At 68.2% G+C, this 56,421-nt stretch carries 54 protein-coding genes and 1 tRNA gene (2 of these 55 running past the window's edge); 24 read left to right on the top strand and 31 right to left on the bottom strand.

What is annotated here, in order from left to right; genetic code table 11:
• Positions 1-538, bottom strand: the 5' portion of a protein-coding gene (locus tag ACIQNU_RS15225; RefSeq protein ID WP_401365995.1) for a lipase family protein. 284 nt of this gene lie to the left of the window's left edge; 538 of the gene's 822 nt are visible here — the first part of the coding sequence; its start codon is at positions 536-538; the stop codon falls past the left edge of the window.
• Positions 539-751: 213 nt separating this feature from the next.
• On the opposite strand from ACIQNU_RS15225, the gene ACIQNU_RS15230 reads away from it, so the two are divergent.
• Positions 752-1,792 (top strand): ArsA-related P-loop ATPase, encoded by a 1,041-nt coding sequence (locus ACIQNU_RS15230; protein ID WP_401365997.1) that lies wholly within the window; start codon positions 752-754, stop codon positions 1,790-1,792.
• Positions 1,789-3,171, top strand: a complete 1,383-nt coding sequence (locus tag ACIQNU_RS15235) for an ArsA family ATPase (protein ID WP_401365999.1) — start codon at positions 1,789-1,791, stop codon at positions 3,169-3,171. Before ACIQNU_RS15230 ends, ACIQNU_RS15235 begins: the two co-directional genes overlap by 4 nt.
• A 58-nt stretch (positions 3,172-3,229) precedes the next feature.
• On the opposite strand, the gene ACIQNU_RS15240 is transcribed toward ACIQNU_RS15235, so the two are convergent.
• On the bottom strand, positions 3,230-3,649 hold the full coding sequence (locus ACIQNU_RS15240) for a WhiB family transcriptional regulator (protein ID WP_401366000.1): 420 nt from the start codon (positions 3,647-3,649) through the stop codon (positions 3,230-3,232).
• 488 nt (positions 3,650-4,137) lie between these two features.
• On the opposite strand from ACIQNU_RS15240, the gene ACIQNU_RS15245 reads away from it, so the two are divergent.
• Both ACIQNU_RS15245 and ACIQNU_RS15250 read left to right on the top strand, forming a co-directional pair.
• A complete protein-coding gene (locus tag ACIQNU_RS15245) occupies positions 4,138-6,399 on the top strand; it encodes a transglycosylase domain-containing protein (protein WP_401366002.1) in 2,262 nt (753 codons plus the stop codon).
• A 158-nt stretch (positions 6,400-6,557) separates the two neighbouring features.
• Positions 6,558-7,079, top strand: a complete 522-nt coding sequence (locus ACIQNU_RS15250) for a hypothetical protein (RefSeq protein ID WP_401366003.1) — start codon at positions 6,558-6,560, stop codon at positions 7,077-7,079.
• A gap of 114 nt (positions 7,080-7,193) precedes the next feature.
• On the opposite strand, the gene ACIQNU_RS15255 is transcribed toward ACIQNU_RS15250, so the two are convergent.
• Positions 7,194-7,658 carry a GatB/YqeY domain-containing protein gene (locus tag ACIQNU_RS15255; RefSeq protein WP_401366004.1) on the bottom strand — a complete coding sequence of 155 codons (465 nt, stop codon included), beginning with the start codon at positions 7,656-7,658 and terminating at the stop codon, positions 7,194-7,196.
• Between the two features lie 118 nt (positions 7,659-7,776).
• Here ACIQNU_RS15255 and ACIQNU_RS15260 point away from each other — a divergent pair, with 118 nt between their 5' ends.
• The 3 genes from ACIQNU_RS15260 to ACIQNU_RS15270 all read left to right on the top strand — a co-directional run bounded on the left by ACIQNU_RS15260 (position 7,777) and on the right by ACIQNU_RS15270 (position 10,945).
• A complete protein-coding gene (locus tag ACIQNU_RS15260) occupies positions 7,777-8,703 on the top strand; it encodes a metallophosphoesterase (protein ID WP_401366006.1) in 927 nt (308 codons plus the stop codon).
• A gap of 76 nt (positions 8,704-8,779) precedes the next feature.
• Positions 8,780-8,853: transfer RNA gene (locus ACIQNU_RS15265), tRNA-Pro, on the top strand.
• 1,363 nt (positions 8,854-10,216) lie between these two features.
• Positions 10,217-10,945 (top strand): HAD family hydrolase, encoded by a 729-nt coding sequence (locus ACIQNU_RS15270; RefSeq protein WP_401366008.1) that lies wholly within the window; start codon positions 10,217-10,219, stop codon positions 10,943-10,945.
• 124 nt (positions 10,946-11,069) lie between these two features.
• Here ACIQNU_RS15270 and ACIQNU_RS15275 read toward each other — a convergent pair whose 3' ends face one another.
• The 3 genes from ACIQNU_RS15275 to ACIQNU_RS15285 form a co-directional block, all read right to left on the bottom strand.
• Positions 11,070-11,459, bottom strand: coding sequence for a transposase (locus ACIQNU_RS15275; RefSeq protein ID WP_401366010.1), 390 nt, complete (start codon positions 11,457-11,459; stop codon positions 11,070-11,072).
• Between the two features lie 459 nt (positions 11,460-11,918).
• Positions 11,919-12,233, bottom strand: coding sequence for a hypothetical protein (locus ACIQNU_RS15280; RefSeq protein WP_401366012.1), 315 nt, complete (start codon positions 12,231-12,233; stop codon positions 11,919-11,921).
• A 92-nt stretch (positions 12,234-12,325) separates the two neighbouring features.
• On the bottom strand, positions 12,326-12,898 hold the full coding sequence (locus ACIQNU_RS15285) for a hypothetical protein (protein WP_401366014.1): 573 nt from the start codon (positions 12,896-12,898) through the stop codon (positions 12,326-12,328).
• Between the two features lie 274 nt (positions 12,899-13,172).
• Here ACIQNU_RS15285 and ACIQNU_RS15290 point away from each other — a divergent pair, with 274 nt between their 5' ends.
• Both ACIQNU_RS15290 and ACIQNU_RS15295 read left to right on the top strand, forming a co-directional pair.
• The gene (locus tag ACIQNU_RS15290) at positions 13,173-13,373 is read left to right on the top strand and encodes a hypothetical protein (protein WP_401366016.1); all 201 of its coding nucleotides are present in this window, start codon (positions 13,173-13,175) and stop codon (positions 13,371-13,373) included.
• A gap of 31 nt (positions 13,374-13,404) precedes the next feature.
• Complete coding sequence (locus tag ACIQNU_RS15295) at positions 13,405-14,298, top strand: phosphorothioated DNA-binding restriction endonuclease (protein WP_401366018.1); 894 nt, start codon at positions 13,405-13,407, stop codon at positions 14,296-14,298.
• Positions 14,299-14,423: 125 nt separating this feature from the next.
• Here the strand turns inward: ACIQNU_RS15295 and ACIQNU_RS15300 are convergent, their stop codons facing one another.
• The 3 genes from ACIQNU_RS15300 to ACIQNU_RS15310 all read right to left on the bottom strand — a co-directional run bounded on the left by ACIQNU_RS15300 (position 14,424) and on the right by ACIQNU_RS15310 (position 16,700).
• Positions 14,424-15,941: a LacI family DNA-binding transcriptional regulator gene (locus tag ACIQNU_RS15300; protein WP_401366020.1), complete on the bottom strand. Its 1,518-nt coding sequence runs from the start codon at positions 15,939-15,941 to the stop codon at positions 14,424-14,426.
• A gap of 48 nt (positions 15,942-15,989) precedes the next feature.
• Positions 15,990-16,319 (bottom strand): helix-turn-helix domain-containing protein, encoded by a 330-nt coding sequence (locus ACIQNU_RS15305; RefSeq protein ID WP_401366022.1) that lies wholly within the window; start codon positions 16,317-16,319, stop codon positions 15,990-15,992.
• 123 nt (positions 16,320-16,442) lie between these two features.
• Positions 16,443-16,700: a helix-turn-helix domain-containing protein gene (locus tag ACIQNU_RS15310; protein ID WP_401366024.1), complete on the bottom strand. Its 258-nt coding sequence runs from the start codon at positions 16,698-16,700 to the stop codon at positions 16,443-16,445.
• A 484-nt stretch (positions 16,701-17,184) separates the two neighbouring features.
• Here ACIQNU_RS15310 and ACIQNU_RS15315 point away from each other — a divergent pair, with 484 nt between their 5' ends.
• The 6 genes from ACIQNU_RS15315 (at position 17,185) to ACIQNU_RS15340 (ending at position 23,308) form a co-directional block, all read left to right on the top strand.
• Positions 17,185-18,096, top strand: coding sequence for a hypothetical protein (locus ACIQNU_RS15315; RefSeq protein ID WP_401366026.1), 912 nt, complete (start codon positions 17,185-17,187; stop codon positions 18,094-18,096).
• Positions 18,093-18,788, top strand: coding sequence for an ATP-binding protein (locus ACIQNU_RS15320; protein ID WP_401366408.1), 696 nt, complete (start codon positions 18,093-18,095; stop codon positions 18,786-18,788). The genes ACIQNU_RS15315 and ACIQNU_RS15320 overlap by 4 nt, the downstream gene beginning before the upstream one ends.
• A gap of 91 nt (positions 18,789-18,879) precedes the next feature.
• Complete coding sequence (locus ACIQNU_RS15325; protein WP_401366028.1) at positions 18,880-20,052, top strand: hypothetical protein; 1,173 nt, start codon at positions 18,880-18,882, stop codon at positions 20,050-20,052.
• A 201-nt stretch (positions 20,053-20,253) separates the two neighbouring features.
• Positions 20,254-20,883, top strand: a complete 630-nt coding sequence (locus tag ACIQNU_RS15330; protein ID WP_401366030.1) for a plasmid mobilization protein — start codon at positions 20,254-20,256, stop codon at positions 20,881-20,883.
• Positions 20,880-22,604 carry a relaxase/mobilization nuclease domain-containing protein gene (locus ACIQNU_RS15335; protein ID WP_401366031.1) on the top strand — a complete coding sequence of 575 codons (1,725 nt, stop codon included), beginning with the start codon at positions 20,880-20,882 and terminating at the stop codon, positions 22,602-22,604. Before ACIQNU_RS15330 ends, ACIQNU_RS15335 begins: the two co-directional genes overlap by 4 nt.
• 104 nt (positions 22,605-22,708) lie before the next feature.
• Positions 22,709-23,308: a hypothetical protein gene (locus ACIQNU_RS15340; protein WP_401366033.1), complete on the top strand. Its 600-nt coding sequence runs from the start codon at positions 22,709-22,711 to the stop codon at positions 23,306-23,308.
• A gap of 246 nt (positions 23,309-23,554) precedes the next feature.
• Here the strand turns inward: ACIQNU_RS15340 and ACIQNU_RS15345 are convergent, their stop codons facing one another.
• Positions 23,555-23,767 (bottom strand): hypothetical protein, encoded by a 213-nt coding sequence (locus ACIQNU_RS15345; protein WP_401366410.1) that lies wholly within the window; start codon positions 23,765-23,767, stop codon positions 23,555-23,557.
• A gap of 187 nt (positions 23,768-23,954) precedes the next feature.
• Positions 23,955-24,647: a restriction endonuclease gene (locus ACIQNU_RS15350; protein ID WP_401366035.1), complete on the bottom strand. Its 693-nt coding sequence runs from the start codon at positions 24,645-24,647 to the stop codon at positions 23,955-23,957.
• Between the two features lie 429 nt (positions 24,648-25,076).
• Here ACIQNU_RS15350 and ACIQNU_RS15355 point away from each other — a divergent pair, with 429 nt between their 5' ends.
• Complete coding sequence (locus ACIQNU_RS15355) at positions 25,077-25,934, top strand: hypothetical protein (RefSeq protein WP_401366037.1); 858 nt, start codon at positions 25,077-25,079, stop codon at positions 25,932-25,934.
• Here the strand turns inward: ACIQNU_RS15355 and ACIQNU_RS15360 are convergent.
• From ACIQNU_RS15360 to ACIQNU_RS15395, 8 genes are all read right to left on the bottom strand, one after another.
• Positions 25,922-26,782, bottom strand: a complete 861-nt coding sequence (locus ACIQNU_RS15360) for an aldo/keto reductase (protein ID WP_401366039.1) — start codon at positions 26,780-26,782, stop codon at positions 25,922-25,924. The two genes, ACIQNU_RS15355 and ACIQNU_RS15360, sit on opposite strands and share 13 nt — an antisense overlap.
• Positions 26,716-27,927, bottom strand: coding sequence for a JmjC domain-containing protein (locus ACIQNU_RS15365; protein ID WP_401366041.1), 1,212 nt, complete (start codon positions 27,925-27,927; stop codon positions 26,716-26,718). The genes ACIQNU_RS15360 and ACIQNU_RS15365 overlap by 67 nt, the downstream gene beginning before the upstream one ends.
• Before the next feature lie 82 nt (positions 27,928-28,009).
• Positions 28,010-28,171: a hypothetical protein gene (locus ACIQNU_RS15370; protein ID WP_401366043.1), complete on the bottom strand. Its 162-nt coding sequence runs from the start codon at positions 28,169-28,171 to the stop codon at positions 28,010-28,012.
• Positions 28,172-28,712: 541 nt separating this feature from the next.
• Entirely contained in the window at positions 28,713-29,300 is a 588-nt protein-coding gene (locus ACIQNU_RS15375; protein ID WP_401366045.1) for a class IV adenylate cyclase, read from the bottom strand.
• Positions 29,297-29,977, bottom strand: coding sequence for a class I SAM-dependent methyltransferase (locus ACIQNU_RS15380; protein WP_401366047.1), 681 nt, complete (start codon positions 29,975-29,977; stop codon positions 29,297-29,299). Before ACIQNU_RS15380 ends, ACIQNU_RS15375 begins: the two co-directional genes overlap by 4 nt.
• Positions 29,965-30,468 carry a hypothetical protein gene (locus ACIQNU_RS15385; protein ID WP_401366048.1) on the bottom strand — a complete coding sequence of 168 codons (504 nt, stop codon included), beginning with the start codon at positions 30,466-30,468 and terminating at the stop codon, positions 29,965-29,967. Before ACIQNU_RS15385 ends, ACIQNU_RS15380 begins: the two co-directional genes overlap by 13 nt.
• Before the next feature lie 61 nt (positions 30,469-30,529).
• Complete coding sequence (locus ACIQNU_RS15390; RefSeq protein ID WP_401366050.1) at positions 30,530-31,432, bottom strand: radical SAM protein; 903 nt, start codon at positions 31,430-31,432, stop codon at positions 30,530-30,532.
• Between the two features lie 107 nt (positions 31,433-31,539).
• Positions 31,540-32,232 (bottom strand): haloacid dehalogenase-like hydrolase, encoded by a 693-nt coding sequence (locus ACIQNU_RS15395; RefSeq protein ID WP_401366052.1) that lies wholly within the window; start codon positions 32,230-32,232, stop codon positions 31,540-31,542.
• Between the two features lie 97 nt (positions 32,233-32,329).
• On the opposite strand from ACIQNU_RS15395, the gene ACIQNU_RS15400 reads away from it, so the two are divergent.
• Entirely contained in the window at positions 32,330-33,103 is a 774-nt protein-coding gene (locus tag ACIQNU_RS15400; protein WP_401366054.1) for an XRE family transcriptional regulator, read from the top strand.
• A complete protein-coding gene (locus ACIQNU_RS15405) occupies positions 33,090-33,557 on the top strand; it encodes an NUDIX hydrolase (RefSeq protein WP_401366056.1) in 468 nt (155 codons plus the stop codon). The genes ACIQNU_RS15400 and ACIQNU_RS15405 overlap by 14 nt, the downstream gene beginning before the upstream one ends.
• Here the strand turns inward: ACIQNU_RS15405 and ACIQNU_RS15410 are convergent.
• From ACIQNU_RS15410 to ACIQNU_RS15420, 3 genes are all read right to left on the bottom strand, one after another.
• Positions 33,545-34,108 (bottom strand): HD domain-containing protein, encoded by a 564-nt coding sequence (locus ACIQNU_RS15410; protein WP_401366058.1) that lies wholly within the window; start codon positions 34,106-34,108, stop codon positions 33,545-33,547. The genes ACIQNU_RS15405 and ACIQNU_RS15410 overlap by 13 nt on opposite strands.
• Positions 34,109-34,660: 552 nt before the next feature.
• Positions 34,661-35,218: a hypothetical protein gene (locus ACIQNU_RS15415; protein WP_401366060.1), complete on the bottom strand. Its 558-nt coding sequence runs from the start codon at positions 35,216-35,218 to the stop codon at positions 34,661-34,663.
• 92 nt (positions 35,219-35,310) lie between these two features.
• Complete coding sequence (locus ACIQNU_RS15420; protein ID WP_401366062.1) at positions 35,311-35,799, bottom strand: GNAT family N-acetyltransferase; 489 nt, start codon at positions 35,797-35,799, stop codon at positions 35,311-35,313.
• A gap of 338 nt (positions 35,800-36,137) precedes the next feature.
• On the opposite strand from ACIQNU_RS15420, the gene aspS reads away from it, so the two are divergent.
• Positions 36,138-37,451, top strand: a complete 1,314-nt coding sequence (gene aspS / locus ACIQNU_RS15425; protein ID WP_401366064.1) for an aspartate--tRNA(Asn) ligase — start codon at positions 36,138-36,140, stop codon at positions 37,449-37,451.
• Between the two features lie 58 nt (positions 37,452-37,509).
• Here the strand turns inward: aspS and ACIQNU_RS15430 are convergent, their stop codons facing one another.
• Positions 37,510-38,208, bottom strand: a complete 699-nt coding sequence (locus tag ACIQNU_RS15430; protein ID WP_401366066.1) for a hypothetical protein — start codon at positions 38,206-38,208, stop codon at positions 37,510-37,512.
• Between the two features lie 150 nt (positions 38,209-38,358).
• On the opposite strand from ACIQNU_RS15430, the gene ACIQNU_RS15435 reads away from it, so the two are divergent.
• Positions 38,359-38,796, top strand: a complete 438-nt coding sequence (locus tag ACIQNU_RS15435; RefSeq protein WP_401366068.1) for a hypothetical protein — start codon at positions 38,359-38,361, stop codon at positions 38,794-38,796.
• A gap of 149 nt (positions 38,797-38,945) precedes the next feature.
• On the opposite strand, the gene ACIQNU_RS15440 is transcribed toward ACIQNU_RS15435, so the two are convergent.
• Together ACIQNU_RS15440 and ACIQNU_RS15445 are read right to left on the bottom strand one after the other, a co-directional pair.
• The gene (locus ACIQNU_RS15440) at positions 38,946-39,461 is read right to left on the bottom strand and encodes a hypothetical protein (protein ID WP_401366070.1); all 516 of its coding nucleotides are present in this window, start codon (positions 39,459-39,461) and stop codon (positions 38,946-38,948) included.
• 9 nt (positions 39,462-39,470) lie between these two features.
• Positions 39,471-39,578, bottom strand: coding sequence for a hypothetical protein (locus ACIQNU_RS15445; protein WP_401366072.1), 108 nt, complete (start codon positions 39,576-39,578; stop codon positions 39,471-39,473).
• Between ACIQNU_RS15445 and ACIQNU_RS15450 the strand changes: the two genes are divergently transcribed.
• From ACIQNU_RS15450 to ACIQNU_RS15460, 3 genes are all read left to right on the top strand, one after another.
• Positions 39,571-40,356, top strand: coding sequence for a hypothetical protein (locus ACIQNU_RS15450; RefSeq protein ID WP_401366074.1), 786 nt, complete (start codon positions 39,571-39,573; stop codon positions 40,354-40,356). The genes ACIQNU_RS15445 and ACIQNU_RS15450 overlap by 8 nt on opposite strands.
• Before the next feature lie 43 nt (positions 40,357-40,399).
• Positions 40,400-40,855 (top strand): NUDIX domain-containing protein, encoded by a 456-nt coding sequence (locus tag ACIQNU_RS15455; protein ID WP_401366412.1) that lies wholly within the window; start codon positions 40,400-40,402, stop codon positions 40,853-40,855.
• A gap of 329 nt (positions 40,856-41,184) precedes the next feature.
• Complete coding sequence (locus ACIQNU_RS15460; RefSeq protein ID WP_401366075.1) at positions 41,185-42,843, top strand: N-6 DNA methylase; 1,659 nt, start codon at positions 41,185-41,187, stop codon at positions 42,841-42,843.
• Here ACIQNU_RS15460 and ACIQNU_RS15465 read toward each other — a convergent pair.
• Complete coding sequence (locus tag ACIQNU_RS15465) at positions 42,803-44,071, bottom strand: McrC family protein (RefSeq protein ID WP_401366077.1); 1,269 nt, start codon at positions 44,069-44,071, stop codon at positions 42,803-42,805. The two genes, ACIQNU_RS15460 and ACIQNU_RS15465, sit on opposite strands and share 41 nt — an antisense overlap.
• Positions 44,068-45,945: a DUF4357 domain-containing protein gene (locus ACIQNU_RS15470; protein ID WP_401366079.1), complete on the bottom strand. Its 1,878-nt coding sequence runs from the start codon at positions 45,943-45,945 to the stop codon at positions 44,068-44,070. Before ACIQNU_RS15470 ends, ACIQNU_RS15465 begins: the two co-directional genes overlap by 4 nt.
• 136 nt (positions 45,946-46,081) lie before the next feature.
• On the opposite strand from ACIQNU_RS15470, the gene ACIQNU_RS15475 reads away from it, so the two are divergent.
• Positions 46,082-46,687 (top strand): hypothetical protein, encoded by a 606-nt coding sequence (locus tag ACIQNU_RS15475; RefSeq protein WP_401366081.1) that lies wholly within the window; start codon positions 46,082-46,084, stop codon positions 46,685-46,687.
• 32 nt (positions 46,688-46,719) lie between these two features.
• On the opposite strand, the gene ACIQNU_RS15480 is transcribed toward ACIQNU_RS15475, so the two are convergent.
• The 4 genes from ACIQNU_RS15480 to ACIQNU_RS15495 form a co-directional block, all read right to left on the bottom strand.
• Complete coding sequence (locus ACIQNU_RS15480) at positions 46,720-47,271, bottom strand: hypothetical protein (RefSeq protein ID WP_401366082.1); 552 nt, start codon at positions 47,269-47,271, stop codon at positions 46,720-46,722.
• A complete protein-coding gene (locus ACIQNU_RS15485) occupies positions 47,268-49,700 on the bottom strand; it encodes an AAA family ATPase (protein WP_401366084.1) in 2,433 nt (810 codons plus the stop codon). Before ACIQNU_RS15485 ends, ACIQNU_RS15480 begins: the two co-directional genes overlap by 4 nt.
• Before the next feature lie 989 nt (positions 49,701-50,689).
• Positions 50,690-54,847, bottom strand: coding sequence for an Eco57I restriction-modification methylase domain-containing protein (locus tag ACIQNU_RS15490; RefSeq protein WP_401366086.1), 4,158 nt, complete (start codon positions 54,845-54,847; stop codon positions 50,690-50,692).
• Positions 54,847-56,421, bottom strand: partial view of a helicase-related protein gene (locus tag ACIQNU_RS15495; protein WP_401366087.1) — the 3' portion only. The gene runs 1,347 nt beyond the window's last position; the window shows 1,575 of its 2,922 coding nt (coding positions 1,348-2,922); its start codon lies off the right edge, out of view — the gene reads right to left on this strand; it ends in the stop codon at positions 54,847-54,849. Before ACIQNU_RS15495 ends, ACIQNU_RS15490 begins: the two co-directional genes overlap by 1 nt.

Below are 56,421 nucleotides of genomic sequence, written 5' to 3' on the forward strand. Positions count from 1 at the left end.
GCCGGTCGCAGGTGCGGGGCTGGCCGTAGGTGTAGACGCCGTCGGCGCGCAGCCCCGGCTCCTCCAGATACATCCGCGCCCCGGCGAGCATCGCGAGCGCTCCCCCGAGGCTGTGCCCGGTGAACCACACCGTCTGATCCCCGGTACGGAGTTCGGCGACGGCGTCCCGGACCTGCGGATAGATGGAGTCGAGGGCCTTCGCGAAGCCGTAGTGGACGTAACCCGTCTGCTTCGGCCCCGGCCACGGCGGTGTGGAGGCGTCCGAGAGCCAGTCCCGGATCTGCGCGGGCTCGGTGCCGCGGAACGCGGTGACGATCATGTCGTCGCCGGCGACCGTGTACGCCTGGGTGTCCTCCAGCGGGAACGGCGGGCTGAACGCCGTGTGATGGTGCCGCACCTGGTCGAAGCCCCACTCCCGGGCCTGCTTCTCGATGGTGGCCTCGTCCTTGTAGGCGAGGTCGGACGCCCGTGCGAGCCAGTACGCGTGCGCGAGGCTGTAGCCGGTCGCCTGGTGGTCGAAAGTGGACGGTACGGGCATGGGGGATCGGTCCTCTCGGGCGGGGTTGAGGGGCGCTTCCTGGGCGCCCCTGGGGCCCGTCGTACCGGTCCCGTCGGCCCTCCCGCCGCAACCCCGCCGCCCGTCACCCGAAAGCCGCACCCGCCGCCGGTCCGGACGGCGCACCCCGCGAACGCCCCGCAGACATCCCCCCGGAGCCACGCCGGTGCCGACGGAGGAATTAGGCTCGAATGCGTGAGCAGGTTCCAGGTCGTCAGCGGTAAGGGCGGTACCGGCAAGACCACGGTCGCCGCAGCCCTCGCGCTCGCCCTCGCGACGGAGGGGAAACGTACCCTCCTGGTCGAGGTCGAGGGCCGGCAGGGCATCGCGCAGCTCTTCGAGACGGAGTCACTGCCGTACGAGGAGCGGAAGATCGCGGTGGCTCCCGGGGGCGGGGAGGTGTACGCGCTGGCCATCGACCCCGAACTGGCGCTCCTGGACTACCTCCAGATGTTCTACAAGCTGGGTGGTGCGGGGCGCGCCCTGAAGAAGCTCGGCGCCATCGACTTCGCGACCACCGTGGCGCCGGGGCTGCGGGACGTGCTGCTGACCGGCAAGGCGTGCGAGGCGGTGCGCCGCAAGGACAAACGCGGCCGGTTCGCGTACGACCATGTCGTGATGGACGCGCCGCCGACGGGCCGGATCACCCGCTTCCTCAATGTGAACGACGAGGTCGCCGGGCTCGCGAAGATCGGCCCGATACACAACCAGGCGCAGGCCGTGATGCGGGTCCTCAAGTCGCCGGAGACGGCCGTGCATCTGGTGACCCTCCTGGAGGAGATGCCGGTCCAGGAGACCGCGGACGGCATCGGCGAGCTGCGCGCCGCCCGGCTCCCGGTCGGCCGGATCATCGTCAACATGGTCCGCCCGGCGCTCCTGGACGACGACGACCTCGATCTCGTACGCGGCCACGGTCACGGTGACCCTCCTCACGGCCACGGTGACAGTGACAGTCACGGCGAGGTCCCCCGTACGGCGATCGCCAAGTCGCTGTCCGCTGCCGGGCTCGGCGGCGCCCGCAAGGGCGGGAACGCGCAGAAGCTGGTCGACCCGCTCCTCGCGCAGGCCGGCGAGTACGCGGAGCGGCACGCCCTGGAGCAGGCCCAGCGGGCCGTTCTGATGGACCTCGGCCTGCCTCTGCGGGAACTGCCGCTGCTCACCGAGGGCATGGATCTCGCGGGGCTCTACCGGCTCGCCAAGGAACTGCGGAAGCAAGGAGTCCAAGGAGTCTCATGACACCGGACCCGACACCCGACACCACGCCGGACCCGGCACCCGACCCGACGGCGCACACGCGGCACGGCACTCTGGACGACGACGACGCCCGGACCGTACTCGACATCGACCTGCTGATCGACGACCCGGGGACCCGTATCGTCGTGTGCTGCGGCGCGGGCGGGGTCGGCAAGACCACCACCGCCGCGGCGCTCGGGCTGCGGGCGGCCGAGCGCGGGCGGAAGGTCGTCGTCCTGACGATCGACCCGGCGCGCAGGCTCGCCCAGTCGATGGGCATCGACTCGCTCGACAACACCCCGCGCCGGGTGAAGGGCATCGACGACGGCTCGGGCGGTGAGCTGCACGCGATGATGCTCGACATGAAGCGCACCTTCGACGAGATCGTCGAGGCGCACGCGGACAAGGACCGGGCCCGCGCGATCCTGGAGAACCCCTTCTACCAGTCCCTGTCGGCCGGTTTCGCGGGCACGCAGGAGTACATGGCGATGGAGAAGCTGGGCCAGTTGCGGGCCCGCGACCAGTGGGACCTGATCGTCGTGGACACCCCGCCGTCGCGTTCGGCGCTGGACTTCCTGGACGCGCCGAAACGTCTCGGCTCCTTCCTGGACGGGAAGCTGATCCGGGTCCTGATGGCGCCCGCGAAGGTCGGCGGCCGGGCCGGGATGAAGTTCCTGAACGTCGGGATGTCGATGATGACCGGCGCCCTGGGCAAGGTGCTCGGCGGGCAGTTGCTGCGGGACGTGCAGACGTTCGTGGCCGCGATGGACACGATGTTCGGCGGGTTCCGCACCCGCGCCGACGCGACGTACCGGCTGCTCCAGGCGCCCGGCACGGCCTTCCTCGTGGTGGCGGCCCCGGAGCGGGACGCGCTGCGTGAGGCGGCGTACTTCGTGGAGCGGCTGGCCTCCGAGGACATGCCGCTGGCCGGTCTCGTACTCAACCGGGTGCACGGCAGCGGTGCCGCGCACCTGTCGGCCGAGCGGTCCCTGTCGGCGGCGGAGACCCTTTCCTCAGAAAATCTTGAAGACGGCCGCATTGTGGATCAGGGGGGCGGGAAAGCTGGAGTTCGTAACACTCCCGACTCTCCCGATGCCCCCACGAACTCCACGAACTCCGCGAACTCCCCTGAGGTGACCGGCAGTTCGGCGGCGACCGGCAGTGCGGCCCGGCTGACCATCGGGCTGCTGAAGCTGCACGCCGAACGTATGCAGTTGCTGGCACGCGAACAGCGCACGCGCGACCGTTTCACCGCCCTGCACCCGGAGGTGGCGGTGACCGAGGTCGCCGCGCTGCCCGGTGACGTCCATGACCTCGCGGGTCTGCGCGACATCGCGGACCGGCTCGCGGCCGGGGGTCCCCCGGCCGGAGCTACAGCGTGATCCCGGCGGCGACCGTGTTCAGCTTCAGCTTCAGCGACACGCCGACGGTTGGTCCGGCCTACCCCACGGCCGCGTAGCTCTCGTACGTCTCCTCGTCGTCCATGCCGTCGACGTGTTCGATGTCATGGATGTCATGGATGTCGTCATCGATGTCATCGATCTCGCCGATGGCGTCGATGTTCGCGGGCAGCAGGCCCGCGCCACGCTCGTACTCGGTCCGCGCGGTCTCCAGGAGGTTGCGCCACGAGGTGACGGTGGGCCTCCTGCGCAACAAGGCGCGGCGTTCCCTCTCGGTCATGCCGCCCCACACGCCGAACTCGACGCGGTTGTCCAGCGCGTCGGCCAGGCACTCCGTACGCACCGGGCATCCGGTGCACACTGCCTTGGCCCTGTTCTGCGCTGCTCCTTGTACGAACAGTTCATCCGGATCGGTAGTGCGGCAGGCCGCCTGCGCACTCCAGTCGGTTACCCAGCCCATACCGGCGCCGTCCTCTCCCGAATCGAGGCTCCCCCACGGCGGCAGCGGCATATTCACCGCCGCCAGTTGAGGACGTTACGGAAGGCAGGCACAGCGCAACACCCCCTTCGGGCCCAATCTTGAATGGTCCGAACGGACTATGCGTACGCGGCAGATCACCCAACGGAGTGAGCCGGGGGCATGCGGGACTTATCCCACAAATCGGGACAGTTCAGTTGAGCCACAACGGACGCCAGGTGACACATGAGGCGGATTCGGGCCCTCGATCCCCCGCTCGGCCGTACCTTCACCGTGGTCACCGGCGCACCCGGCTCCGTCAGCTTCGGGTTACTTCGGGAGCCTTGCCGGGACTTCGGGCGGTCATGAAGGTTTACAGGAAGGTTTAAGAGCCCAGGGGTTGATGCGCGAGCGCGCTGCTGTGACAGTTGAGAGCAGCTTAGGCCAAGGCATATACGCGTGTCCGGCGAATGAGAACGTAGGCTGCCCCCATGGCAAACAAGCGCTCGGGCGGTGGTCTGTCTCCCACGCAGCAGGCCGCCAAGTTCCTCGGTGTCAGTGTGCTCGCGGGAGCCGTGCTGGCCGGTATCGCCCTGCCCGCGGCGGGCGCGCTCGGACTCGCGGCCAAGGGATCGGTCGAGGGATTCGACGAGATTCCGGCCAATCTGAAGCGGCCCCCGCTGAGTCAGCGGACCACGATCCTGGACGCCGAGGGCGGGCCGATCGCGACGGTCTACTCGCGCGACCGGACCGTGGTCGACCTCAAGGACATCTCGCCCTACATGCAGAAGGCGATCGTCGCGATCGAGGACTCGCGGTTCTACGAGCACGGCGCGGTCGACGCGAAGGGCATCCTGCGCGCGCTCAACCAGAACGCGCAGAGCGGCGGCGTCACCCAGGGCGCGTCCACCCTCACCCAGCAGTATGTGAAGAACGTCTTCGTCGAGGAGGCGGGCGACGACCCGACGAAGGTCGCACAGGCCACCCAGCAGACCCTCGGCCGCAAGATCCGCGAGCTGAAGATGGCGATCCAGATCGAGGACAAGCTCGGCAAGAAGCGGATCCTGGAGAACTACCTCAACATCACCTTCTTCGGGCAGCAGGCGTACGGCATCGAGGCCGCGGCGCAGCGGTACTTCTCGAAGCCCGCCAAGGACCTGGAACTCCAGGAGGCCGCGCTGCTCGCCGGCATCGTCCAGTCGCCGAGCCGGTACGACCCGGTGAACGACGAGGCCGAGGCCACCAAGCGGCGCAATGTCGTCCTCCAGCGGATGGCCGAGGTGAAGGACATCTCGCAGGCGGACGCCGACAAGGCCAAGGAGACCCCGCTGGGTCTCAAGGTCAGCCGCCCGAACAACGGCTGCATCACCGCGGTCAAGGGCGCCGGCTTCTTCTGTGACTACGTCCGCAAGGTCTTCCTCACCGACCCGGTCTTCGGCAAGACGCAGGAGGAGCGCGCCAAGCTCTGGAACCGGGGCGGTCTGACGATCCGTACGACGCTGGACCCGAAGGCGCAGGACTCGGTGCAGGCGTCGCTGAAGGACCACGTCAACCAGTCGGACTCGGTCGCGTCGGCCACCACGCTGGTCGAGCCGGGCACCGGCAAGATCCTCGGCATGGGCCAGACGAAGCCGTACGGCTCCGGCAAGAACGAGACCGAGATCAACTACTCGGTCGACCAGGGCATGGGCGGCTCGAACTACGGTTTCCCGACCGGTTCGACGTTCAAGCCGTTCGTGGCGGCTGCCGCACTGGAGCAGGGCCGGCCGGTGACGCAGGAGTACCCGTCGCCGTTCGAGATGGACTATCCCAGCCCCGTACAGACCTGCGGCAGCAAGCCCTGGGTCAACACGAACGGCGAGACCGTGCCGAACGAGGACGAGTCCGAGGTGGGGCCGTACCGGCTGAAGGAGGCGATGGCCAAGTCGGTCAACACCTACTTCGTCGAGATGATCGCCGACATCGGCCTCTGCCCGCTGATGAAGATGACCGACGCTCTGCACGTCGTGCAGGGCAACGGGGACAAGCTCCCCGAGGTGCCCGCCATCGCCCTCGGTTCGAAGGGCATCTCGCCGCTGACCATGGCGAGCGCGTACGCCGCCTTCGCGACCCGGGGCACGTTCTGCACGCCGATCGCCGTCGAGTCGATCACCGGGCCCGACGGGAAGTCGATGCCGGTGCCGAAGTCGAAGTGCTCGCGGGTGATGTCCGAGAAGACCGCGGACAGCATCAACACGCTGCTGAGCGGTGTGATCGACTCCGGTACCGGTCAGCAGGCCGGCCTCACCGACCGCGCCAACGCCGGTAAGACGGGTACGACGGACGAGCGCAAGAACGCGTGGTTCGTCGGCTACACGCCGAACCTGTCGGGCGCCGTCTGGGTCGGCAGTGGTACGCAGCAGGTGAAGATGGTCAACATCACCATCGGCGGTGTCTATCACGACGCGGTCTACGGCGGTCAGGTGCCGGGTCCGATCTGGCGGGACGCCATGACCGGCGCCCTGGCGGGCAAGGACTCGCCCGGCTTCAACCTCGTCAACATCCCGGACGGCGGGAAGGACAAGGGCAACGGGAACGGCAATGGGAACACCGGGGGTGCCACCCGCGGTGTCGACGGGAAGCCCGGCGACGTCCAGGGCCAGACGGGGGGCGCGACCCTCACCGGCGGAATCTCACTGCCGCCGGATCTGATCGGCGGGGCCGGGAACGGCGGCAACGGCAATGGCGGGAACGGGGGTTGGGGGCGGCGCTAGCCACCACCGACTCGGCCGCAGGTCCGGAGGAACATTCAGGCGCCGGACCTGCGGCCTTTGCCGTTCTTGGTCTTGTTTCGCCGTCTGTCGTGGCGCGCGGGCCTTCCTTAGAGTGAGGCCGCTGAAGACACGATCGCCCACAGACACGGGGGAACGGCATGAAGTTGAGGTCCAAGAAAACCAGGTCGCGGCTCGGCGTCCTCATCGGTTCCGTCCTGAGTTCGGTCGCGCTCGTCATCGCGGTGCCGAACTCCGCGTCCGCCGCCGCGGCGGCCTGTTCGGGCTTCGGATGCGACGGACACGACCCGAACATCCAGACCTGGCAGTCGGGCCCGGTCAGCCCCTACGGCCCGTACCAGGCCGGCGGGTCCTTCCTGTACGAGCTGCGATGGGGCAAGACGGACGGCGACCAGTACAGCTGGGGCCGGCTCTGGTACATCAGCGGCTCGGGCCAGGGCAGCTGGTCGGTCTACGTCCAGCGGTGCACCAAGTCCCACTCCGAGTGCTACTGGCGCCTCGGCGAGAAGAAGGGCGGCGCGTCGGGCTGGACCGCGAAGGTCCCGGAGGGAACCAACTACTACTACACGCGTACGCCGATGTACCACAATCCGTCGACCCATGAGATGCGGGCGTGTGTGGACACGTATGACGGGGAGACGCTGTGCACTCCGTGGTACTGACGGGGTAGGCGGTAGGTACGCGTAGGGGTGTGCCGACGCCGCCGACCGTTCCGCTTCGTCTCGTACGGGGGAACGGTCGGCGGCGTCGTAGCGACTGCTGTGGAGTGGGGGTGGTCAGCCGGCCAGGAGCTGCTTGACCACGGCGGCGACGCGACCGCCCTCGGCGAGGCCCGCGACCTTCGGGTTCACGATCTTCATGACCTGCCCCATGGCGCGCGGCCCCTCGGCGCCCGCGGCCTTCGCCTCCTCGACGGCCTGCGCGACGATGGCGCGCAGCTCGTCGTCGGAGAGCGGCTTCGGCAGATACTCGGCGAGCACCTCGCCCTCCGCCTTCTCCCGCTCGGCCTGCTCGGCGCGCCCGCCCTTCGCGAACGCCTCCGCGGCCTCGCGCCGCTTCTTCGCCTCACGGGTGATCACCTTCTGCACCTCGTCGTCGGACAGCTCCCGCGCCGACGTACCCGCGACCTCCTCCTTGGTGATCGCGGTAAGGGTCAGCCGGAGCGTCGAGGAGCGCAGTTCGTCGCGCCCCTTGATGGCGGCCGTGAGGTCTTCCTTGAGCTTCGACTTGAGGGTGGTCATGGCCCGATTGTCGCAGGTACGGGGGCGCCGGTGCCTGCGGATTTACCGGCCCGTCCCCGGCCCTCACCCGGCCCACCGCCGATGCTCCCACTTGGCGGACGTCTGACACGATGGGGGTATGCGCGCGCGATACGGAGTACCCCTGGGAATCACGGCGGTCGGCGCCGCCGGTCTGGTCTATTCGGTGGGCTTCGAGGCCCGCTCGTTCCGACTGCGACGGGTGACCGTACCCGTGCTGCCGGCGGGGATGCGTCCGCTGCGGGTGCTCCAGGTGTCCGACATCCACATGGTGAGCGGGCAGCGCAAGAAGCAGCGGTGGCTACGGTCCCTGGCGGGGCTCCGCCCGGACTTCGTGATCAACACGGGCGACAATCTGTCGGACCCGGACGGCGTGCCGGAGGTGCTGGACGCGCTGGGTCCGCTGATGGAGTTCCCGGGGGCGTATGTCTTCGGCTCGAACGACTACTACGGGCCGAAGCCCCGTAACCCTGTGCGATACCTGTTCGAGAAGGCGCAGGGCCGGCACGGTCTGAACGGGAACCGGCCGGTCGTCGGCGCGATCCACAATCCGTGGGAGGACCTGCGGGACGGGTTCGACGGGGCGGGCTGGGTGAACCTGACGAACACGCGCGGGACGCTCAAGATCGAGGGCGTGGAAATCGGCCTGACCGGCCTGGACGACCCGCACATCAAGAGGGACCGGTACGGGAGGGTGGCCGGAGGGCCGGGGACGGGCGCGGACTTCTCAATGGGCGTCGTGCACGCCCCGTATCTGCGGACCCTGGACGCGTTCACGGGCGACGGTTACCCCTTGATCCTTGCGGGCCACACCCACGGCGGCCAGCTCCGCATCCCCCTCTACGGCGCGCTGGTCACCAACTGCGACCTCGACACGGACCGGGCGAGGGGCCTGTCCCGCCACCGGGTGGACGGCAGGGTCTCGTACCTCCACGTCTCGGCGGGCTGCGGCACGAACCGCTACACCCCGGTCCGCTTCGCCTGCCCACCGGAGGCGTCCCTCCTCACCCTGACCCCGACGCCGTAGCCCCCCAAAACCGGATTTCGCCCAGGGCCCCCGGTGGGCTAAAGTAAACGACGTCGCCGCGGCAAGCGGTGACGATCGGGGTGTAGCGCAGCTTGGCAGCGCGCTTCGTTCGGGACGAAGAGGTCGTGGGTTCAAATCCCGCCACCCCGACAGCCGAAATAGCAGGTCAGGCCCGGTGCTGAGAGATCAGTACCGGGCCTGATTTGCTTTGCGGCCCCGTTTTGGGAGCCATTTGGGAGCCGACTTCGGGGAGCGGCTCCCCGGCGGCTCCCAGCGAGAGGTGTTCCGCCTCCGAGTGAGCCGTGCGCCACGTCCGCTCCGCAAGAGTCACCCCACGGCTTGTGCCGAGGAGACCACAGACAGTACGACGACCGACATGCAGCGATGGTCTCCGTTAAATGACCGGCAGCTCGCACTCCTCACTCATCGGGGCCGGAGCCGACCCTGTCACGTCGGACAGCCCCGAGTTCGCTCTCACCGCACGCGCGCTCAAGGAGCGGCGCCTGATCACCATGCCCAAGGAGAATGTGAAGTGGCAGGCGGAGATCACCGACGCGCGACGCTTCTACCTGGAGCACAGGCATCACCCGGACCGGCCCGAACCAGCTCAGCGCAGGCAGCGGTCGACGAGTTCCGACCATCGGACACGACCGGCCCCTCCACCGCAGAAGCCGGTCGCGGCCCCGTCCAGGGCGAAGCCAGCGCCGCAGCGCGCCGCCAAGCCCTCAAAGCCGTCGCCGACGGAAGTCGGAGCCGCTTTGATCGCGGAGGTACAGCAGGCTGGGCGGTTCCTCCGGATCCCGAACCCCAGTGACGAGAAGCGAGCCGGCTACCGCAGGGCATTCGACGCGGCCCGGCAGTGTGCCCCCCGAGGGATACAGCCTGAAATACAGCGGGCGGGCGAAGGGGGACAGGAGCTGGCCGCGCGTGAGCGCGTGGAGGAGCTTCGGGAGGTGGCGGACCGGGTACTAGCTGAGCTCGCCGAAGCGGAGACGGCCTGGCACGAGTGGCTGATCGCCCGGCAGCGCGTTGGCGAGGTTCTGTCCGGGCCGCGGCCCGGAGAGGCAGGTGAAGCTGGCCCGGGAGCCGGTGAGTCTTCCGTGTCGGAGCCCGCGACGAACGCACCGCCGGGGTGGGCCGCGCGATCGGCTCGATCGTCCCGGTGTGGCATACCGCGCCTTCCATGGACGCGCTCGCTCCCCACTACCAGCCTCGCTACGCTCACCGAACAAGCATCCGGCGGAAAGCCTTCACCCAGTGATGTCCTGTCAGGAGGTCACTGCCGTACTCGGACTGGAGCCGGTTCCGGCAAGTGTGGGAAGAGTTCGGTCGAAGATGAAGCGGCTGGCCAAACGGGGTTGGGCCGACGAGCCCACCCTGGGATGGTTCACGCTCGCCGCCGGGCCAGCCGGCGGCTCATGAGCATCGTCATCGACCACAGCACCATCTGCTCATGCACGGCGGGGCAGCGAATCGTCTCGTCCTCGCGCGATCGCCAACGAAAGAGCAACCGATGCAACCGATTGTCCTCTTCGACCTAGACGGCCTTTTGATCGATTCCGAGCCGATCTGGGACGCGGCAAAGCGTGAAGTGTTCGGTCCGCTTGGCCTGCACCTCACAACGGAGATGCAGGCGGCGACGCGCGGGCTGCGGCAAAGGGACATGGTGGCCTACTGGTTCGATCGGGTCACCATTCAAGCCGACCCCGACGACGTCGAGGAGCAGATCGTGTCCGCCGTGTGCCGTCGGTTGGAGGGAGTGGCGCTGAAACCTGGCGCCGAGCACGCCGTCGCGGCGTGCGCGCGTGCATCGAGGGCGATGGCCGTCGTGTCATCTTCGCCGGAGTCGGTGATTCGGCATGCGCTCGCGAGCACCGGCCTTGACCGACCTTTCGATGCCGTGTTTTCGGCCGAAGACGACGAACACGGCAAGCCCCACCCGGGCGCCTATCTCCGCGCAGCCGCCGCCCTCGGCGCGTCACCCGACGAATGCATTGTGATCGAGGACTCGCTCAACGGCGTCCTCGCCGGCGTGTCAGCCCAGATGACGGTCGTCGCCGTTCCCGAGGCCGCTGATCGCTGCGATCCTCGCTTTGCGATTGCCACTCTGGTACTGGAGTCCCTCCAGGATCTCGATACCTCTTTTTTCGGCGCGTATGTGTCCAGGGGGAGCCGGGACGTCACGTGGGCATCGCATGCTGCGGATCCTCAACCGTTCCGCGAACCAGATCGTGCTGTATGACGCCCTCGATCGTGGGTTCGGGCCTTCACGGGTGAAGGCCCGAACCCGCCCCGGGGCGGTTCACGCTCGCCGCCGGGCCAGCCGGCGGCTCATGAGCATCGTCATCGACCACAGCACCATCTACTCATGCACGGCGGGGCAGCGTCTCGTAGTCGCGCACCAGACGCCGCGAGCGCATCAGCCAGCTCAGCGTGCGTTCCACCAACCGGCGTCTGGGCAGCACCACGAACCCCGAGGCGTCGTCGCTGCGCTTGGCGATCTCCAGAGCGAGCCCCAGTTGCTGCTTCGCCCGGCTGACCAAGCGACCCGAGTAGCCGCGGTCGGCCCACACCAGGACGACCCTGTGATAGCGGGCTCGGACACGTTCCAGCAGCGTCATCGCGGTGTCCTGGTCCGTCACGTTCGCCGCGGTGACCATCACGGCCAGCAGCAGCCCCAGGCAGTCGACCACGATGTGCCGCTTGCGTCCCGGCACCTTCTTGGCCCCGTCGTAGCCGCGGGTGGCCGCAGGCACCGTGGCCACCGCTGGTTCGCCCACCTCTCCGAAGACCAGTTCTACGCCTCCTTCACCTTGATCACGGTGATCTGTTCCCGCTGACGCACGCAAAGTTGGCAGTGGTGGGAAGGCCGCCCGACAGCCAGCGAGCCGGAATGGCCAGTCCCAAGTGACCGACGGTCGTCATCTCAAACGGCACCGAAAGCGCTCTTGACAGGTCGTTCCGGCTCTCATCATGTCCAAAAGGGCGGCGCCGCGGCACCCGAGTGACATCAGAAGTCACTGACATTGATCACGACGCTCGCCCCAGAACGACTCCCGAAGTCACTGTCCGCTGTCATTCAACCCAGTCGTTTGACAGCGAACGCAGCCTTTTCGGCTGGCTGTGGTTGTGAACCCAATCGCGTGCGGTGAAAGTGCTGGTGGGCAGCCCTGCCGGAGGGCGCTCGCGGTCACACACTCCATGCTCTGGTCGCCCTACAGATGGTCGAGGGGTTCGGCGGCGTACGTGCCGTCGCCGAGCGGGGCATCGGTCAGCTCGAAGCGTTGGGACAGGCTGCCGACCCGGCGGGTGACGACGCTGCCGGGGGCCCGGGTGGTGTCGTAGTACAGAGGAGTGCCGTCGGCGCCGGCGGTTCCAAGCAGACTGAAGCGGCGCAACACGCGGGGAGGTGTCGGGGTGGTTCGGCGACGCCGGTAGAACCGGCCGACTGCGGCGGCGAGACCGGCGAGACCGGCGACGGCCACGCCGACTGCAATCGGGATCAGGAACTTGTCGAAGAGCGCGGACACGGCGGAATCACTCCTGCGAGGCGGGTGGAGCCCGCCGCTGCGACGGGCCGCGCCGAGGATGCGACAGGCTGGGGTTAGCCGCGCAACTCCGTTCATCTGGTTGCTCTGTCCGGGAAGTTGGGTGCGGTCGGCGGATCGTCGTGCAGCGCCCTCGGTACGTCGTCGTCGGCTCCCCAGCCGGGATTTACGGCGAACGCGGACGGTGCATCCTCGTCCCAGGAAGGCCGGGACGTGGTTGCGTCGTAGCGGGCGAGGGCCGCGCGGAAGGCGAGTAGATCCTCACCGGACATCTCGTAGGCCGATGCCTGCCGCCATCCGTCCTGCGGGCCGCCGCCGTAGACCACGGTGACCGGCGCCTCGGTGCCTTCGGGCCACCAATCGTGTTTGACGCCGCGCTTGAGGGCGTAGGTCAGGGCCACTGTGGGGCCGCGCAGTCCGCGCGGGAATGCCTCGCGCAGCACGGCGGCCTCCAGATGGCCGTCGGACTCGACGACCAGGCGCACGAACTGGCGGGCGTCCTCATTGAGTGTGTTCAGGAAGACCATCGCCCTGTCGACGTCCCATACGGTGTCGACGGAGACGGCCAGTTCGTCTCGACGCTCGGCTAGCAGGTCGAGCAGTTTGCGCTCGAACTCCTCGCTCGCGCCTTCAATGGTGATCCGCACAAGAACCTTCCGCAGCACTCTATGGGGCCTCTATCGATTGCTATAGGCAGCGTTGCGGACTGGGGTCTGAGTTGTCCAGAGCAACGACGTAGCGGTCTATAGACCGCTAGCTTTTTCCGGGTGGGGGCATGCCGGATTCGGCAGGACTCGGTCCGATGGCAAAACGACCGGGTTCGATGTCAACGGACAGTCACCTCGAAACGACTCCCGCAGAAACCGACACAGCCAGGGCACGGAACTCCACCGCCAGTTCGCGTCGAAGCGGGTCAAGCAGATGAACAGCCGCAAGGAGTTCTTCTACGCCACCCGGCGGAGGTACGCGACGCACTGCAACGGTTCGCAACGGTTCGCCGGACAGCATCTGATCGAGTTCACCGAGGAATCCCAGGCGCTGGAATGGCGGGCCGGCATGCGCACGGGCGGCGAAGCCGGTGCGCCCGCCGCAGGCGCAGGAGTTGCCACCCGGACAGGGTGACGTGCGGCCAAGCAACACTACGATCACGGTCATGAACTGGCTGGAGCGTGCCGCGAACCTGAGGCAGTGGAGTCGGGACGGAGTGCGGGCGCCGCACAAGCCGTTGCTGCTGCTGTACGCGCTGGGCCGGTTTCAGGATGATGCCGAGGACGAGCTGCGATACACCGCGGTGGAGGCCGATCTGAAGCAACTTCTGGCGGAGTACGGCCCGACGCGTGGCACCACGCCCGCCTATCCCTTCCACCATCTGGTCAGCGACGAGGTGTGGGAGGTACGGACCGATCGCGGCGTCGGCAGCCCCGGCACGGGAGTACGGGACCTGCGGGCCAGTGGGGCCACGGGGCGGCTGGCCCCGGACCTGCGACTGGCGCTGCGGCGGGAACCGCCGCTGCTGGGCCGTATGGCAAGGGTGCTGCTGGACCTGCACTTCCCGCCGTCGTTGCACCAAGACCTGTGCGAAACGGTGGGCCTGGAACTGGATCTGGCGGAGACAGCCACGCTGGCAACGCCCGACAGGCGGCAGCGGGACCGGCGGATGCGGGAGATGGTGCTGACTGCGTACGAGTACCAGTGCGCCTTCTGCGGCTACGACGGCATGATCGGCGCGACGCCCGTCGGACTGGAGGCCGCCCATGTGCGCTGGTGGGCGTTCAACGGCCCGGACGAGGTCGACAACGGACTGTGCCTGTGCTCGCTGCACCACAAGCTGTTCGACAAGGGCGTGCTCGGCATAGCCGACGGCCACCGCATCCTGGTCTCGCAGAGCTTCGTCGGCCGCAGCCCCGCCGCCCGCGAGCACGTCACAGCACTCGCAGGCCGTCCGCTCATAGGCCCCCAACCCGGCACCCCGCCCATCGCGGCAGCCCACCGCTCCTGGCACACCAGCCAGGTCTTCCACGGCAGCCCACGCCCGACCGCCGCCTGACCCAGTGTCCAATGCCGGATACCAAGGGACTGGGGACTGGGCGCACCAAGCATCGCTGATCGCTCCTCATGCTGCTCTCAGCGCTCGCATGTATCCCCCGCTCCGTCGCCTCGGGCAACACCCCGCTATGTCACCGCTTCACGGCGCACTCGCAATAGCGCGTCGAGGCCACTCACCGGCGAGCGAGGGCTCATTGCCAAGCGGGCATCGAGCGCTGCCTCCCACTGCTCGGTCAGTCCGAGCATGAGGCGCTTGCGCATGCCAGGGGTGACGTGGGCGTAGCGCGCCGAGACCGAGCCGTCGATATGGCCCATGCGTTGGTCCATGAGGACCTTCTCGGTGCCGAGGTCCTCCATCACGGTCCGGTGGGTGTGGCGAAGGCCGTGGGGAGTGAGGCCCTTGGCAATGGGAAGCCAGCAGGCGTCGGCCCGGTCACTGGCGCCACGTCCTCGGGCCGGGACGCCTGGCCAGGGCTCGCCGAGCAGCGGTACGGGGCGGGCTTCCTGCGGTGCCTTCCTCGGGTACCAGCCGGAGACCGCCGGAGTGAACAGCCAAGTCGCAAAGCCGTTTCTGCGCCAGTGGGCTGCGTGCTGCGACACCACGCCGCCCCGCACGAACCCCAGGTCCACGATGGCCTGCTCGACCCTCACCCGCTTGGCCTCGGTTACGCGGTCGGGGTGGTTGAGGACGTTGGACACCGTGCCCGTTGAAACTTCGGCGCGGCGTGCGACGTCGACAAGCTTCGCGCCCTGGCGCCCGCCGGTGCGAGCCGTGCCCTGGCCACGGAAGACGTAAGTCTTACCGTGACAAGGGCAAGGCTTCGGCTTCGTGCGGGCGACGTGGTTGGCGACCAGGGCCGACAGCCAGTCCATCGCATCGATCTTGCGGTAACTGTCATCCTTGGGCGGGCAGCGAACGAACTCGCCGGTGTCGAGCTCGTACAGCTGCCACTCGACGCGGACGGAGTCTGGGCGGGCGAAATCCGCCTCCAAGCCCACGATTTCACCCCAGCGCATGCCGGTGTACCCCTTGAGGACGACGGCCACGAACTCGTCGTCGCGGCCGGAGAGCAGGGCGGCCCGTTCAGCGGTCAGCAGAATGCCGAGCGGGGCAGTTATGGCCTTCTCCGGGCCGCGGTCACGAGAACGGCCGGCCCGCTTGCCGCGCCCACGCCGTCGCGCGGCCGGGTTGGACGTGATCAACCCCTCGTCGATCGCGTCCTCGAAGATCAGGTGAAGCGTTGAGCGCCAGGTTTTCACGCTGGAGGCCGCGTAGACGGCCTTCTCCTTCTTCTCCCACAGGTCGACGTCCGTGCGCAGGATGCCGGCGAGCGCCTTGTCCTCGAAGTCGGGGAGCAGGTGTTCCTCGATGTGGCGCTTGTAGTTCTGCATGGTCGAGGCGGCCAGGTCCTGGGCCTCGTACCAGCGGTTCGCGTACTCGCCGAAGGTCTCCTGGCCGAGTGCCGGGTCGCGCCAGTCGCCGCGCCGGTACTTGTTCTCGGCCTCGCTCGCGGCGCGCTGGGCCTCGCCCTTGGTGGCGAACCGGATCGCTTTGCCGTTCTCGTCGACCACCGTGAGGTGCTTGCCGGGCGCGGTCTTGTACCGGCCGCGCCAGTAGTTTCCGCGCTTCTCCGCGAAACCCAACTTCCGTGTCCCTCCCCTGCTCTCGGCTTGTGACTGGGTGCGGGCGCGCTACACGACGGTCTCGTACTGGGTACGGCGCGGCGGTCGAGCCCGCAGACGCCCTGACATCGAGGCCGTAGTCGGCTCAGGAGACCGCGCGGCACGAGTTCGTGCTGCGGGAGGACTTGTCGCTGCCCGACTCGCCAGCGCGCTGCTGACGGATCGCTTCGGGCGCTCTTCGTGGAGGCGGACGATCTCGGCGAGGTGCGCGGCGGTGAAGCGGTAGGCGCGACCGACGCGGGTGTGCGGGATGAGTCCGCGCCGGGCCCGGTCCTTGACCCACCAGGCGGAACAGCCGAGGGCTTCGGCGATTTCTTCGGGGCGGTAGAGACGGGGCAAGGGTGCTCCGCCCTCGGCGCCGGGAAGGCGTCCGAGGGCAGGGGGTATGTCGGAGTGGTGCAAGAAGGGCGGGTCCTTACTGGGTGGGGGCGTGCTCGGTCTAGCAGTGCTGAGCGGCCCTCGTCACATGGCGGTCGGCCCCTGCAGCAGCACGAGAGGCGAGACCAGGAGGGCTTCGGCGATCGCGACGAGGTCGTCGGCATCGCATCGCCGTTGGGCGCGTTCGATACGGGACAGCATGGTGTTGGACATCGGGTGGCCGAGGGCGGTCACGCAGCCGGCCAACTGGCGTTGTGACAGGCCGCGTTCGGTTCGGAGCATTTCGATGGTGCGAGCCGCCTGCATTCCTGCGGGTCCGACTTCCAGAGGGCGTGGGGGCATGGCTCCAATTGAAAGGTCCATTAGCCGGTTTGGGTAACCGGCGATCGTGGTCTATGTTGCGCTCGCGTCGTTCGCCGAGATGCGGTTCCAGGGAGTCGGGAATAGGCACGGGACAGCATGCCGATCATGACTCTGACGTGCGGTGTTGTGTTGTAGCTTCCCCGTCGGCGGCCCGTCAACGACTTGCCGATGTGATACTTCTGGCTCTGCGGTCCGGGCAACTATTTGGTCAACGGCCGATCGTGCCTTACGGTTTTCCTCCCGCCCACCACCGAGCCCCATTTCTCACAGCCTTTCTGCCGTCAGAGATTGCTCCGGATAGGGCTGGACTTGCGCGACTGGGGTGTGGCTATGTTGACGACACCCCCGGAAACGCAATCGCTTCCCGGCGCGCGTCCGCGCCAACACCCCCTCGAATCCCGCCCCGACCGACGGTGTGCCGTGATGTCCACGCACAGGTCACCGAGTGAGGACCGCCCCGCTCTTGGCACGAATCCGCACCATCAAGCCCGAAGCCTTCGTCTCCGAGTCCCTGGCCGCCGTCTCCCTGACCGCCGAGCGCACCTTCCTCGGCCTGCTCACCCAGGCCGACGACCAGGGCCGCCACCGCGACCACGCCGCGATCATCGCCGGGCAGTTGTGGGTACTGCGCCCGGAGCACACCCCGTCCGATGTGGAGACGGACCTCGCCCAGCTCGCCGACGCCGGACTGATCTGCCGCTACAAGGCGCCGGATCACAAGCGGTACTTGCACGTCGTGACCTGGCATCAGCACCAGAAGATCAACCGGCCGAGCAAGAGCCGCCTCCCGGGCTGCCCGGTTCACGAGGCTTCGGTCGCTACCGCTCCTGCCGTGAGCGCCGGTGTCACGGAGTACTCGCCGCCGCCTCACGCAGTCCTCACTGAGGGCTCCGGCAAGGTCCCGGAGTCCGCACTGAATCCGGGGCTTGGATGCGAAGTCGCAGGTCAGGAGGGCTCCCCGGAGTCCTCCGCGAGGGATCAAAGAGCGGTCCGTGAGGCAGCAGTGACGTCTCACGGTCCGGATCTAGGACCTAGGACCGTGGATCTAGGAGATATCCCTTCGGGGGGCGCAAGCGCCCACGCGCCTGACACCGTCTCGGCCAAGCAGCTCCTCGGCGAGTACATCGCCGCGTGCAACCACCGCCCGCCAGATGCCTTCCTGAGCCATCTCGGCAAACAGGTGCGCAAGCTGCTCGACGAGGGCATCGCTCCCGCCCACCTCCGGGCCGCCCTCGAACGCCACCGGGCCAAGGGCCTGTCCCCGGGCGTCCTGCCCAGCCTCGTCCACGAGGTCATGAACGCCTCCTCCCCCGCCGCGCACCGGACGTGGACGAACCCCACCGACGTCGTCGCCGCATACGGAGATGAGCTCTGACCGCCACCCTCACCCGCGAACCCCACCGAGTCGGCCCGCTCACCGACCGGCTCAACGGCATCCTGACCAACCGCGGAATCGACCCCGCCGCTGCCGCCGAGGAGCAAGAGCGCGAACCGGTCACCGCCCTGGAGCTGGCGGATGCCCGTATCCCGGCCCGCTACCGCCGTGCCCTGGCCGACCACTCCCAGATCACCGCCTGGGCCGACCAGATCGCCGGGACAGGACGCCCTGGCCCTGGCGGACCGGGTATCGCCGAGGGCCCGTCGCTGCTGATCGCCGGCCCCACAGGTACGGGCAAGACCTACCAGGCGTACGGCGCTGTCCGGGCCCTCCTGAGCCGAGGCGTCCGTCTTCGCTGGGAGGCCACCACCTCCGCAGACCTCCACGCACGGCTCCGCCCCCGCGCAGGCCACGACGCCGAACGGGATCTCCAGACGCTCGCCCGCTGCCCGCTGCTGCTCCTGGACGACCTCGGCGCGGCCAAGACCAGCGAGTGGACCGAGGAGCTCACCTACCGGCTCATCAACCACCGGTACGAGCACATGCTCCCCACCCTCATCACCACCAACCTCCCCACCGCCGAACTGCGCACCGCGCTCGGCGACCGCGTCGCCTCCCGCCTCGCCGAGATGACCGACCGCGTCATCCTCACCGGCCCCGACCGACGCCGCACCGCGCCCCCTGTCTGAACGGCCCGCGGTCACTCCCCGTCCCACCACCTCACCCGCGCGGGCTTCCGCCTGCCCCCGAACGCGCGGCAACCTCTTGGAGAGCCTCTGCATGACACCTGGAACCACCACGCTCATCAACGCCAACGGCACCGGCACGTCCGTCCTGCCGCACTGGATCACCGCTCCTGCGGCCATCGCGGTGCTGCTACTCGTCGCCGCCCTGTCTGCCGCACGGCTCCTGCGCCGGCGCCGACGAAAGCAGGATGCCGGACGGCGCCGTAACACCGGCGCGATCCCAATCGCCGCCGTCGCCGCGATCGGCTGCACCGCCTACAGCGCCGACACCAGCTGGCGGTTCGCCGCCGACTACCTCGACATGGGCAGCACCATCGAGCGCGCCGCGATGTTCGCTGCCGCCGAGCTCGCCCTGTTCGCCACCGCCCTGCTGGCCCGGCAGAACCTCAACGGCCCGAAGCAGGCACCCGGCCTGCCCGGCACCCTCACCTGGGTGATCACCGCCGTGCAGATCCTGCCCGCCTACGCCGAATCCGGGCCGGTGGGCGGAACTGTGCGGGGCTTCGTCGGCCCGGTCATGGCGGCCATGCTCTGGCACCTGGCCATGGGCATCGAGCTGCGCCACCGCAGCCCGCACGCCGACTCCCGCAGCCTGGCCGCCGTCCTCGCCCGACAGGCACGCGAACGGCTCCTCGCCCGGCTCTCGATCGCAGACCGGGACGCGGACGCCGCCCGGATCATCCGCGAGCGCGCCCTCGACCAGGCCGTCACCCTGATTCTCCGTGCAGAGACCATGACGCCCTCGAAACGCACCAAGTGGCGAGGCCGACGCCTCACCCGCCGCCTGCACCAAGCCCTGGAGCAGGCCGACGTCGACCGCGACGCACGCCAAGACGAGCTGCTGCTGCGCAAGCTCGCCACCCGCCAGCAGGCCACTGCCTTAGCCTCCAAGCAACTGCCCGCGCGCTGGCCCGATACCGCCGCGCTCACAAGCGGCGGCTCCGCGACGGCCCGCCCGCGGGCCACGGCAGAAGAACGGGCTGAGACTCCGGACCGCCCGCCCACCAAGGTCGCGGGCGATGACACCGCCGACCGGGCAGCCCGCCCGCAGCCCGAAACCCGCCCGCAACAGCCCGCCCGCACCACCGTCAGCCCGGAACCAGACCCGGGCGAGGGGCCACCGGGCGACGCTCCAGGCACGGCCTCGCGGGCGGAGTCGAATCGCCCCGGGCTCCAAACCGCGCGCGACACGGGCCCTCCTCGATAGATACGCCCAGGACCTCTATCGCGAGCACGGACGGCTCTCCCGTGACCTGCTGGAGGAAGCCGTGCGCAAGGACGGCTACAGCGTGGCCAGCGACACCGCCGGAGAGGTGGTTCGCACCGTCAAGGCCAAGCTACCGACCGCGCTCAACGGCCGCCCGCACTGAAACCGACCACTCCCCCAACGTCCAAGGAAAGCCGCTCAATGCACGACTCGCACCACGAACTACACGACATCCAAAAGGAGATCACCGCGCCCACCTCGACGGGAGCAAGTTGGAGGTTCGGACACTCCCCCGCAGGGGGAGCGCCCGAACCCGACCCCGCACCGGGGGCGGCGGGGCCCCTCCGGCGCCAGGGGGCGCCGGAGGGGAAGGCTGCGACCGAGGGCGGATCGCAACCAGGAAAGGCCGGCCGCAAGCGCCGGACCAAATTCAAGGGGAAGGCGCGTCCGCGCGACAAGAAGCGGCGCCCCGCCCAGAGCGTCCGCCTCAGCGATCAAGAGCACGCCATCATTCAGAAGGGCGCCTACGCCGTCGGCATGAGTCTGGCCGGTTTCCTCGCCCACTCCGCGCTGGCCGCCGCCCGCGACCAGTCCCGCACCGCCGCCTCCATCGCCACCGAACGCGACGTGCTCACCGAACTATTCGCCGTGCGCCGCCAGCTCGGCTGGGCCGGCAGCAACCTCAACCAGGTGGCCAAAGCGCTCAACTCCGGTGGCGATGTGCACCACCTCATGGAGGTGCTCGCCGACATTCACCGCGCGGCCAACGCCGTGACGAAGGCCGCCGACCGGGTCACCAACCACCAAGAGCAAGAGGGTGATACGCCTTGATCCCCAGCATTCACAAGCAGGGCAGCAGCACCCTCGGCCTACTCCACTACCTCTACGGCAGGGGCACGCACGAGGAGCACGTCGACCCGCATCTGGTCGCCTCCTTCGACCACATGGCCCCCGACCCGGGCCGCGACCCCTCTGCTACGAAGAAGGACCTCCAGCAGCTCCTCGACCAGCCCCTCCATCTGCTCGACGTAGACCAGCGACCCGAGAAGCATGTGTGGCACTGTTCGGTGCGCGCCGCCCCCGACGACCCGATCCTGACGGACGAACAATGGGCCGACATCTCCCGCCGCATCGTCGCGGCCACCGGCATCGACCCCGGCGACGGCGCGGGCTGCCGCTGGGCCGCCATCCGCCACGCGGACGACCACATCCACATCATCGCCACCCTCATACGCGAAGACGGCCGCCGCCCTGACCATCACCGCTCCGGCAAACGCGCCCAAGCCGAAGCCCGCCTCATCGAAGCCGACTACGGCCTCCACCGCGTCACACCCGGCGACGGTACCGCCGCCAAGCGCACCACCAGCGCCGAGCGGCACAAGGCCGAACGCCAAGGCCGGGGCCGCGCCGCACGCGAGGAACTCCGCGAGACCGTCCGCCGCGCGGTCGCAGGCGCCGCATCCACCGACGAGTTCCTCGACCGCCTCAGGGACGCCGGACTACTCGTGCGTACCAAGGTCCTGCCCTCCGGCGATGTGAAGGGCTACAAGGTCGCCCTACCCAACGACCGCAACAAGGACAAGGAACCCATCTACTACGCCGGATCCACCCTCGCCCCCGACCTGTCCTTGCCCCGAATCCAGGAACGCTTCGCCACCGGCTCCACCCCACCAGAGACCGCTCGCAGCGAGCGGCCGGAACGCCCCACCGCGCCCTCGGCACCCGCTGCGGCACGACGCACCGCCGCCCACGCTGCCTGGGCAGCGCTGCTCGTCCTCGACCACAGCGGCGACGACGGCGCGGCGGCAGCCCAGATCGCCGCCACTTGCGAGATCCTCGACGCCCTCGCCAGGACCGCGGCACTCCATACCCGCAGCGAACTACACCAGGCAGCCCGGGAGTTCGAGCGGGCATCCCGCTCCCACACCCGAGCCGAGTTCCGCCACGCGCAGGACTTGCGCAGGGCTGCGCGCGACCTGGTTTACAGCGGGCCCGCACTCGGCCGGGGCGAGGACGGGGCCGGTACTGCGATGGTCTTGGACATACTGGTCTTCTTCGCCATTGCCGCCGCCCACTGGCACGCCCAACGACAGCACGCCCAGCAGGCCGAGGCCGCCAGCCGGGCCGCCGCGCACCTGCGGGCCGCCTACCAGCAGGCCGCCGCCGAACCACTGGCGGCGCTGCGCGAGCGGGGTCGTCGCATCGCCCCGTCCCTGCGCCGCCATCACGCGAGCACCCTGCGCGCCGCCCTGCCCGAACTCGCCGACAGCGTCCTGGCCGAACCCGGCTGGGACGCCCTGGCCGCCACCCTCGCCGATACCGAACGCGCCGGCCACAGCCCCCGCGCCCTGCTCGCCGAGGCCGCTGCCCGCCGAGAACTGGACACCGCCGAATCCATCAGCGACATCCTCGTCTGGCGCCTACGCCGCACCGCGAACCTTCCCGCCTACGCCCTGGCTCCGGAAACCACCTGGGTACACCGCCCCAACGATCAGCTGACCGTCGCTCATCAACTGCCAACGCTGTCGACACCACACGCACCGCGCCGCTGATCACGGGGAAGACACCCAATCCGTTGAGATACCCGATAGCTCCGTTGATGTCAGTGCCTGCTGTCAGGCTGAGCATCGCCACACATCGTCGTCTGGAGGACAGCATGAGTGCCGATCTGGGCCCGCTGGTCATCACGCGTCGCACCGGCGGTGAGCCGATACGGGCCAACGGTGAAACCGTGGGCAGGCTCGGCGACTTCTGGGGCTGGGCATGCTCCGACCTGGCCAACAACACCATGCGCGGTGTCCTGGCTGAATACCTCGTGGCTACGGCTCTGGGCGCGGCCACCGGTACCCGCACCGAATGGGACACCGTTGACATCCGTACACCCGAGAAATGGCACGTCGAGGTGAAATCGGCGGCGTACCTGCAGTCGTGGGCACAGTCCCAGCCGTCGGAGATCTCGTTCTCCATCGCACCGGCCTCCGGCTGGGACGCCCAGACCGGCACCACCACGGCCGAAGTACGGCGACGCTCCGACGTTTACGCCTTCTGCCTCCTGCACCACCAGGACAAGCAGACACTCGATCCTCTGGACCTGGACCAGTGGACCTTCTACGTCCTCCCCACCGGGGTCCTCGACGAGCGGTGTCCGAGCCAGAAGACCATCAGACTATCCAGCCTCAAGCGCCTCAGCCCACTGAAGACCGACTTCGCCGGCCTGCAGAAAGCAGTCGCCACGTGCGCCGAAGGCACGCGGTAGCCCCCGGGCAGCGGGCTCAGACGCCTCCGGCCCAGGCTAAGCACGAACTGGCCGCGTTCAACGACGCACTACGCGCCGGACCTCGGCACGCCTCTCAACCATCAGCGAGATCGGGCACAACATCATCTGGACGGCACGCCTCTTCCCGGTAGGGCACCTCCCCTGGCGTCCTGGTCCCAAGTAACGCCGTGATGTCAGTGAGTCCCGGCCGGAGGATTGGTGAGACATTCAGCGTAGGGGAGGAACTTACGGACTGCCGGACTGCGTGACGCTGTCCGCGAGTTGGCCTACTACGTTCAAGATGCCCTGGCCGAAGCTCGTCGGGGCGATCAGCACGCCGAACACCAACACAATGAGCACGGTCAGCTTCTCGTCCCTCCGGCTTCGGGACTGTGTACGCCGACGCAGTCGCAGAAGGATGACTGCGGCCAGCAGAACAGCCACGTTGATCGTCAGAATCACCCGGTCAGTCCTCCCATCAGGCAAGAACGCCCCCGTCTTCCGGTCTCTCCCGAACTGGGCGAGCCAGTGGTGCAGTTACCAGTGGCTGACGGCAGGGCACTTGTCCTCGGGTTGCTTTGTCTCCTCGGCGTCCGAACACAGGACCCGCGGGTACCTCGTCGCACCCGTTCTTCTCTCAAGCGGGTCACGACAGGGCCGTGGGGCGGCGTGGCGGCGGGATGCGGTCCAGCAGATCCCACAGCGGCCGTGATCCTGCGGCCCATTCGCCAAGTACGCGGCGGTCGACGAGGTGGATACGGTGCTCTCTGCCCCACGGGATGGCCTTCGACGAGAAGCGGCCGTTGGTGAGCACGACGGCGATGTCCGCCCCGTGGATCTGCCGTGCGGTGCCATTGACCTGCTGCAGCACACCGACACCTACTGCCGAGCCGTTGTCCCCGTCCCGGCGGTGCTTGCACTGGATGGCCCAGATCCGGCCGACTGGGTCGATGGCCCGTACGTCGCAGGCGTTGTCGCCGGCGCCGCCGAGCCGCTCGGCCTCGCAGCCATCCCGGCGCATCAGGTTCCGTATGGCGAACTCGAACGCACGGTGATCCAGGGCGTCGATCTCGGCGATACGCAGCCGCAGGGCTCGGGCGCGAACTCGTTCCCACTCGGCGCGCTGCCGCACCTGCTGGAACCAAAGGCCGGCCGCGCCGGCGGCGATCAAGCCGGCGAGGATGAGGACCCACCAGTGCGCGAGGAGCCATTGCACGACGGCGGCGACCAGGCCGACCGCCACGACTGCGGCCACCAGCAGGGCCACCTGCTCGTCCTGCTTCCTGGGACGGCGGACCGGGCGACGCCGGTATCTGCGCCGTACCGGGCGGCGGCTCATCGGGCCCCGCCCCGCGGAGCGGGAACAGGAGCAGCGCTGCCGCCCCGAACGCGCACCTTCACCCGTGCCCCCATTAAGTAACTCCCCTTTTCTTCTGTGTCGTTGACGTATGGCCAGCAGGTTGTATGAGAGCACGAACCGCTGACACCAGGTAGGTGTGCGATCACTGGAAGTAATAGCCTTTCGGTCAGCCCAACTGCGGCGCCAAGGCATCCGCACGTAGGCGAGCTGCGCATTTCGTGACTCGACCGATGGGCTTCAGCCGTTTCGTGAGGGCATACCTGTGTCGGTCAGGTGGCCTTGCTCGATCGCGGACGATGGCCGGGTGACGCCTGGCCGCTCATCAGCTCGGCTGCGTCACTTCCGCTCACTCTGGGGACTCACCTGCCGCATTTCTTGCTAGCGTCGTTGCGTCGCCATGGAGGTCCAGTGCCGTCTTCTCATACCGCTACACCCCAAGTCGATCTACGAGTCAAGTCCGTCGACGACGTGCTCAACGAGGTTGAGCGTTCCTTCCAGACTTCGTTGGACCCGGGGACTCTGGTACGTAAACGACGCTCTCTCGGTGCGCGTACGGACCGTGGAACGTGGGTGCGGATCGAGCGGCGCCGGTTCGACAAGATCGGTGGCCAGGGCTGGAACGGAACCGAATGCGCTGCCCTGCTGGAAGGGGTTGCCGTACCCCAATGGCACCGGGGTGCGGCTTGGCGCGAGCCCGATGGCGCCGTGATGTGGCGGGCCGACGAGACGGACCTGCTGCCAGGAGCGCCGATCGGCAGCAGTGTGCTGGCCGACGATCCTCACCTGTCGCACGACTGGTGGCAAGCGCTGAACGCATCGCTGGACGCGCTGGCAGTCCAGCACACGAGGCGCGTGGCCACCCCGGACACCGTCACCATCACCCAGCGCGGTGTAACTGAGGCGATCAAACGGTTCCTTCCCGTCGGGATCGACACGGCTTTGAAGCAGTGGCGGCCGGCGCATGCCGACCTCAACTGGGCGAACATGACCGGACCACGGTTCTGCCTGTTCGACTGGGAGGACTGGGGCATGGCCCCTCAAGGTCTGGACGCGGCGTCATTGTGGGGGAACTCCCTCGCCGTCCCGGCGCTGGCCGAGCGAGTCCGCCGCGAACGACGCCACGACCTGGAGAGCCGGGACGGTAAGCTGATCACCTTGTTCGTCTGCGCGAAGATCCTGGCCCCGGACGCCCACCCCGAGGATCCTCGCCTCGAACCGGCGCGCGACATGGCGGCACGAGTCGCGGACGACCTTCAGAGCGGCTGACGGCTCGCTCGCTCGCGGAGAAGCCGCCGGTACGTTCCAAGGCTCCTTTCGTCGGCTTCGTATCGCAGGGCGCTGAACAGTTCCCGCAGGTGAGAGGGGTTATCCGTGCCGACGGCGACCCTTCCCACTCGCGGCAGCCAATACGTGGTGCGGAACGCGGCCTGCAGTGCTGAGAGGCCGTCATCAGGGTCCTGGATGAACACCTGTGGGTCGAGCTTGCCCCACAGGGGGTCCGTGGCCCTGCCGCCGAACGGGCTCATACCCCAGAACTGGTCCGTGCCGAGGTCCCACCGGGCCGCGAGGGTTTCCGAGGCTTCCAGGACGTCGATCCCGGCGAGGAGGCCCGCGCGGACCATGAGCACGTCGGGCCTGGGCATGGTGCCGGCGGTGAGTTCCGGCAACCGGCGGGGGTCCCAGGAGGAGATGCCCCAGGCTCCGCACAGCCCCGCCGCCGCCCCCGCCTCCAGGGCCGCGCACGCCGTGCCCAGAACATCGCGCGCGGCGTCCGGCGGGCCGGTGAGAGACCGCTCGGGATTGTGCAGGAACACCAGGTCCGGAGCGCGTCCCAGCTCGCGGTTCGACTGTTGCATGGCTTCCCTGAGACGGCCGGGGTCGAGGGAGTGCTCGGCCGGTCCGGCGGCGGGGAAGAAGCCGACTTTGGTGGAGAGTGTGAAGCGGGGAAGGAGATCTCTTCCGATCTCCGCCAAGGCGGAGTGGGCTGAGAAACCCCGGTAGTTGAAGCTGGTGTCTATCGCGTCGATCCCGAGTTCCAGCGCGCTCGTCAGGATCCGGCGCTCGTAACGAGATCGGTGTAGCCCGAGGACAATTCGGGGGTCAGGCTCGCGCACAGCTCCTCCTCCACCAGGATCGTCGCCAGTGCCTCCACCTCGGCGCCCACCGTGCGGGCGGCCACGTCCAGCCGCACAGGGTGGCCGCTCAGAAGCAAGCGGAGCCCCGGCAGCGCCCTGGCCGTGAACGTGAGCCTCTTGCCCGCAGCCACCACGACAACGTTCTCCCCGACCTCGCTGATCAGGGGTGGGAACTCGCTGACGCACACCACGGCCTCCAAAGGGCCGAAGATGTCCAGGAAGGGAACATGCCTACCGGGAGGAGCTTCCTGCTCTCGTCGCCCGAGGAACTCCGCCGGATCCCCCGCGTCGATGAGGCGGGAGGCTGCGGTGGCCAGCAAAGAGTGCTGGGCCTGTTGTTCTTCGGGGCCGCCCCATCGGTCGAGGTCGTGGCGGAACACCTCCTCCTGGCGGGACCAGTCGGCGAGCCAGGTCAGCCAGCTCACCGCGGTTCGTTTGGCGAACCCGAAGGTCACATGGGTGCTGTGGCCACCGCCCCGGCCCACGCGGGTGGCCGCGTGCCAGTAGCCGCGGGGGATGTGCATCACGTCGCCGGCCCTCATGGTGCCGGTCCACACGATCTCTTCGCTGGGGGTGTTGTTCCTTTCGGCGTCGCGGAACATGGGCACAGGCCGGGAGGCGCCGCGTACTTCCCACTGCTTCTGACCGGCCAGCTGCACGATGAGGACGTCGTGGTCGTCCCAGTGCAGGTCGAAGCCTGAGGCGTCGTTCGTGGTCAGGTAGACGTTCGCTTGGACGTGCTCCCGCGACCACCACTGCATGGCCCGGCAGGCCGCTTCCATCGTGGGATCGAAGACGTTGGACTGGTCCAGGACGAGCGTCGCACCCTCGCGCAGCAGGCTGCCCAAGCGGCGCATGTCCGCCATCGGTATCGCCTGCCCCCGGGGTGTGACCTGACGGTCGAGGTACGCGTCAGGGTGTAGCTCCTCACCACCTTTGAAGAGGCGGAACTGGGGGTTGGCGAGGCTCCGGCGCATGACCATGTCGAGCACACGCGGAGGCGTGAGCAGCCGTGCCAGGACGTCGGGGTCCTTGATGCTTCCCCTCGCGAACTCCTTACCGAGGGGGCCTGGGCCATCCCATCCGAGTGCCTCTTCGACGGCATGAACCAATCGGTGCTCCATGAGCTGTTCCCTTCCTTGTGCCAGATGGGACTTGGGAGGCGGAGGGGCCGCGTGCGCGGCCCCTCCGCCAGCGGACTGGCGCCTACGCCGCGTGGTTCAGCCCGTCACCGCCGGGCCAGGGTCCGTCGCCCGAGCCGCCCTGTCCCGGGTCGGAGGCGTTGCTGTCGTGGCGGTCGTGGACGCTCGCGAGGACTTCCACGGCGACCACCAGGCCCTCCTCAACGGAGGGTGTCTTGTCTCCCACTTCGTGCTCCTTCCTCTACCGATCTCCCGCCGGTGCGGCGGGGAGTCTGTGGCGTGCGGAGGTGCTGTCATTGCGGTTGGGGGCCGCCCCCGTGGCCGCAGGGGGTACGCACGGGGCGGGATTGAAGGCCCGGCTCGTCTACCGGAGGCGCGCTCAGCGACGGCGCAGGAAGCCGCCCGGCGCCCGGTGCTTGCCTCCACGCCGTCCAGCGGACGACTCTGTTTCGGAGGGGACACCGGGTTTCACGGACCGAGCCGGTTCATCGTGGAGAAGGATGGATTGCCAGACTTGGTCCTGCAGTTCGCGGATGCAGGGGCCACAGGCGTACATAGGCGCCTGGGCACCGGCCACGCGCACAGGACCGATCCACAGAACACGGGTCCACTCCTGACCGCAGTAGAGCCAGCAGTACCCGTCAACCCATCTGTTGCCGTCGTCGGTGTCGGCCGGTGCGGGCAGGCCGCCTCGGGCGAATTCCGCGATCCCCGGTATCAACCGGGGCGTCATGGCCAGTTCAATATGCACAGCTCGGCTCTCAAGGTCACTCGCCGTGGACGGCTACCCGGGCCTGCTCCTTCTCGTGGGCGTCGGCAAAAAGGAGGGTGGGCTCCGCCAGGATGTCGCGGCCGGATTCGCTCTTGTAGATCTCGTCGACGCTGCCGAACCGGGCTTCCGCGTAGTCGAGGTCGAGTAGAGCCGCCGCCTGCCGGACCGACGCCTCGTCCGGCCCCTCGATCTCCACGAAGGTGGGGAGATCCGGCCAGGTGTCGAAGTCGAAAACGGCCTCGCCAAGGCGCCATTCCTCGCGGTAGTTCTCCTGGTAGCGGACCTCGCGCAGGCCGAGTTTGCGGAGGATCTCGGCCATGGCCAGCAGGTCAGAGACCTCGGTCTCGATCTCGGTGGTGCCGTCGATGGTGGTGGGGTCGGTGACCTGCTTCAACGTGAGCGTGGAGCGAGTGGCCTCATCCCTGAGCCGAACCCAGGCACCACCTTCAAGAGCGTCGTTCTCGAAGATCTTGCGGGTGAGGAGGGTGCGCGGGAAAGCGCGCATCGCGCCGAGGGCGGTCAGTCTGGCCTGGAGGTCGTCCACGTCGACGGCGAGGAACTTCGCCTCGTACTCGTGCTTCATGAGTCCTTCTTCCCTGTGTTTCTCTGGGATGGGGTGGACGCACGGGCGGCAAGGAGAAGGCCCATGCGATGGGTGTGGTCCTGCGGCTGCCCGACGTGGGCCCGCTCAGTGAACTCGTTGGTCCGCAGGGTGAGCAGGACGTTCCAGTCGTCGATGAAGTAGCGCCGGAGCTTCTCAGGTGACGTGTAGTGCTCAAGCGTGTGATGGCGCTGCTCGATGGGCATCATGAACTCCGCGCCGAACAGGCCACCAGGCCGGACCATGCGCTGCATGCGGTCGATGAACTCACCAAGCGGACGGTGGTGGTTGGCACTGTAATGCCATGAGCAGCTCGTCCAGACCGCGTCACTGGTTGTGCCCAAGGGCTCGGATGCGAGGAAGTCCTCCTCTACGATCCGCACCCGGTCATGGAGTCCTTCGAGCTTCAGTCGCTCGATCAGCCCCGTCCTATGGCCGGTTTCGTCACCCGGAAGTTGGACCTCGCCGCCGTGAAGGGGGATCGGATCGCGTTCGATGGCGACGACGCGATAGCCGGCGGAGGCCAGCGGCAGGACGAGCCTGCCGTCGCTCGCGCCGATGACCGTAACGGTGGAGTCAGGCTCTGCATTCTCCTTCAGCACGGCGAGGAATTGAGGGAAGAAGGTGAGGGTGTGCTGCCACATGCTCATGGTCCGCACTGCGCTGCTCCCCCTTGGGCGTTGATGGCGAGGACTGCCTCGATCACCTCGCCGGGCTTGAGTCCCGTGGTGTTCACTCGGTGCATTGGGAACGAGGCGTAGACGGCGGCGATGTGACCGGCGGCGATCTCGGCGAGTACGTCCCAGCGGGATACGGGCTTCTCCCGCAGGGCGAGGCGGCGCTGGCGCTCATCCTCCGCGCAAACCAGCTGATAACTGATGGGGAGCGGTAGATCGGACGGCAGGGTCACCCCGAGGCCAGTCCCGAATGCCCGGTGGTTGGCCAGGCAGCGGGGGAAGTAGCTCTCCACGACGACCGGGGTGCCGGCGGACAGGTATCGCTGAATATGGTCAGCCGCACTGAACAACGCCGAGAGATAGAAGGACATCCGGGCGTCGACATTCCCCTTGAGGTCCACCTCGTGCCGCAGCGCTTGATAGACCGGCGGCACTGTGGGGACCAGCACAGCACCGCGGGCTGCCGCGAGCATGGGCGCCAGGGTCGACTTACCAGTGCCACGGAGTCCTTCGAGGCTCTCGAACGGTACCTGGTCAGACACGGGCATACACCACATCCGGTACCGCGAGAGCCAGTTCGTCGATGGCGGACGGTCGGTAGGTGATGCAATCCGCGAACTTGTCGTACCAGAAGGCGTGTGAGTCCCGGCCAACCGCTTTGCACGACATGGTGAGGGCGCCGCGCGGATCGGCCTCGATCCGCTCAATCCGCGTCGGGTCGACCGAAGAAGCAGAGATCCCCGGGGCGCCCTGCTCCGACAAGTCCTCGTCGACGATCACTTCGATGGTCAGGTCGGCGGTCTTAAGTTGTTCGCGAAAGCGGCGGTAGGCGGCGGCATCGGCGACGAAGAGCTCGGGGTGATCTGCCGCGTTGCCGACCGGCCGCAGGCTGTGAAGTTTCAACTGCTCGACCCCATAATGCTGCAGGATGCGTGCCAGAGGCAGCACCTCGTCGATGTTGCGAGCGGTGACCGTCAGGGTCGCACCGGTGCGGACACCGAGCCCCCGGGCGATGTCAAGCGCACCCAGCGCACTCTGGTAGCTCCCGAACTTGCGAACGTGATCATTGGTCGAGCCGATGCCTTCCAGCGATACGCGCAGCAGGTCCAGATCGGGGGCGATCTCGGTGAGCCGCCGCTCGATCCGGTAGCCGTTGGTGCAGATGTCGACCCGCATGCCCGGTTCCCGCTTGGCGTACCGGACGACCCGCGCGAGGTCCCTGTAGACGAAGGGCTCGCCGCCCAGCAGAGTGACAGCCTCAGTGCCGTATTGCTCACGCATGAGTGTGAGGAGGTTGATCGCCTCTTCCATAGTGAAGCCGTCGGCGTGCTGGAGCCTCTTGCCATGGAAGCAGTGCAGACACTCGAAGTTGCAGCGGTACAACAGCTGCAGGTACAACATCCGGATCCTGCGGATCCCGGTGACTTCCCCGATCACGTGGGTCTCCTTGGAGCATTTTCCTGGTGGGAGACCTGATGCTCGCGGAATGAGGGAGGACCGCATCACCGCGTATCCGGACGCTACGGGGACGTCCTGGGACGTTTTCAGTGCGCCGAGAAAGTCTCCAGGATCCCGAGAACACACGCGGTGTCCGTCAGGTCCGGCAGTACGACCTGAGCGCCGGCGGCGGCCAGCTCCTCAGCACCGTAGACGCCAGAGGCGACCGCAATGATCCCGGAGTTCGTGGCGAGCGCGGCCTCAACATCCCTCGGGGTATCCCCTACAAGCACGACAGGCACGTCCGCCCGGACGCCCTGGAGGCGTTGGGCCCGCTCCCGAGCGATAGCCACCAAGTCCGGCCGTTGGACAGCGTCAGCCCCATAAGCGCCAACCGACAGATCCAGTAGGGAATCAAGGCCGAAGGCCGACACCTTCACGCGAGCGTTGGCCGCGATATTCCCCGTGAGAACCGAGGACACCCAGCCATCACGTGCCGATGCTTCCTTCAGGACGTCACGCACACCGGAGAGGGCGGTCCCGCGACGGCTGAGCTCGTGGAGGCGCTCCTCTCCCGCGTCGGCGAGAGCGGCCTCGACTGCGGCCCAGTCCGGCTCGGCCAGACCGTTCCGCTGGAACATGTCGCGCATGATCAGACGATCCGTGCGGCCCTCGGTCCGCGCCGGTTCGGCCGGACCGGTTCCCGCCAGCGCTGTGAAGGCAGCCGCGTAGATCTCCTTGCTGACCCCGGCGTTCTCGATGAGTGTGTGGTCGATGTCCCACAGGACGATGAGCTCCATACCACCAGCGTAAATACCCTGTTCGACGCTTCGGCTTCGAAGGAACGTCCCCTAACGTCCTTGCCCGTTCGTGTCGGCCTCAGCTTGTATGGCTGCTGTGAACGAGCGACTGCACTCCGTGCTTGCCCAGCGTGGCGTCTCGCCAGAGTCACTCGCTGAAGTGTGCGAGGTGGACCCCAAGACCGTCGGTCGCTGGCTCGGTGGACGCGTTCCTCATCCGCGTCACCGATTCCGCGCCGCCCAGCACTTCCGGGTTGAGGAGCTGTTCCTGTGGCCGGCCCCGGTGCCGAGTGCCGGACAGCCCACGCCGGGGTCGGGCTTGGAGCTGGTCGGGACCTACCAGAACCGGGCCAGTGTTCCGCGGGACATGTGGCTCTCACTGCTGAAGGAATCCCAGAAGCAGATCAGTGTCCTCGTCTTCTCCGGCACGTTCTTCGCCCAGTCCAACCCCCACGTCGCCAGGATGCTTGCCGAGCGGGCGGCGAACGGAGTACGAGTACGGCTCTGCTTCGGCGAATCGAGCGGCCGAGCTGTGGCCGTCCGCGGCCTCGAAGAGGGCATCGGCGACACTCTCGCCGCCAAGATCCGCGCCTCCCTGACCTACTACCGGCCCTTATTGTCCGAGGCGGGCTGTGAGGTCAGGCTGCACGACACCACGCTCTACAGCTCCCTCTTCCGCTACGACGACGACCTACTCGTGAACCCGCATGTCTGGGGTCAACCGGCCAGCGCCAACCCTCTGTTCCATCTCAAGCGAGTTGACGCTGCAGGGTGGTTCGACAACTACGCTGGAAGTTTCGAATCTGTCTGGGCCACCGCGCGGCCCTGGACGCCACACCAGGAGGGGCCCTCATCACATGGGCAGGACTGAGTACTACAACGACCCCGACGCCCCCCAGGCGAACACGCTTATCCCGGCCAACAACCTGCTCGTCGTCGACGACAGCGGCGCCATCCTGCTCCAGCGTCGTCGCGACACAGGGCAGTGGGCCCTGCCTGGGGGCGCCCAGGACATCGGTGAGACGGCGGCACAGTGCGCGGTTCGCGAATGCCTCGAAGAAACCGGCATCACCGCCGAAATCACCGGCTTCCTCGGTGTCTACACGAACCCCAACCACATCGTCGCCTACTCCGACGGTGAGATCCGCCAGCAGTACGAGAACACGTACATCGGCCGCCCGGTAGGCGGCGAGCCCACCATCAACGACGAAGCCGACGGCGTCCGTTACATCCAGCCATCCGACTTGGACCAGTACGACATCCACCCCAGCATGCGCCAGCAGATCGGCGACTACCTCGCCGGCACCTACCCCTACCTGGGCTGAGCCGCCAACGCCGATTCCACCCGCCCAACAGCGGCAAGGATCTCCGGCGCCGCCCGGCGGATGAATCGCCCCACCAGGCTGTCCGCGCCATAACGGGCGGTGATCTCGGCCAGCCGAGCCTCGACAGAGGTGACTTCGCCGTCGGGTGTGGTCGTCATATCGCAGTAAATGAGCGCGTCCACAAGCCGCTGGTCGCCGAGCAGCGGGAACTCGGCCTCCAGCACCTTCCGCAAACCGCGCTCATCAGCCTCCAGCAACGCCAGCGAATGGTTCGCCACCAGCCGAACCAACCGTTCGTCGGCCTTGTGCTCATCCCGGAGGAACCGGGCGCCATCCAGCGGATGAAATCCGGTGACGGCCAGCCGCGGCGCGTAGCCCACATCGTGCAACACAGCCGCGGAGGCCAACAGTTCCCCGTCGTCGCCCAAGATCCCAGCCACTTCGGCCGCGCGCCGTGCGACCCCTTGCGAGTGCGCCCATCGACGAGGAAGCGGCTCACTCAACTCCGCCTCGGCCACTGCGCCCGCCCACTTCACCATTACTCCGTTCATGGGTTGGTACGTGCCCAGGTGCCGCCCGGCACAGTCTCAGCCGTACAGAGTTCGGGGACGCCAGCCTCCGCACACTCGCCGCCGGGGAGGAAGAGGACTCGGGCATGGAAGATCACCAATCGCTCCGGCATGCGGTCGCGGATGGCGCTCGCGCCGCCGGGACTTTGGTATTCCCAGCGCCAGCGGTCCCATACCTCGACCTCGGCGGTGTGGTCAGGCCAGTCTTCGCTCCATCGTGTTCGGATTCAGGGGCTCGCCGGTGGGCGACGCGAACACGTCCCCGCATCTGTCCACAGGTCGCGGGCGAGCACGCTCCGGGCCCTGTTCCCACTTGACCTGCCGTTCTCGCGCCGGGTGTTGATCTTCTGGGGGTAGAAGGCGGGTTCGCGGCCGCACCGGTCGCCGCGCCGTGCTTGTAACGGGGCCGCAGCCGACCACGACGACGCGGATGACGCCGAGCTCAAAGTCGATGTCGTCCCACCGCATGCCAAGGACCTCCCCCTGCCGCAGCCCCAAGGCCAGGGCGATCTGGATCGTCAGGCCGTACGTCCTCTAGTCCTGCTCCTGGCGAGAACGGTGCGCCTCCGCCAGGACGACCAGGGGCAACACGGCGATCGGCAAGCCTTGGGGAGCGACGGATGCCTGCTCGTCCGCCCACCACACCGCCTCGCCTGGCCTGCCGTGATGGCGTGGGAAGAGGTAGGTGACAACCTCGTGGTGCGCCTCGCGGTTCCACGGGTCGCGCTGCTTGATCTCCTTCCACACACGATCGAGCGTGTTCCGGTCGGGGGCATGGGTCCGCAGCAGCGCGAGCATCACCACCAGGGGCGCCACGTCCTCCGGCCATGTCTTCAGGGCGGTGCGGCTGGTGCCCCAGGCTTCTTCCATCAGAGCCCGGCCGCTCACCGCCCCGGCGATCATCGCCCGTAGGGCCTGCACGTTCGCCAGGAGGGCGAGCGCGTGCGGGGAGCGGGGCTCAGCTCTCGCCCAGGTGTCGGCGAACCGGAGCCGTGCCCCGGCCTCGGCGAGAACCTGCAGGCGGAAGATCCGGCGGTCCCAGTCGGTGCCCGTCGCGATCAGCAGATCCCGGGCCCCCTCCCACCTGCCCATCGCCGCGTCCTCCACTACCGGCCGCAACGCCACGTCGTCGCGAGCCGGGTGCCAGTCGAGTGAGGCACTGCGGCCGTGGCCGGTTCGTGCCCTCACTCGGGCCGCCAGGACATCCGCGGGTTGTCGATCACGAACCCAAGGGACACGTACAGCGGCTCGCCCTCCGAACTGGACGCGAGGGTGACGCGCTTGCAGCCGCGTAGGTCCATCCAGTCCCTGAGCGCTGTCACCACCGCTCGCGCGTAGCCGCGTCTGCGGAACTCCGGGTCGGTGGCAACAGTGCTGATGTCGCCGTTGAAGGGCTTGTCGCTGCCGGGGCCTGGAAGCCTGGGCAGGAGAAACCCCATCGCACAAGCCGCCACGCGGCCTGGAGCGGCATCCACCACGAACGCGGCAAACGTTTCCGGGTCCTGGTCACGGAGCATGGAGGCGAATGCCTTCCGGCACTCCTCCATCCACGGTCCGTCCGGCACATCTCTCGGCCTGCTCCATGGCACCTCCGGGCAGGTCAGCGCCAGCTGACGCATTCGGACCAGCTCCCTAGCGTCGGCGACCGTCGCCCGTCGTACAAGCGCGCTCACTGAAAGCCCTCCCGTTGACACGTACGTTCTTGATTGCGGCGACGCTCGTGAGGTCCGTATCCTGCTCGGCAACGCGATGACGGAGACGAGTAGCCACGGATCACGCGAGCAGAGAGAGCCGCCGGAAGCTGGGAAGGCGGCCTCGCGTCCCGAGGCGAAGACCCTCCTGAGCGCGGGGAGGAACGACCACGTCGTGGTCCCATGCCCCGCCGGCCGGCCCCCGTCACCGGGCCCGAATGAGGCCGCCACCTGGTGGCGGCGAAAGTGCGGTGGTACCGCGAGTTCCCTTCTCGCCCGCACTCCCAAGGGATCATGACGATGTCCTTCGGAGGACCGCAATGATCCAAAGCCGCGTACACGTCTCCGACCTGCGAGAACACGTCGGCCGTACCGTCACCGTCTGCGGATGGGTGAACACCCTCCGCCTGCAGCGCAAGATGCAGTTCGTCATCGTGCGAGACAGCACTGGCATGGTGCAGGTGACCCACAAGCGCGACGAGGGGCCGCTGGAGGCCCAGCTCGAAGCCCTCACTCCCGAGTCCGCCGTACGGATCACCGGCCGTGTCGTGGACGCCGCCCAGGTCAAACTCGGCGGCTTGGAGATCGTCCCCGAGCAGGTGGAGGTCCTCAACCAGGCCGCGACGCCGTTGCCGATCGACGAGCACACTGGCCTGGAACAGCGTCTCGACTGGCGTTTCCTGGACGTACGGCGCCGGCCCGGCACCCAGCTGATGTTCGCCGTGCAGACCACCCTGGAGCAGGGGATGCGCGAGTACGCCTACGCTCAGGGCGCCACCGAGATGCACACGCCCAAACTCATGGGCACCGCCTCGGAGTCCGGCGCCGAGGTCTTCAAGCTCGGCTACTTCGACCGCTCCGCCTACCTGGCGCAGTCCCCGCAGTTCTACAAGCAGATGGCGATCTCGGCCGGCATCGACAAGGTCTTCGAGATCGGCCCGGTCTTCCGCGCCGAGCCGTCGTTCACCTCCCGGCACGCCACCGAGTTCACCGGCGTCGACGTGGAGCTGGCCTGGATCGACGGCGTCGAGGACGTGATGGCGTTCGAGGAACAGATGCTCGCCCACGCCATCGGCAAGGTCGCCGACGCGTACGGTGAGGCGATCGCCGAGCACTTCGGCGGCGTCGAGGTCACCGTGCCCACCACCCCCTTCCCGCGCATCACCATGGCCGAGGCGCACGAAATCCTGCGCAAGGGCGGCTGGGACCCGCAAGGGGTCAAGGAGGACCTGGACCCGGAGGGTGAGCGGAGTATCTCGGCTCACATCAAGCAGGCCACCGGGCACGAGTTCGTGTTCATCACGCACTACCCGGTCGGCATCCGGCCCTTCTACCACATGCGGCCGGCTGACGACCCGAGCGTGACCTTGAGCTTCGACCTGCTGTGGAGGGGACTGGAGGTGACCACCGGCGCCCAGCGTGAGCACCGTTACGACGTGCTGCTGAAGCAGGCCGTCGAGAAGGGCATGAGCACCGAGCCGCTGCAGGACTACATGAACGCGTTCCGCTACGGGTGCCCGCCGCACGGTGGGCTCGGCATGGGGCTCGGCCGGGTGCTGATGGTGATGCTCGGGCTGGACTCGATCCGCGAGGCCACGTTCCTCTTCCGCGGCCCGAACCGGCTCACGCCATAACCAGTGGGGGTTTGCGGCCCACGGCACGGGCGAACGCCTCGTGCCGTGGGCCGCGGTCTCAGAAGCGGACATTGCGCAGGTCATGCGTCCACGCCTCACCCGGGTTCTTGTCCCAATAGGACCGCAGGGCCAACTCCCGCTCGGAGAAGCGGCCTTGGTGGCATAGGCCCCCGTGGGAGAGGGTGACGCTCATGGCGAGCGCCGACCCGGTGGTGACCCAGTGGGGCGTCAGCGCATGGCTCCAGAGCTGGTCGCCGGGCTGCATGGTGACGGACTGCCGGTCGGCCGGGTCATGGGCGGGCGGATGCTCGCCGGTGGTCTCGCCGATGACCGCCGCCTCGGCCGAGAGGTGCTGGTCGGGGTCGAGGTAGCTGTGGAAGGTCTTGGTGCCATGGACCTGCCAGACCAGACCGTGCGAGTTGTCGTTGTGGTAGGTCGAGGCGGCACCCTCGGTGGACAGGAACAAGATCGGCGCCAGCCGCTGCCAGGTGAATCCCCGGGCGGACAGATGGGTGCGCCAGGGGATCATGACCTCGTCCTGGAAGCCGTGCAGGAGGTCGTCGTAGAAGCGGCTGAGGTTGAAGTGCACCAGCCGGAACGGCCAGGTGACGACCTCCTCGATCGGCGCCGTACGGAAGGCGGCCGTGCGGTCCATGCGCACTTGCCAGTCGTCGTCCCCGAGGATCGTGAACCGGGCCTCTTCGTCCTCGCGGAGGTGATCGAGGACGAGCCGTACGGCCATCTCGGACCTCAACATTGTGGTTGTCCTGCACGGAGACCCGGCGCCCTATCGGGCGAGCTTCCGGCACGGTGACTGGCCGGTCGAGTTGTTCGTACACACCGACGAGACGTGGCACGCCTTCGTCGAGCGGGAAGTGAGCAGACACCGGTCACCACTGTTGTGGATGTGCGCGGCCGGGAAGCTGCTCTTCGACGTCGACGAGTCGGTGCGAGTCTCACCGACGAAGCCCGCAGACGGGCCGCCGCGGGGCCGCCCGCGCTGTCGGCCGAGGAACTCGACGACCGGCGCTACACGATCACCGACCTTCTAGACGACCTCTCGGCGACCGCCGACCGAGGCGAGCGACTGTTCATCGCCATCGAACTCGCCCGCCGAACCGGCGAACTGGCCCTGGCCGTCGGCGGATCGTGGAACGGAGGCGGGAAGTGGCTGGCACGCCGCCTCGATTCCACAGCACCAGGTCTGGGAACCCGTCTGCACCACGCCCTCCATGAGGAACTGGAAGATCGGGTCGAGCCGCTCACCGATGTCGTGGAGGAGGTACTGGATCAGGCGGGCCGGCGGTTGTGGGAGGGCTACAAGCGCGGAGCCACAGCGTCCTGAGCAGCAGGAACAGCCACCAGGGCCCACATCCTTCGGTGAGCTCGGCGTAGCGGAGGATGTCGGCGCCCGGACGAGGCCATCCTGTGGACGCGAACAGCGTGGTGCCGATTCACCCTCACTATGTGGGTGCATCGGCACCGCGTCTGGCCTCAAACGTCGATACGGGCGACCTTGCGGCCCACCTTGAGGTACAGCCCGGCCCCGTCAAGCGCCCCGGCCTCGCTCACGACCGCGCCAAGGGTCTGCTGCACGGATACCTCCGTGAGCTGTGTGGTCTGCTGGTCTCCGTCTGACTCGCGGATCAGGCGAAGGTCGTTCTGCAGGGCTACCCGGCGCACGGCGGAGATGCTGGGAGCGAAGTCCAGTGTGCGGCTGATCAGCGTCCCGAGCGTGTCCTCGGCATGGTCATTCAGGGCGATGACGGGAAGGTTCAGCGTTTCGCCGAAGGAGCGCTTGGAGAAGCGAGCCGTGAACTCCGCGCGGGCGGTGGCAGCCGCGTCGAGGCCGTGAAGGGCAGCCACGACTTCGCTGGCGAGGATCCGCTTGACCGCCATCGGGTGGGCGGTTCCCTCGTCCAGGCGCTTGGTGATCACGTGGATCTCGTCGTCCGTCCACTCGGTGAGCAGCCGCAGGTACGACCCAGTGAGGTGGTCGGGGATAGACATCAGCCGGCCTTAGACGTCGTCGGGCGACGTCGACAGGCCCACATAGTTGCCTTTGCTCTTGCTCATCTTGGTGCCCGTGCCGTCGGTGCCCTCGATGAGCGGGGTGGTGATGACCACCTTGGGAGTCTGGTCCGAGATCTCCATGACCTTGCGGCATGCCCAGCTCGCCTTGGCCTACCACGGCGCGGCACTGGTACTGGGCAAGGTCGGGGAATCGGAACTGGCATGGATCGCAGCCGACCGTGGCCTCGCAGCCGCGCAGCAATGCGGCCAGAGCACGGTGACGGGCTCCCTCTTCCGGGCGGTCACTCACTGTCTGATGGCCACCGACCGCTTCACCGCGGCGATCCAACTCGTTAACGATGCGGCGACCGTCATGCAACCCGGCCTGGGCAGCGCAAACAAGGAATACCTCTCGGTCTACGGCACGCTCTTCCTCGCCGGCGCCATGGCAGCCGCCCGAGCAGAGGACCGGACGACGACGCAGACCTTCCTCCGAGAAGCCGACGAAGCCGCGCGGCGGCTGGGCGCCGACGCCAACCATCTGTGGACGGCCTTCGGCCCGACCAACGTTGCCATCCACTGTGTCGCCACCGCTGGCGAGCTCGGGGGCATCCAGATCGCGGCGGGCCTCGGGCAACGCATCGACACAAGCGGCTTGCCCGTAGAACGGCGAGTGAGACACAGCCTGGAAGTCGCCCGAGCGCTCAGCGCCTGGAACCGGACCGATGAAGCGCTGGCCACGCTACTGGAGGCCGAACGAGACGCCCCCGAACAAGTGCGGCACCACTACCTGAGCCGGGAACTGACTGTCGGCTGGATCCGCGGCACCCGAGGCCAGCCATCCCAATCCGTGGCAGACCTGGCCCGCCGACTCGGCGTCATCGGTGGTTAGAGTCCGTCCGGTGAGCGAGAACGAGCACGAGCACGAAGCGAAGATGGCCCATCCACGCATGGCAGCCGGCGCCCTCTTCTTCGACGACGCCGACCGCGTCCTGCTCGTCGAACCCTCGTACAAGGACTACCGCGACATCCCCGGCGGATACGTCGAGCGTGGGGAGTCTCCCCGGCAAGCCTGCGTGCGCGAAGTCCACGAGGAGCTGGGCATCAAGCCCCGGATCAGCCGCCTGCTCGTCGTGGACTGGGCACCGAATCCGGGAGAGGGAGACAAGGTCCTCTATCTCTTCGACGGTGGCCGTCTCGGTGCGGAACAGCGCCAGCAGATCACCTTGCAGGCCGACGAGCTCCGCGGCTACGACTTCCACGACGCCGAGAAACTACCAGAGCTCACCATTCCACGCCTCGCACGCCGGATCACCGCCGGGATCCTGGCCCGCGAAGCCGGCCTGACCGCGTACCTGGAACAAGGGGTGTCGCCAGAAACAGGGGCTTGACCAGGGCCCGTCTGGCCTCAACGCGCGCGACATGCTCGCCTCGAAGCCGACTCGGCTCGTCGGTCTGATCAGGATGGCTGTGTTTCGACCTCGAAGGGCACAGCAGCACTCGACGTGGTCGGACGACCGGCAATCCCGGTCACCAGGTGGAGGGCAGGCCGTTCAACGGCGGATAACCGGAGAGACCCCGTGGAACCGCGAAGGGGGGTAACGCGGGCCGCAAGTAGCACCAGGGAGCCGCGCTCACCACTCGTCCACCCCATAGCCTTGTTGACATCGCCAACGCATAGACTATCGGATTCTATCCCGATTGCGTGTACGGTGGAACTATGAAGGAATCGACTCCCCCGGCTTCCGAACCACTGATCACTGGTGCAGAGATTGCCAGGCTGGCGGGGGTGACACGAGCCGCTGTCTCCAACTGGAGGCGGCGGTACAGCGACTTCCCAGCACCCGCCGACGGCGGAGCAAGCACGCCCCTCTTTTCGCCAGCCGAAGTCCGTTCATGGCTGTCCAAGCAACAGAAAGGCAGCGACCTCTCGGACGATGTCCGCCTGTGGCAGGCTCTACGGGGCGCCTTTGGCGACGACATAGTCGCAGGCATCGCGGGCGTTGCCCGCTTTCTCGCCCACGATGACACTTCCACGCTGGACGACAACCTGACTGAGCTGGCTGCGAGGCTGGTGGCGAAGGAATCAGCAGCCCACGCCATCAACCAGTTGGTCGAGCGTTTCCTGGACTCTTCGCGACGTGCCGGCTCCGACCAAGTCACGTCGTTGCGGCTAGTAAAGGCCGTGAGTCACTTCACGGGGCCAGTGCCCGACGACTCCGTCATCTTCGATCCGGCTTGCGGTATCGGGACGCTCCTCCTCTCCGTCGGACCGGCCGAAGGACCGGTCCGACGGGGCCAGGAGATCGATCCAGCGGCCGGGGAACTGGCCCAGGCGCGAGCCGAGCTCGCAGGATCGCAGGACACCGCCATCGAGACCGGGGACTCCCTCCGCGAGGACCGCTGGCCTGATCTGCGGGCAGACCTCGTCCTGTGTGACCCGCCGGCCGCCGGCCCGGACTGGGGCCGGGAGGAGCTGCTCCTCGATGCCCGCTGGGAACTGGGCACGCCTTCCAAAGCCGAGGGGGATCTGGCCTGGCTCCAGCACTGCTACGCCCATACCGCTCCAGGCGGTCGGGCCCTGGTCGTCATGCCCGCTTCCGTGGCCTACCGCAAGGCGGGCAGGCGCATCCGGGCCGAAATCGTCCGCCGCGGCCTCCTTACAGAGATCGTCGCACTGCCGCCCGGCATGGTGGCATCACACGCTCAACCAGTGCACCTGTGGACGCTGCACCGCCCGGGCGGCCCCTCTCACAGCGCGACTTCAGTGCGGATGGTGGACCTCACCGCCAATGCGCCCGACGGCCCCATGGAGCCGACAGCCGAGCAAGTCGTCGACGTACCGCTGATCGACCTCCTGAACGACTCTGTCGACCTCACACCGAGCGCGCACGTGGACGCTTCCCGACAGGACTTCCCAGCCGAGTACCGCGCCTTGCAACGGGGTATCGAGGAGCGGCTCAATCGGTTGACAGCATTGCTGCCGACCCTCACAGCAGGCGACGGGCCGGGGACGCTGGACAGCGCGACGATCAGCCTGGCCGACCTCTTCCGTGCCGGGCTCGTCAATCTCGCTCATGCTGAACCAACCTCTACCAGCGAGCAGTTGGACACCGGGTATCTACGGGGATTCCTGCGCAGCGCTTCCAACAACCGCCGTTCGACGAGCAGCAGCGGCTCCTACCGCCTCGACGTCAAGGGGGCGCGGATCCCGCAGATGGCCGTCGAGGAACAACGCCGTTACGGCGCCGCCTTCCGCGCGCTCCAAGAATTCGAGGAGCACATCGGCGAAGTGACCCGGCTGGCAGGACAGCTCAGCGCTCTCGCCCGTGACGGCCTCACCAACGGGGCGCTTCTGCCTCCCGAGGACGATGCCTGACGGATTCCTGTGGAGGTCGCGTCGCGACCGACCCTTCGACCATCAAACGGGCGATGAACGTGATCGCGGCCAGTAGCTCGTCGGGCGACTGTTCCAGGGCCAAGGCGTGCTGGTGGATGCCGATCCCCGCGTGCCGCACGCGATGCGTCGCGCTCGGCTCGTAGCCCTTCGCATAGACGAGATGACCGTCAGAGAGTCCGAGCGCCGTGCAGTAGGCAAGCATCTGATAGAGGTCGGCGTCCGGAAATCCTTCGGGCTTCTCGGCCTTGTATTTGGCGTCCGCTACAGCTCGTGGGATGCCATGGTTGCCGTACCAGACCAGGTCCGGGCGCGTCCGAACAGTTTCGGCCTCATCGAGGTACACGCCCTGCGCCTGAAGTGCACTGCGCCCCCCGTATTGCGTCAGCGCCTCGCGCAATGCGGTGCAGACGAAGTCCTCGAAGATCTTGTGGGTGTCGAAGAGGTATCCGTCGATGGTGATACGGCCGCTCACATGCTCGACGGACAAGCCGCGCAGCACCGTCTCGGCCAGCCGTAGCGCGGGCTGGTAGCGGAGGTTGAGTCGGCTCGACCTCCACCGCGGCAGATCACGGCTGCCGCGGATCAGCGGCTGTGCGTCCAGCAACCGGCCCCGGTGGTGGCGCAGTCGACGACGTACGCTGTCGGGCACCCTGGGCAGGGTCAACAGCCGCTCCGTGGCAGCGCGCAGCAGCCGGTTCTCCGCGATGTCTGTCCCGTAGTCGTCGTAGGCGACCTCGACCGGGAACGCCCGCCCGTGGTGCCGCCGGACCTGATCCGCTTCCCTGACACGGCCTCGGACGAACGGCGCGGCCTCTTCCATGTGCCGGTATCCCTGGAGCACTCCCTGCCGCAGGGCACGTTCGAGAGTTCTCTCGAATCCCTGCGCCAGTGCGGGAAGCAGCTCGTCCTGCTCGGCGACGCTCACCTCGCCGTCCCGGTGGATGTGAGGGTCGGATGCGTAGCCGATGAGGAAGAACAGCCGCGCGACCGGCACCTTGGGGGCGATGCGGAGAGTGACGGGACCGCGCCCCGGTGACCTGAGGGCCACAGCGCCGACCTTGCCGCCGGCGCGCAGTCGCCAGCAGCCCGGCCGGTAGGCATCGGGGGCGGCCTCGACGATCCGGGAGGCGGCGAGCGAGCGCCCGACACCGTCCGGGAGAGGCACGATGACGGGCGGGCCGTACTCGGTCAACTCGACGGTCGTCACGGCGAGGGCTGCTCGTACGATTCGCCATCGCTGTCGCTGATGGACCGGGCCAGGGCGTTCAGGCCGTAGCGCTTCTCGATGTCGAAGGACTCCCCGTAGTGATGCTCCTCCAGCAGTGGCAGGATCTTGGTCCGCCAGGTGCGCTCCAGTCCGCCCTCCCGGTGCACCCCCTTCTTCATCAGGTAGGAGGGGCCGATACGGAAGTCGGCTTCATCGATGAGGGAGTTGAGCGCGTCCAGCAGGTCCGCGGCCCGGGTTTCGAGCCCCTCCCGGTCGAGCCAGCGCCGTAGCAGGCCGCTGGTGGGCTCGGTGCGGGGTGACAGTTCGACGAAGGCGAAGCGCCGTCGCATCGCCGCGTCCACCAGGGCGATCGACCGATCGGCGGTGTTCATCGTGCCGATGACGAAGAGGTTCGGCGGGAGTGCGAAGTCGTCGCCTGAGTACGTGAGCCGTACCGACTTGTTTCGGTACTCCAGGAGGAAGTACAGCTCGCCGAAGACCTTGGCCAGGTTCGCCCGGTTGATCTCGTCGATGATCAGAAAGTGCGGGATGTGCCGGTTGCCCTCGCGGGACGCCAGGTCGGCGAGCTCGCGCAGAGGGCCGGCGGTGAGGCGGAAGGCGACTTCCCTTGTCTCCGGGTCCTCGCGCGGGCGGAACCCCTCGAAGAAGTCCTCGTAGGCGTAAGAGGGGTGGAACTGCACGAGCTTCACCTGTTCGGGCCCGCCGCCGAGGTATTCGGCGAGTTTGAGGGCCGTGTACGTCTTACCCGTCCCGGGCGGGCCATACAGGATCAGCTGCCGTTCGTCCCACAGCAGGTCGCGGATGTCCCGCAGCCAGGCCACGTCGTGCACCAGCAGTTCGTCGGCGAGGTGCTGTTGCGGCACGGGGAGTTCCAGCTCACGTCGGGCGGTGAGGGCGGGTGTCGTTCCGCTGGGGTCGCGCTCTATCGCCTCCGCCTCGTCTGCCAGTTCCTCGTCGGTCAGGCCGAGCCCCTCGATGAGCGGCTGGACCGCGGTGAGGTCCACGACGTCGTGCTGGACGGAAAGCCGCTGCTGGATCTCCTCGGGCAGCACGTCGTACGGGTGGCCTGTGCTCTGCCACTCGACGGGCCGCCGCAGATTGGACCTGCCATTGTCGGAGACGGTCTGCTCGGCGGGTCCGGTGATCTCACCGACGTAGAACCGTCCGCCGGACAGGGTGCACACGGTGTCGCCGGGCTTCATCCGGGACAGGAACGCGTGGAGTTCCTCGACGAGTTCCAGCTTCTGGTTGTACGTGGCCGTGGTGCCCCAGTCCTCCTCGACAACCGTGCGCAGGCGCTCCTTGCTGGTTCCCTGGCCGATCCCCTGGCGCAGGCGGGGAGCGGCGAGAGAGACCCGCTCCTCGGCAAGCCACAGCTTCTGGACGAGGTCGGCACCGGACACATTGGAGCCCCGGACGAGCCAGGCCCTGGCGGGGCCCGACCAGACCCCCTCCATGAAGTCCGACAGCGGCGCCCCCGCTTCCGTCTTCCAGTCGACCCAGCCGTTGCGCGGCGCCCCGACCAGCACGCCCGCGGCGAAGGACGGGGACCCGCAGTCGACGTCCTGGGCCAGTTCCAGCCACCCCGGCCAGCGAGTGGACGGGCGCAGCACGGCTGTCTGTTTCATCATCTCCCGCACTCTGGCCGTGGCGGAGAAGTGCTTGGAGAAGGACGGCATCTCACGATCCCGGGCGGGCGAGCCCGCCAGAATGCGGAACTTTCGGCTTCCGTTGGTCCCTACCTCGTCCAGCAGTACCCCTCGTGCCCGGTCGACCCCGCTCGCCCCGGGCAGTCGCAGCAGGAACCGCGGTGACTCCTGGAGGCCGGGGGGTACTTCGTCGGCCTCGGTCACGTCCGCTCCCGCATTCCGGACAGCACTGGCATTGCCACCTTTCTCAACAACCCTACTCATCAACGCAGTTAGGCGAATAGGCTCCCGCCAGGGGAGCACGGGAAGTGGGCCCCACAGGTGGGGGGACACAGTCGCCATGACCATCATGGATCAGCTCACACTGCGACAGGACGGCACGACGCCGAAGGACTACGCCGCCACATGTTCCGGTGCGCAGTCCAGGGGCGTGGCGGATGTATGGCGAGTTCAGCTGGCCGGCCGCCCCGGTCTGACGATCCATGACACGCGGTGGGAGAACGGGGAGCGCGATCTCGTCCTGTACCAGCCCGCCGTCGTGCCGGAGATGCCCGCTCCGTTGTCCAACCTGCACAACCGGCGGCGTGCCGGTATCCAGGAGTCCGGACTCCGGGGAGGGGAGCTGCGCATCATGGGATGGGTCGCCGTCCCCGGTGTCCGCCCGAGCTTCAAGAAGACTTTCACCACGGCCGACTTCGCCGACGTGTGTGGTCTCGACGATCTGCGTGAGCTGACCGCTCGTCCCGGGGTGGTGCTTGACGTGGCCTTCGAGGGGCCGGACCCGCTGCTCATCGACCTGGACGAGCCGCAGGACACGGATTCCGTTCAGCACGCTCTCTTCTTCCCGCAGGACGACGACGAATCGCCCGTCGTGTTCTTCCTGCTCAGCCGGGTCGCGCCGACGCTGCGCCACATCGGCTGGCTGCCGGATGTCGTGCGGTCGTAGCCGCCGAGGGTGTCGACGCCTTTCGGCACCGGTCACAAGGTGCCGACCACCCGAGGTACGACTCCGCGCCCCGGCGGCGGACCGGGCTTCGGGACGGGGTGGCCTGCCCGCGGTTCTCGCGCAGGGGTCGTGGCGGGGGCCGCCGCCGGTGCCGTGGTCGGGTCGGCCAGGAGACCCTGGACCGGGACGCGGGTGACGGCTGTGACGGCAGGCGGCGCCGCGTCGAGTGCGTCCAGCAGGGCGTTCACCTCCAGCAGACGCGCCTGGATCTCGGCGGGCATGGGAGGCAGTTCGGGCACGCGGTGGTGACAGACGCCGCTGAGCGCGGACCAGGTGAGGCGCCAGCGCCGGGCGGTCCGGCGGTCCGTGTACGCCTCCAGGCACAGCATGCGGTGCTTGGCGACGCGCGTCATGCCGGGGGCGATACCGTGCCAGAAGTCGTCCAGCCGCTGGTCGAGAGCGAGGCGCAGGAGCACGGCGGCGGCGCGGGCCCGTACGCCGGGGCTGAGCGCTCCCGCCGTGCCTGCCGGAGGCCGCAGGAGGGCCTCTGCGGCGGAGACGAGTTCGCGGGCGTTGTTCTTCATCGGGCACCGCCCTGCGGTCCGACCGTTCCCCGGCCACGCTGGATCGCTTCGGCCAGCCTCTCCGTACGCGTCACGAGCTGCTTGCGGTCGCCCGTGGTCGGCAGCCCCGGGTGGGAGTCCGCGTTGAGCTCGTTGATCAGCGTCCATCCCCCGGTGTACAGGCTCTGGACCACCGTCTGCGGTTCCCCGGAGGAATCTCCGAGCAGGGCAAGGGCCAGGTACTCCTTGGTCCGCTCCACCTTGGCGATACGCTCCTCGATCTCCGCGAGGCCAAGGCCGTGGTCGTCCCGCAGCGTTCGGCGCGCGGTCTCCATACAGGCGATTTCGAGGGCGTTCCGGCACATCGCCGGAATCACCCGGTCGGCGACGCGCTGGGGAAGATGCTGATCGTAGGAGAGGGCACGGGCCTCCCCGAACGCCTGCTTGACGGGATCGCTCCTCTTCTCGACGGTGACGACCGAGTCGCTCTCGCGGGAGATGCGGAGGATCGTCGCCTCGATGCCGAGGTGGGAGATGGCCTGCTCCAGGCGAGTGTCGTGGGTGAACACGACCACCTGACGGTGGCGGGCGCAGTCGTTCAGGACGGCGGCCAGCCCTTCCACCTTCTGCGTGTCCATCGACTGCACCGGGTCGTCGATGACGACGAAGCCGAACGGGCTGTCGTCGTGCGTCGCGCGGGGAATGAACAGCGACAGGGCGAGCGAGTGCAGTTCGCCCTGGCTCATCACGCTGTACGCGGGCGCCTCCTGGTCGTCCACGGAGACGCCGAGCTTTACGCTCCCCTGCCGGGCGGTGCCCTTCAGCGTGATGTTCCCGAGCGACACGCTGCTGCTTTCGCAGAGCTTCTTCCACACGGCCTGCGACTGCTTGACGAACTTCGCCATCCGCTCGTCCCTCAGCTCGTCCGTCAGCTTCCTGAGCCAGGAGCGGGCCTTTTCGATCTCCCCGCGCTCGTCCTTCGCCTCCTTGGCCTTCTCCTCCGCGCCGAGCCACTCGGCAAGCCGAACGGCCGCGGGCCGCCAGGCGGTGTTGCGGTCGGTGAGCCTGCGAGCGGCCTTCTCGCTCACCTGCCAGCATGCCGCGCCGAGCGTCGGGGCGATGCGTTCGACGCTGTTCGCCAGCTCGGCGGGGTCGGTCAGGCTCCGGCACAGGGACCATTCGCGCCAGAGGCCCGCCAGTACCGACTCCTCGGACCGCAGCAGGTCAGGCACCGGCTGCACCAGGTCGTGGACTGCACGCCGCGCGGCGCTGAGCGTCCGATGTGCCGCTTCCGCCCCGGCCGCCTCCGACTGGAGCCGCTCGATCTCCGCCCGCGTGTTTTCCGCCCAGGACCGGTCCAGACGGTCCGCGGTGCCGCAGACGGGGCAGTCGGCGCTCTGGGAGCGGTGACGGTGTTCCAGGGCGCTCTCCAGCAGCCCGGCGAGACGCCGCGCGTCCTCGGCGTCGGAGTGCCGTGCGTCCTCGGCCGCGGCAACCGCCTCCCGCAGCCGCGCCAGCGCGCCGGCGACCTCCTGCTCGTCGGGGCCGGTCAGGGTGGCGAGTGCCCGGAGGCGAACGTCCACGCCACCGTCGGTGACCGCGTCCCGGTCGAGCAAGGCGCGTACGGCGTCCACATCGGCTGTGCGTCCGCCGAGCGCCCGAGCCGCCTCGACGGCACGCTGGTCATCGAGCCCGGTCAGGGCCTCGATCGCCGAGGTCTTCAAGGCGCGGGGCCGACCTTCGATGTCCTTGCACGCCTTGATACGGGCCGCGAGCCGGTCGTCGATGTCGCCGAGCTGGCCGAGCCCGATGAACCGGGCCAGGGTGTTGTGCAGGGCGCTGAGCGTCCCGTCGACCATCGAGCCCAGCTCGCTGTACGGCAGGAACGGGCGGTAGAGGGCGAGCGTCGAGGCGTCGATGCTCTCCTCAAGCTTCTGCTCCGTGCCGTCCGCACGCTCCACCGTCGTGCGCGCCTCGTCCACCTTCGCCCCGTACCACGTGCGGCGCACGGTGACCGGGTCGCCGGTGTCATCCAGGGTGAGCCGCACGGAGACGGCCGGGACCGTGCAGTCGTGCAGGTTGCGCCACCCTTCCCTCCACACCGCCGTACGCGCCTTGCCGTTGCTCCCGTCCCAGCGGGTGTTGAGGCCCGTCAGCGCCATCTCGGCGGCCTCCGCGAAGCTCGACTTGCCCGTTCCGTTGCTGCCCTCGACGACGGTCAGACCGGGGCCGGGCGGAAGGTCGAGCGTGGTCTCAGGACCGACCCCCCGCCAGCCCGCAGCCGTGATGGAGCGCAGGTACACAGGCCCGGCCCGTCCGGTCTTCTCCGGGGGCGGTTCGGGAAGCATCCCGCGCAGCAGGTCGGCCGCCGCCGGGGCCAGTTCGGACGCGGCGAGGGACGCGGTGAGGCGGTCGTCGAGCAGCTGACGCAGAGGGATGTCTTCGGTCATGGCGGTGCTCCTTGCCCAATCAGGTGGAGAGCGCGACGGGACCGCCGCGCTGTTCACGGTTCGATCCTCCAGGATGTGTGTTGGCGATGTCAACAGACTTTGGAAGGTGCGCAAAGTCGAAAATGTGTACGATGGGCCCTGGGGTGGTCACACCGGCGGTCCGCTCACCCGGAACCCGCGAATGCAAGCCGTCTGAACCGAAGTACGAGAAGGGGTCGACAAGTACAGCCCACCCGACCCAACGGGACGGAAGAACTCACGGACGCTGGATGGCAGGGGGTGCAGGCGGAGCTGGAGCACGATCCGCTGGAGACGGCGCGTACACACGTAAGCGCTCTGCTCCACCACGCCCGCGTATTGACGGGCGAGCCCGGCGATGTCCTCGACATGGACTTACGGACGGCGCAGCGCGCCTTCGCCGAGATCGACGCATGCAGCACGCTGCTCGACACAGCCTCGGAGCGCGGCCACGCCCTTGCACGGGAACTCGAAGGCCGTCTCGCCGAGGAAGACTCCGCTGCCGCGCCCGCCTCCTCGACGAACTCGACGCCTTGGCGGCCAGGGTGGCCGTTTCCGAGGCTGAACGGCAGGTCGTGCTGCGCATCCTGGGCGCCTGGCCAGCGTCTCGGTCTCCGACCGGGCATGGAACGAGGACGCCCTCGCCGAGCTGCGGCACGCCTATGCGCTGTGGCTCGCCTGTGCCGACGAACGGCGGGACGTCAGCCGATCCCGTCGGCCGCCACATTCGGCCGACCGGTGCGCGGAGGCGCCCCGGGCACCACAACGTCGAGGACGGCGCCGACGGAACAGCTCTGGAGTCAGGCCCGCTCGGGGGGCAGCGTCCGAGGCCGAGGGAGTCTGCAGGACACGTACGAGCGTGGCCCAGGTCTACACACCGGCAGCGAGTGGCTCCGCGGCGGCGAAACCCACCTCCCCGTGATGCCTCCGCCAGCGGGCAGCGGTAGACCTGCCACCCTGGACCGCGCTCGTCAAGCGACCTCAGGCTCGGCCGGATGACGCGGGCCGTGGCCGGGCGGCGGGGTGAGCGTGGACGTGTAGTTCTCGCCGTCGACGAGGCGTGTGGTGAGGCTTACACCGATGGCGGCCATGCGGTCGTACTCGGCGAGCACGAGATCCTTGGTGCGGTAGTGGCCGTACTTGGCGATGTCGTTGTTCTTCAGGCCGCCGGTCTCCGACTGGAAGGACTCCAGGATGTAGTCCGTGTCGTCACGGTTGATTCCGTAGAGGTGGAAGAAGTACGCGTCCAGTTCGGCGCGGATCCGAGCGCGACGGGCCTCGTCCCAGCGGAAGGGGAGTTCCATGTCGCCAAGATCACGGGCAAACGGAGACATATCCTCGGTCGTGAAGACGAGCTCCCGGGTACGCGCGGCGAGGAACGCCGTGTGTGGCTCCATCTCGCTCGGGCCTGGCACCGGAAGTTGCTTCCACGTCATGAGCGCCATATGGAGACCACCGATCTTCTGTCGGCTCACAAAGTCGAATACGAGGGAACTCTGCGCAGCCACCAGAGAGGTCACAAGCTCGGGAGACGTGGTTGGCAACATCAGAGGATAGGTATGCCCGACTGCGCCGATCGGCAACAGGGCAGCAATAAAAGTGCGTTCATCAGTTGCGCGGCACACATCTCGCCACCCGAAGAGCCACTTACGCTCCCATCCAAGCTCCTTCAGCCGCAGATCGACACCAGAGACCTCAGCCTCTTTGTCCTTCCGGACAGTTCGAATGAGTCCTTCATCTGCGATCCAGTACCGGGGCATGGCTACCCCTACGGCGTCCTGCTTCTCAACAAGACTGAGGCGCCGACGGTCTTCGTTGCCCGTGCCGTAGTAGCTGTTCCAGCGGTGGTCGAAGTGGTGAGCCATCTTGCCTTCGTACAAGGGCAGCATCCTCTTCCCGTCCCGCATAAACACATTCCCGCTCAGCTCCCAGCCCTCCCCGTCCAGCTCCTCGCGGGTACGGAAAAGATCGGAGTCGTCGGTCATGTCAAAGAGCCGCTTGAAGGCAACCCCCCACGGGTTCCCACCCTTCTCCGTCTCGTTCCACAGCACCGGAATACGCCTGTAGATCGCCGCCGTAAGATCCGCATCCCGCCGCGTCCGGAAGATCGGCAGCGTTCCGGTGTTGGGATTGATGAGGGCGATCTCCTCGGGGCTGAGCGCGAACACCCGGTCCGCGTCATCCAGATCCGCCGGGTCCTCCAGGAAGAACGCGAAACGGGCCGCGGGCTCCCGGAGGTCTCTGCCGACCAGCGAGAGCAGGCAGAACTTGTAACGGGAGTCCACCCCCACGAACAGCGGCTTGCGGTTCTCGAAGTCGTACAGCGCCGCCACCGCTCCCCGTCGGGTGAAGTCGCTGAACAGGTACTGCGCTCCCGCGCCGGTCGCGATGGCCGTCGGAAGAATGCAGCCGAAGCGGCTCCTGGGGGCGGCGATCGTCGCGAAGCGCTCCGCGAACAGCTGGTCGGTCTGGAGGGAGTTGACCCCCTTGGCCGTCAGCCCCTTCGCGCACAACGGAAACGCCCCCGAGCCCCCCGCGAACAGGAACGTGGACTTCACCATCCGCCGCGCCGTCCGGTAGCGCCTTCCCGCCTCGGGATTCCCGGCCTCCTCGTTCTCGGCCTCCCACTCCGCGATCCGCGTACGCCGTGCCGTGCCCGCGATGGCGGCGATCGACGGCTCGACCACGCTGAAGTACTTCTTGTCCTCGAAGTCGACCTTGTCCCACGGCGGGTTGCCTACCACGCACGAGAAGCCACCCGCCCACCCGGTCGCCGGGTCGACGGCGTCTCCCGCGTCGGCCCGCTCCGGGACCATGAAGACCTCCGGGAACTCCAGGTGCCAGTGGAAGAAGTGGTAGAGGTCGCGCAGTTCGTCGATCTCGTCGTGGGTCGCCTTCGAAGCCGACCGGCCCTCGGGGTCCCGTAGATCCTGGAACACCTCGTGAGTGACGGGGGCCGGGGCGTCCTGGGTCTTGCGCCACATGAACGCGGCGCACCAGGCATCGGCGATGTGCCGCGCGTGGACGTACTCCTTCTTCTCCCGCCAGTCCTCGTACGCCGCCTGCTGGGCGTGCACCTGCCGCAGGTTGCCGGACGGGGCCGCGATAATCCGGCGGAGGTCCGAGGCGAAGGCGGTGTTGGAGACCTTCGTCTCCACGACCACCTCGAAGAGTCCGCTCTGGCCCTTGCGTTCCTGGTCGTTCTGCTTCTCCAGGAACCTGGCGTACTTCTCGTCGTCGCCCTCGACCGCCTTGAACGCCTTGTTCGGGATGCCGTCGAGCATCAGCGTGGGGGTTGTGCCCACCAGGCCGTTCCCGTGCTTGATGTGCGCGTCCAGGAAGCCCAGCGCCTTCCCGGGCTCCAGGGCCTCCAGCCACAGCGAGACCTTGGCCAGCTCGACCGCCATCGGGTTGAGGTCCACGCCGTAGACGCAGCGGGCGACGACCTCGTGCAGGGCGGTGCGTACGGCGACGGGGGTCGGCTCCGGGTTGCTCTCACGTACGGCCGCCACCCGCTTGGCGATGCGGCGCGCCGCCGCGACGAGGAAGTGGCCCGATCCGCACGCCGGGTCACAGACCGTCAGGGACAGCAGCTCGCGGACGATCGTCTCCGACGGGTCCGGCTCGCCCGCCGCCGTGGCGGCCAGTTCACCGCGCTTCTGGGCATCGTCAATCACCGGGTCGAGGGTGGAGTCGAGCAGCGTCTCGATGAGGGAGGCGGGAGTGTAGTAGGAGCCGGTCTTCTTGCGGTCGTTGCCGAGCCGGTTTACCAGTTCGAAGGAGCGCTCGGTGGCGCTGTGCTTGGGGACCAGCTCCAGCAGGGACTCGTAGATGGAGCCGAGCTCCTCCGAGCCCATGTTGCGGTAGTCCACCGGCCGCCAGCGCGCGGTCTTCTCGTCGCGTACGCGGGAGAGGTGGCGCACCGCCTCCAGCAGGGAGGCGTTCGACAGGGAGCAGTCCCGCAGGGGGGCGTCGGCGTCGATGTCGTCGAAGAGGCCGCCGAGGCCGGGCAGGCCCAGCTCGGGGCGGCCGTCCTCACGGCCCAGCGCGTCCAGGACGATCCGCAGGGTGGCGTACTGGTCGGCGTGCGCGGTGCCCTGGCGACGCAGGGCGTGGCGGCGCAGGCGGGCGGAGCTGAAGTACTCGGCGTACCGCTTGCGGGCGTCGTCACTCGCGTCGGGGTCGTGGAGGGCGTCGCGGTCCTCGGCGACGAAGAGGAAGATCATCCGGTAGGCGAGGCGCAGCAGGGCTTTGTGCAAGCCGTCCGCGTCCAAGTTGTCGCGCAGGTCCGTGTTGGCCGGGTGGCGCAGGAAGCCCGTGCCGAGGGTGGTGATGGCCCGCTGGACGCCGTCGCGGTGGTGGTCGAGCGCCCGGGTGCCCGAGGCGATGGCCTCCGTACGCCACTGCTCCAGCCAGCACGCGGACGGCAGCCCCGCTTCGCCGGTCTCGAAGCGGGAGACGTGCAGCAGCCGGTAGAGCAGGACGAACTCGCTGAACAGTTCGCCGTCGAAGATGGCTTCGAGGTCGAACTCGACGTACGAGGCCGTGGCCAGGGCGTTGGAGTCGCGCAGCAGGCGCAGCTGCCTGCCGTTGGTGAGGATGCCCCACAGGTGGGCTTCCCGCCGGTTCAGGCACTCCTGGAGGAGGGAGTGCGGGGGTACGGTGCCCACGCCGCCGGGCCGTTTGTCGAGGAGGGCGTTCCAGGCAGCCATGTGGACGGGCACATGGTGCCAGTGGTGGCTGATGGGGAAGGCGCGGTCCGGGTCGCCGTCGGCGCGGTACTCGCCGGCTGCGACCGTGGTGAGCCGGCCGAAGCCCAGTTCGTTGAAGAGGGGTTCGAGCCACTGGTCGACGGCGAGGCCGGTCGGGTCGGCGGGCAGCTCGGCCTCGGCGCTGACCGGCAGTTTCTCTCGGAGCTCGCGCCAGACGGCCTTGAGGTAGTCCCAGTGGCGCTCGGCCTCGTCGCGGACGGACCGCCGGGGGCCGATCACGTGATAGTCGGCGGGGCCGGAACCGGGGACGTCCTTGCCTTCCTTGCTCTCCGAGATGCGGACGAGCATGTCGGCGGGGAGCAGGCCGCCGACGGTGTGGACGGCGGAGAAGACCTGATTGCGGGTGGTGGCGGACATCAGGCGGCCTCTCCGTCTGCGGTGATCGGGGGCAGGTAGACGTAGACGCCGAGGATGTCGGCGGGCTGCTGGGCGGTCACCCTCAGGCCCTGGACGATTTCGTCGGATGCGCGCCTGACCCGTCGGTGTGACTCGTGCAGCTGAGCGGCGAGTTCGTCACCGTAGGCCGCCATATGGTCCTGTACCGCGTCCAGTTGTCCGAGGGTGCGGCGCATCGTCCGTTCCTGGAAGTAGTCGTCCGTGTTCTCCGCGGCCTCGGCGGTCAGCAGGTCCAGGGCCTGGTCCTCGGGGAGCCAGACCGGGTTCTTCGCCGAGCCCTGGAAGGCGAGGAGGCGGGCGTCCTCGGCGACGATCCTCTGTTTGCCCTGACGGGAGGGCAGGGTGAGGTGGAATCGGTAGCGGAGCAGGAGCAGAGTCGTGGGGACAGTCACCGCGTCCGTGGAGACCACCCCGCAGCGCCGGGCGGGGCGACGGCCGACGGCCTCGGTGTCAAGGGCGGCGTTGAGGACGTGGGCCGCGACCGCTCCGACGACCGGGTCGGTGCGGACGAGGGCGGCTTCGCCCCGGGCCACGGCCGCAGTGGTGCGGAACGGGATGGGCCGCCCGGACTCGACCACGTCGGCGCCCGCGACGGGGGCGAGGGCATCGCGCAGTCCGGCGGGAACGCCGCTGACCTCGGCGGTGAAGTCGCCCGATGCGTCGTCGGCTTCGACCACGTGGGCTTCGAGGGCGGCCAGTGCGTGGCGGACGAAGCCGCTTACCTCGTCCGCACGGCCCAGAGTGTCGCGGATGGCGGCGACCTCTCGGGCGACCTCCTCCGGGTGGATGGCGCGCTGGGCAAAGCGGGAGCGGGAGGCCGTTTCACGCTGCGCGGCGGAGTTCCACTCGCTCTCCAGCGCGGCAGCCCTCGTATCCAGGGTCTCCAGCGCCTCGACGTCGAACAGCCCTTCCTGCTGGGGCTGGTGGCCGCGCATCAGGAGCCATTCGACGATGGCGTCGGTCACGCCGGAGGACGCCTCGTCGGGGACGGAGACCGAGATACCGAGGTCCTTGCGAATCTGGCGGTGCTTGGCGATGAGGACTTCGAGGACCTTGCCGTCGATGCCGTTGTCGATGCCGTACAGGGTGATGACGCGGACCTCGTCGCGCTTCTGCCCGTACCGGTCCACCCGGCCTTCGCGCTGGTCGTGGCGGGTGGGGTTCCACGCCAGGTCGTAGTGGACGACGGCGTCAAAGTGGTGCTGGAGGTTGACACCTTCGGAGAGGCAGTCGGTGGCGACGAGGACGCGGCGGGCGGCGGGGTCGTCCCCGGCGAGTGTCGCCAGCTCCTCGATGCGGGTGAGTCGCTGCTGCGGGGAGAGGGTGCCGGTGACGGCCTTGACGACCGTCTTGGAGCCGAGCTTCTTCTCCAGGTGCTCGGCGACGTACTCGGCGGTCGGGATGTACCGGCAGAAGACGATCGGGTGGTAGCCGTCCTTCAGGAGTGCCTTGAGGTGCCGGACGAGGGCAGCGAGCTTGAGGTCGCTTTCCGGGCCCTCCAGGGCGGCGGCCCGCTCGGCAAGGTCGGCCAGCCG

Origin of the sequence: Streptomyces sp. NPDC091292, from assembly GCF_044757265.1 — a bacterium.
Lineage (GTDB): Bacteria > Actinomycetota > Actinomycetes > Streptomycetales > Streptomycetaceae > Streptomyces.

Excerpts from the sequence above, each read along its gene's own strand:
- ACIQNU_RS15295 (WP_401366018.1), top strand. The coding sequence starts at position 13,405 with ATGAACTGGCTGGAGCGTGCCGCGAACCTGAGGCAGTGGAGTCGGGAC.
- ACIQNU_RS15250 (WP_401366003.1), top strand. The coding sequence starts at position 6,558 with ATGAAGTTGAGGTCCAAGAAAACCAGGTCGCGGCTCGGCGTCCTCATC.
- ACIQNU_RS15440 (WP_401366070.1), bottom strand. The coding sequence starts at position 39,461 with ATGTCTATCCCCGACCACCTCACTGGGTCGTACCTGCGGCTGCTCACC.
- ACIQNU_RS15330 (WP_401366030.1), top strand. The coding sequence starts at position 20,254 with ATGCACGACTCGCACCACGAACTACACGACATCCAAAAGGAGATCACC.
- ACIQNU_RS15365 (WP_401366041.1), bottom strand. The coding sequence starts at position 27,927 with ATGGAGCACCGATTGGTTCATGCCGTCGAAGAGGCACTCGGATGGGAT.
- aspS (WP_401366064.1), top strand. The coding sequence starts at position 36,138 with ATGATCCAAAGCCGCGTACACGTCTCCGACCTGCGAGAACACGTCGGC.
- ACIQNU_RS15460 (WP_401366075.1), top strand. The coding sequence starts at position 41,185 with ATGAAGGAATCGACTCCCCCGGCTTCCGAACCACTGATCACTGGTGCA.
- ACIQNU_RS15485 (WP_401366084.1), bottom strand. The coding sequence starts at position 49,700 with ATGACCGAAGACATCCCTCTGCGTCAGCTGCTCGACGACCGCCTCACC.
- ACIQNU_RS15395 (WP_401366052.1), bottom strand. The coding sequence starts at position 32,232 with ATGGAGCTCATCGTCCTGTGGGACATCGACCACACACTCATCGAGAAC.
- ACIQNU_RS15410 (WP_401366058.1), bottom strand. The coding sequence starts at position 34,108 with ATGAACGGAGTAATGGTGAAGTGGGCGGGCGCAGTGGCCGAGGCGGAG.
- ACIQNU_RS15385 (WP_401366048.1), bottom strand. The coding sequence starts at position 30,468 with ATGCTCGCGGCAGCCCGCGGTGCTGTGCTGGTCCCCACAGTGCCGCCG.
- ACIQNU_RS15375 (WP_401366045.1), bottom strand. The coding sequence starts at position 29,300 with ATGAAGCACGAGTACGAGGCGAAGTTCCTCGCCGTCGACGTGGACGAC.
- ACIQNU_RS15480 (WP_401366082.1), bottom strand. The coding sequence starts at position 47,271 with ATGAAGAACAACGCCCGCGAACTCGTCTCCGCCGCAGAGGCCCTCCTG.
- ACIQNU_RS15430 (WP_401366066.1), bottom strand. The coding sequence starts at position 38,208 with ATGTTGAGGTCCGAGATGGCCGTACGGCTCGTCCTCGATCACCTCCGC.
- ACIQNU_RS15270 (WP_401366008.1), top strand. The coding sequence starts at position 10,217 with ATGCAACCGATTGTCCTCTTCGACCTAGACGGCCTTTTGATCGATTCC.
- ACIQNU_RS15310 (WP_401366024.1), bottom strand. The coding sequence starts at position 16,700 with ATGCCCCCACGCCCTCTGGAAGTCGGACCCGCAGGAATGCAGGCGGCT.
- ACIQNU_RS15455 (WP_401366412.1), top strand. The coding sequence starts at position 40,400 with ATGGCCCATCCACGCATGGCAGCCGGCGCCCTCTTCTTCGACGACGCC.
- ACIQNU_RS15240 (WP_401366000.1), bottom strand. The coding sequence starts at position 3,649 with ATGGGCTGGGTAACCGACTGGAGTGCGCAGGCGGCCTGCCGCACTACC.
- ACIQNU_RS15245 (WP_401366002.1), top strand. The coding sequence starts at position 4,138 with ATGGCAAACAAGCGCTCGGGCGGTGGTCTGTCTCCCACGCAGCAGGCC.
- ACIQNU_RS15475 (WP_401366081.1), top strand. The coding sequence starts at position 46,082 with ATGACCATCATGGATCAGCTCACACTGCGACAGGACGGCACGACGCCG.
- ACIQNU_RS15450 (WP_401366074.1), top strand. The coding sequence starts at position 39,571 with ATGACCACCTTGGGAGTCTGGTCCGAGATCTCCATGACCTTGCGGCAT.
- ACIQNU_RS15340 (WP_401366033.1), top strand. The coding sequence starts at position 22,709 with ATGAGTGCCGATCTGGGCCCGCTGGTCATCACGCGTCGCACCGGCGGT.
- ACIQNU_RS15490 (WP_401366086.1), bottom strand. The coding sequence starts at position 54,847 with ATGTCCGCCACCACCCGCAATCAGGTCTTCTCCGCCGTCCACACCGTC.
- ACIQNU_RS15260 (WP_401366006.1), top strand. The coding sequence starts at position 7,777 with ATGCGCGCGCGATACGGAGTACCCCTGGGAATCACGGCGGTCGGCGCC.
- ACIQNU_RS15350 (WP_401366035.1), bottom strand. The coding sequence starts at position 24,647 with ATGAGCCGCCGCCCGGTACGGCGCAGATACCGGCGTCGCCCGGTCCGC.
- ACIQNU_RS15415 (WP_401366060.1), bottom strand. The coding sequence starts at position 35,218 with ATGGGCAGGTGGGAGGGGGCCCGGGATCTGCTGATCGCGACGGGCACC.
- ACIQNU_RS15325 (WP_401366028.1), top strand. The coding sequence starts at position 18,880 with ATGACACCTGGAACCACCACGCTCATCAACGCCAACGGCACCGGCACG.
- ACIQNU_RS15290 (WP_401366016.1), top strand. The coding sequence starts at position 13,173 with ATGAACAGCCGCAAGGAGTTCTTCTACGCCACCCGGCGGAGGTACGCG.
- ACIQNU_RS15405 (WP_401366056.1), top strand. The coding sequence starts at position 33,090 with ATGGGCAGGACTGAGTACTACAACGACCCCGACGCCCCCCAGGCGAAC.
- ACIQNU_RS15255 (WP_401366004.1), bottom strand. The coding sequence starts at position 7,658 with ATGACCACCCTCAAGTCGAAGCTCAAGGAAGACCTCACGGCCGCCATC.
- ACIQNU_RS15235 (WP_401365999.1), top strand. The coding sequence starts at position 1,789 with ATGACACCGGACCCGACACCCGACACCACGCCGGACCCGGCACCCGAC.